This window comes from Pontibacter sp. LHS2 (assembly GCF_058932845.1).
The window spans coordinates 346,028-403,698 of the sequence record NZ_JBZYWG010000001.1; the positions used below are offsets into that span (position 1 = coordinate 346,028).

Here is a 57,671-nt window from a genome sequence, read left to right on the forward strand (position 1 = left end):
TTTTCTGTCCTCTTTTTGGTATCTGCATATGCTAAGGCAATATTAAAGAGTGCGAAGAACGCAACTCCTTTGTTTCTACTTAGTGTAGATTCAGTCAGGCTTGTAAAACCAAAAAGGATAAGGAAACTAAAGTATAGGAGCTTATTTGTTCTAAGTGAGTGCTTTATACAAATAAAATACAACCCTATCATAATAAGGAGACCTACTACTCCTACCGATAACCAAATATCGAGGTAGGCATTATGTAAATCGTAATTGTTTTGGTATAGTACTTCGCTGTAATTTTTATCCTGATAGCATTTGTTCATTTGCGGTTGTACACTACCGGTGCCATAGCCAAAGACCCATTTTTCTTCCAAAAGCGCAGAGGCGCATGTTATGATGGCAACTCTGATATTAGTTGAATTATGGTGAATACCAATTGGCGGTGCTAAAGCAGTTGTTCGTATCTCCTCAAAACGACTATTTAACAGGGGGCTCTTAATAAGAACATAAACAGCCGAGAATATTAAACTCAAGCTTATTGCTAAAGTATAATAGCGCTTTGTTCTAAGTAAATAGCCAATTGACAACAAGGTAGAGATCAGGAAAAATGCGATCAGGGGGGAGCGAGCTGAGAGTAATAAGTTGAGGCTTATCAGGTATAATACAGTAATTGTTGCAGATACTATAGTGAGCCAATTGACTTTAGCTCTAAATTCATACAACAGATGCAAAATACTGAAAACAGCAAAAAAAATGTAGATGCTCAGGTAGGTGGGGTGAATATCAGAATATAGAGTAAAGCTATCTCTAAAAGACCCTTGTGTGACAAGAGTCAACAAGTCACTTTTTTGCAGATAGTTTATATATAAAAAGAACCAGGATTTAAAAGATAGCAGCAAAAGACCTGTAATAAATGCGAGAAGTATTTTGTGTAATACTTCTCTTGAAATACTGCTTGTAGCTATTATAACAGGGAGAATTAGCAGCGACAGTTTGATTTCTATGATTTTAACACCTGCCATAACATACTGCGAATACAGCAATGCAGCAGTATAAACCAAAAATATCGCTATAGTTGCTACAGAAATTTTCTGTGAAGTAAGCTCTTTAAATTTATCTTTTAGACCACCTTCCAGTAGCCAATTGGCTAATAATAGGAAAGTGAGGAGGTTGGTAATGAGGAAGTGAAAGGAAAGAAAAAAACCAAAACCTATCAATCCAACAACGAAAACTCTATGATGAACAGCAGACCTATCCAAACTTTTCAGCATATCTTGTCTCTACAAAGTTTCGGAAAGACGTGGTGAACTCAGTTCTGCTAAATCTTTCTGCATTTTTACGAATTTGAACAGGATCGAAAGAAGTTTTTCCCTGCTCAAATTCATGTATCGTGTTAATCAGACTATCCGGAGTTTGGTCTTTGAAAAACAGGCCAGTCTGGTGAGCTACTACTGTTTCCATCGCTCCTCCTTTGGCTAATGCTATGACCGGTGTACCACATGCCTGCGCTTCAACAGGAGTTATTCCAAAATCTTCGTCTGCAGCGAAAATAAAGGCTTTCGCCTTTTGCATATGTTTTTTTAACACAGCGAAAGGCTGAAACCCAAGCATTTCAATATTTGGGCCAGCCATATCCTTAATTTTTTTATACTCTGGACCGTCGCCTAACACTACCAGTTTCTTGTCAGGCATGCTATTAAACGCTGCGACTATAAGATCAACCTTTTTATAAGGAACTAACCTGGAGGCTGTAAAGTAATAATCACCTTTGTGAATTTCAAGATCAAAGTTATCTACATCTACTGGAGGGTAAATAACTGTTGCCTCTCGGTTATATAACTTTTTAATGCGATTAGCTATGTAATGTGAATTTGCTATGAAATGATCTACCCTATTAAGCGATGTTATTTCCCAAATTCTTAAATAATGAAGTACTAGTTTTGCAAAAACGCCTTTCAAACCACTTTTAAGATTAGAATCCCTTAAATACTGGTGGTATAGGTCCCAGGCATATCGCATAGGGGAATGGCAGTAGCATATATGCAATTGATTCGCATTAGTTATTGCACCCTTAGCTACTGCATATGACGAAGATATTACCAAATCGTATTCTGACAGGTCAAACTGCTCAACTGCCATCGGAAAAAGAGGCAAGTAGTTTCTATATTTCTTAGGTGAAAATGGAAGACGTTGGATGAAAGACGTTTTGATCTTTGCATTTTCCAAAGCAGAGCCTTTTAAGACTCCGTCGTTATAGATTAAAGTATGAATTGGACTAGGATACGTTTCGTAAATAGCTTCCAATACTTTTTCAGCACCCCCCACTAAAGGGATCCAATCATGCACAAGAGCAGTTTTCAATCTATTTATTTTTTAAAAGCTTGTTAATCAGAAGAGAGAGTTGGTGCGCTGATTTTTCCCATGAATAAGTACTGCTCTGCTCTTTACCTAAGATTGCCATTTCAGTTTTTAATTTGCTATTAGTCCAAACACGTCTGATGCTATTAGCAATATCTTCTGTGCTATAGGGATCTACATAAACTGCAGCTTCACCACACACTTCACGGCAGGATGCAATATCTGAAGTAATCACCGGACATCCAAAATACATCGCTTCGATATTTGGTAACCCGAAGCCCTCATAAAGCGAAGGATAAATGAAAGCTTCAGCATTTTTATAGAATGCTGCAAGTTGGGAATCAGTAACATATCCTAGTCTGAAGATTCTGCTATCTGGTGAATCTAACAGCTGAGAATTGTTCTCGGCAAAGTTTCTATTCTGACCACCAACTAGCAAAAGGTTTAGTTTTTCATCCTTCAATTGTTGGAACGCTGCTACTAGTCTATCAAAGTTCTTTCGAGGATCTTGAGAGGCTACAGCCAAAATATAGGGTTGATAGGCCTCAGTAATCTCGGCTCCGGATTCAGTCTTTATGTTTGCTGATACAGCATTATAAATAACTGTTATTTGATCCTCATCAAGCTTAAAGGCTTTCTGCAAGTCCTTTTTCGAGCTCTCGCTCACAGTTAAAACATGGACTGCATTGTTAATTATTTGGGGAATCAAAAAGTTATAAAAAGCACTAAAGCTTTTTGAGAACCATTGTGGATTCAGTTTGAATGCTATATCGTGTACAGTGACTATTTGATTTGAGTAAAGAAGCGGTGCCGTATTAGCTAAATTGAGTAGTAGGGGAGACCCTTTCGCTTTCAGGTAAAGTGGGAGCTCAAGTTGTTCCCATACATGTCCCTTCGATTTGCCTAAAGTTAATACTTCAAGCTTCATTGCAAGTTCAGTATGCAGTATATTTTTGGGAGCAACGAATTGTATAAAAGGGTATAGCTCCTTCAGTTGTAAGCATATCTCTAAAGCAAAACGCTGCACACCTGTTATGGGCTGTGTCAGAAAACGAGCATTGACAACTAACTTCACAGAATATTTAGGTTGATTCCCACGAAACTACGCATGAATGGGGAGGTTATACTATAAATTAGTTAAGTTTCGGTATATTTCTGAGAGAGGCAATCAAACCAAAGTAAAACCAGATAAAGAGTAAGGTAAAAGTAGGGAAAGCAATGAAGTAGACCAAAATTACAAGAAGCCCGTGCTTTAGGATTCCGGAATCATCAAGTGATGATTTCCTGAATAGAGAATAGATGAAAATACAAAATAACAGGAGCCCAATAAAACCTGTTTCGGATAGTAATTCAGCGTATATATTATTGGGAATCACTTTAAATCCATCGTTATCAAACCTCTTATCGACGCTATACTGTTTGTAATGAAGCGCGAAATTTGACATACCTACACCAAAAATAGGATTTGACTTACTGATGTTTACTGAGGTATAGAGCGTATTTAGCCTGTCTGCTTTCGAATAGGAAGTTTGATCAATCTGCTTTGTGTTCGCAAATACTTTGTCTACTGTAATAGCACGGAAGGCTTGAAATTGAAGAAGTAAAATCAATGTAACTAATCCGAAGGCTAACACCAATACTAATTTTGGTAGGTTCTTACGATCAAAGTAAGTACTAAAATAATGTAATGTGAGAAACAAGATTAGGCATAGAATTGAAATGGTAGATACAGTTGTGATGAGGGACACAAAGAAAAATAAAGCAGATTTATAATGTGCAGTGTAAAGCGCTATTATACCTGCGACCAATAAAAAGAGCCCCATGTAATTGCCTTCTTTGAAGGTCCCACTTCTAATAACCACATGTCCAAAAAAGTCAACGACTTGAGGGAATTCATCCATGCCGGGTAGCTTCAATACCGGCAAATTTAAGAAGCTAGATAAAAATAGATACCAGGCATAGACTGATGCTATAATTGCACCATACCGGAAAGCTTTTAGAAATCTGTAAGGGTTGTTGGTAAGGGCATTTGATGATATGATAAACGCCAGATACGCTAATAATATATAGGCTAGCTTAAGAAGACTATCAAACTTATATCCAAATCTACTTTCGTAATTATTGAGTGGATAGTCATACGTCCAAAATAAGTTAATAAATGTAGAAGCGACAACAAATAGAATAAAGACAAGCAGATATACGTGGTTACTCTGATTAAGAGTATAAATTCTTAGCTTGCCTTTAATGAGTATCAGTAAAAAAATGACACCTAGAGCAATCTCTGAAATTTTGAGTGGAAAACCTATCGAGAAGGTTAGCGCATAGCTGAAAGCAAGGAAAAAGAAGAATATAGAAATTAGACTATTATCGTATAAGTGTAATTTGGACGACTTCATTTAAACCCTCCTTCCTTATTAAGAATTATGTCAACAAGCATTCTTAATCTCCCAAACTGTTTTCTCCTTATTCTATTAATGGCCACACCCAAAAAAGATGCATAAACTAACGGCAGTGCTACCGGAAAAAAACGCTTAGTGAATAACAATCTGTTTCTTAATGAATAATAGTCTGCAAGCTTACTTTTTTCTGTTTTATTAGAGGTGCTTATACTGGCGCCTTCTTTATGGTATACTTTTGAAGCAGTGCATACATCTATTGACCAACCTTTCTTTTTGCCCCGATAGCTCCAATCCAATTCTTCAAAATAGAGGAAGTAGTCATCCTGCATGTTGCCAACATCCAATAAAAATTGCTTACTGATAAACATGGAAGCCCCTACTATGTAATCTGCATCAGGAATACGCTTTAAGTCATATTGACCATTATCCAAAGTGTTTCCGCCAATGTGACCTGTTGTACATAGCCAAGGATTATACTGCCCTGCAACAGCCTGAATCACTGAAGGGTTATGGTAATAAAGCAATTTAGACCCGAGTATTCCGATTTTGGAAGTAGCTGATTCAAAGTGTTTAACTAAATGAGACAAAGCTGCTCTGTCAACAACCGTGTCATTGTTTAGTAGCCACACATAATCAGCATCGGCACGCAACAAAGCGAAATCGATCCCTACATTATTGCCAGCTGCAAAGCCTCCATTTTCACCAGCTTGGATGAATACTACTTGGGGTAAGTCAGTTACATGCTGGGCAGCATAAGTAGCCTTCTGTTTGTCATAAAGTACATAAGAAATTGGTTTGTCTACAATGGGGTATACCAATGATTGGATGACGCTATTGTCAGATGTATCTGCATGGCGGTCCCCGTTTGCCCATTCTTCTATAAAGTTCAGTGAATTATTGGGAGAGCTGTTATCTACAACTATTACCTGATAATTATTGTAGTTTAGCTTTAATACACTTTCAAGGCATTCGATCGTGTCATGCCATCCATTGTAATTAACTAAGATGATGTATGCTTTAGGGAAAAAATTATTTTTTGTATTTTCCAAACCTATTATTTTTATAGTCTAGGTATCCCTCGATTACACTTTTAATTTTCTTGAGTTTACTGTTTTCAAATAGTAAAAGCTTTACAAATTCTTTTATATTATTACGCTTCTCACTTTTATAAAAACTAGGGAAAATATCCTTATACTCTTTAAGTAATGTTAAACGGTTACGGGTAATGTAATACCTTCTAACAGGATTGTGATGCGAGGCAGTAAAATCTAAACCTAAAAAATTATGCTTTTTTAGATTACCTAGAATATGTTCTAAATGAATATCATTATTGATAATGATCTTATAATTTTTTAGCCTTAGTCTAAGGCAATATTCATAATCAACGTAATCAATAAAAAAATCTTCTCTAAATGGCCCTGTGTTCTTGTAAGCATTAAGATTCAGTAGGTTGCCTGATGTTATTACAGATTCAACTTCTTCGATACTTTGAGGAAGATCATTAAGAGTTATGCCGGGCAATTTATATCTAGGGGCAATGATTCCGATCTGATCTTTTTCTACCAGATTAGTAGTTACTAGAAGTTTTTCTACCATCCTATCACTTCCCTGGCTATCCTGATCCATTGTTAGTAGCCATTCATACCCTTCTTCAAGTGCTTTAGAAGCAGCAACATTAAGAGCATGGGCTATACCCTGGTTTTGATAAAGCGGTATGTACTCTATATTGTATTCAGAGTTTATAATATTACTGATTAGATGAGAAGAAGTAGTTTCAGAATTGTCAACTATGTACAATTTTGCAAGACTACTAATATATGAATGTATATTCTTGACAACTTCAATTGTCGGATTGAACAGTACAACAACTCCAGCTATTTTCATTCTTTAATTTATTTCGCTGCTTGTTTTCTCCCCCTGATTTTTTTTATGATTTGATATGTATGCTTAGGGCTTGGAGAATATACAAGTGGTATCAAAACAGCTGCTGTTGCTAAGTCAAAATTCAATAAAAGTGATTTTTTTGCATGAGCAATAGCAGCCTTTCTATCATTGTTTTGAATGTGAATGATAGATATGCGCTGATAGATTTTGCTTATTAGCTTATTTATTTGTTTGCTATATTTAAAATTAAAGTGGCTATTAATGGATTCAAATGTACTAATATCTCTTAAATAAGCTTGTTCAAGTTTTTTTGAAGTTGATACAGCATTATAAATCGTACCTCCTTCATGAATTCTGTAAACAGCCATTACTTCATCAATAAAAGCGATTTTACCGTGTGCCGCATTCAGTATGTGTAATACCCAGTCGCCTGCACCAGTCTTTAAGAAGAACTCTGGAAAATTAGGAAACAGCCGATTACGAAAAATGCATGATGCGGTACAAATAAAGTTCTCAATAAATAAGTCTTCTATTGTAGAAACAGGTTTTTGATTTATGTTAGATTTTCTTGTTTCACCAGTTGTTTCATTGTTGATTGATGCAGCATGAAACGCTATACTGAAATCGCTTCTTTTGTCTAAAAAATCTACTTGACGTTGTAGTTTGTTCTTATTTGTCCAATAGTCATCGCCCTCACATAAAGCAATGTACTCCCCTTGACAAGCATTTAAAGTCTCATGGAAGTTCGTCATCATACCAAGATTCGCTTTTGGTAGTAATAACTTGATCTTATCTGGGAATCGACTTTTATATTCTAAAAGAATATCTCGTGTATTATCAGTTGAGCAATCCTCTCCAATGACTAGCTCAAAATCAAAATTTGTCTCCTGCATCATTACACTTTCTATTGCTTGAGCAATAAAAGGTTCATGATTATAGGTAATCATACAAACACTTACTTTCACTGATATTTTAAAATTTTATAAGGCTCAAATTAGTTTGCGTGCTGGCACTCCCACTACAGTAGTGTTATCTGGAACATCCTTTGTAACTACAGCTCCAGCCCCAACAATTGAATTCCTACCTATTCTGATTTTAGGTAAAATAGTGGCGCTAGCCCCGATGCTACTGAATTCCTCTATTATAGCTCCACCTGTAATAATCGCCCCAGGAGAAATTTCAGCATACTGACCAATGTATACATCATGATGAATTAATACACCAGCATTTATCAAAGCACCTTCTCCAATGGAAACGCTGTTGGTAATAACAACTCGCGACATAATATTAATACCTTCACCTAAATATACTTCACATTTTCCGATACTTGCTTCAGTAGATATTACTGATTTTAAAACCCCACCTATATTCTGGAATCTTTGAGAGAGCATGTGCCTTAATTTTGGATTTCCTAGCCCTATTGCAAACTCGTTCTGTCTTTGAAATAACTCTTCAACCTGTTTTTGAGTTCTTAAAATAGGATATTTATTATAAAGGGTGGGAGGTGTATTTACAGTTACATCATCGAAGAAATAGACCTCATGGTGATGATCGTTGTGTTCTATTACACTTAAAATATCTTTGGCATGTCCCTTCGCTCCAATGATTAGCATATAGTTACATTTAATAATTTTGAGCTCTTAATAGGGCTCTTGAAATCATATCTATTTCTTCGATAGACAGATCATGATACAGAGGAAGGCACAATACTCTTGTAGAAATATCACTAGAAACCTTAATGTTATGCTCAGAATGTATATAAGGAAGAGTTTCTAATGAAGGGTAAAAATACCTTCGAGGATATACGTAGACTCCATGTAATGCTTCTATTGCTTTTAGCAAGTCCAATTCACTTTCAAACACAACTGCATAATAAGCATGATTGAAATCCGCATTTGGTTGTATAAAAGGTTTTGCTACTCTCAAATTTCGAAGCATGGAATCATACCTTTCTGATAATGCTTTCCTTTTTTGAAGTATGGAAGGAACATACTTTAAGTTGCATAGGCCCATTGCAGCATGGAATTCACTGTTCTTCCCATTGATTCCAACACCATAGAACTTTTCAGGTCCGTTATGACCAAAGTTGCGCATATAAGCTATTTCCCTTGCAACATTAGCATCATGAGTTATAATAGCTCCGCCCTCAGTTGTGTGAAATAATTTCGTAGCATGGAAGCTTAAAGTACTTACATCGCCAAAGTTGAAAACTGACTTGTTGTTGATATTCGTGCCAAATGCATGAGCACCATCATATATTACTCGCAGGTTATGCTTGGCAGCTATCAATGAGATGGCCTCAACATCGCATGGGTTTCCATAAACATGCGTTGCTAATATAGCTGTTGTTTGAGGTGTGATAGCTGCTTCAATTAGGCTAAAATCAATATTTAAAGTTTTCGGGTGAATGTCAACGAATACTGGTTTGCAACCCTCCCAAACTATACTACTTGTAGTAGCGACATATGAAAAAGGTGTTGTTATAATTTCGCCAGTAAGCCCTAAAGCTTTAATAGCTATTTGTAAAGCTATAGTCCCATTGCTAACGAAAAACAGATGAGGAACTTCAAAGTATTCCTTCAACTTTAATTCTAACTCATTAACAAGCGGTCCATTATTTGTTAACCATTCTCTACTCCAAATTCCGTTTAGATATTCGTTAAATTCTTCTCGGGGAGGAAGAAAGGGTTTAGTAACATTAATCATCTTTATTTCGAAACTATATATAATACTGAGTGGATATCTATACCATTGGAAGTGAATTCCTGAATACTGAAATCTTCTACTGTTAATTCTTTTACCTTAAACCCGGCTTCATGCAATCGGTTTTTATAGTCTACTTTGGCATAAAGACGGATATGATCATTCTGGCCAAATCTTCGCCATTTCTCACTCAGTCTATTTTCTGAGGGATCTTCATCTGTGATATTTACGGATTTGAAGATTGGTACCATAGCTATTCCCCAACCCTCAGGCTTGAGTACCCTATAGAGTTCATTCATGGCTTTTTTGTCATCAGGGACATGCTCTAAGACATGGGAGCAAATAAAAATGTCGTAGGTATTGTCAGCATAAATATCCATGTTAGTTAAATCTACTTTGTCATCTACATTTCTCATAAATAAATCAGCAGAGCGATAATTTATGTTTTTGTAACTTCTGATGAAAGATGCTAAACTAGCTGAAGGTGCTATGTCTAATAATTTGTAAGATTGACTTGGAATCAAAATTTTGTTAAGGTAGAGTGCGTATAATCTTTCTCTATCTGAACCGCCACAGTGAGGACAACTATACTGGCTTATATTTAGTGTCTCAGCATCAGATAAAGAATAGGGAAACCCATATTTCTTTATCTGATGCTCATATATGTGTGAGATTGGTTTAAAACGTTTTAATTTATTCTTGCATAGTATACAACTATAATTTGGGCTTACTATACCTTCCAATCTATGTTTAATTTTAATAAGTTTGTTTAAAACCATAGTCGTTTAAAGAAGACAGTAATGGACTCTTTTAAGCCAAGTAGATATTGGAACAAAGATTGTGTGACTTATAGAAACTTTTTAACTTAATAACATAAATCAAAATTAATGGCTTAAGCTTTACTGAACTTGAAAGTTGATATTTTATTTCTTAAAATTTTTAACGCCTGCGAACTTATAATATAGTTTATTACAAGATAACTTACTGTTACTACGGTAGTCTCTATTATGAGTCTGGCAAATAGTGGTAATGAAAGCGAGCTATTTAGTATAAGACCTATTGTGCAAGCAACAAATGCGGCAAAAAAATAAGGTGTAACTAATTTTACCTGATCTATTAATGAAATTTTGATTTCTTTGCTTACAAAGTGCATGTTAATTAAGACAGCAAGCGTAGAGAAAATCAGAAGACCGTAAAGGAAAGCCATGATTCCAATTTGAAAGCCAATAATAAACACGGCTAAGAGAATGAATTTTTTAATTAAATCAAGTCTTAAGTAGGCTTTAGATTTGCCTAATCCACTAATAACATTGACCATTACGGAACTTAAAGGGTAGGCAAATCCACCCAAAACAAGTATTTTAAAGTAATCTACTGATTGTAACCATTTATTTCCAAAAAGGATTACAATGATGCTTTCAGAACTAACAAATAGAATACTTAGTAGACCTAATGCTGCGAAAGACACAATGGCAAGTACTATTAGGTACATTTCTTTAACTTTAGTTGGATTATGTTGATTCCTGCTAATAGCAGGAAAAAACACTTTCATAATACTACCAGCACTATAGTGGATAATTAAACTATTCAAAGATTGCGCTCTTGTATAATAACCTAATGAAGCTGGTGTAAAAAGTTTACCAATAATCATAACATCGAGCCTCGAGAAAATTACTTCGAGTACATTTGGTAGAAATATTCTGGAGCCATAACTCCATAATTCTTTTATACTGTTCAAATTAAAGCATAATATAGGTCTCCAATTAGATCCTAACCATATCAGAACAGTAAAAACTAAGGCATTCATAATGCTCTGTACAATCAAGCTCCAAACCCCATAATCATTGTAGGCCATTAGAATTCCAATGATACCAGAAATAACAACTGCTATCAATCTGAATATAGCTAGAGGTTTGAGATTGATAGCTTTTAAATACTTCGTATTTTGAATTATCGAGAACGAATTGATCAAGAATAGAAAAGAGGCTCCTTTAACCAAATCTGAAATCAATTCATTCTCATAGAATATAGCGATAAGATCAGATAAAAAATAAAATAGGCAGGTAAGTGCAAAACCGAAGATGATGTTTAAAAAGAACACTGTCGAAAATTGTTCTTCAGTAACTTCTTGTTTTTGAATTAAAGCTGTACTAAATCCAATATCCATAAATACTTGTGAAAAGCTCACAAACACCATAACCATACCTACTAATCCAAAATCTTCAGGTGCAAGGATACGGGCAAGAAATATTGATACTATGAAGGTGATGCCTTGGTTTAAAAACTTATCAGTTAAATCCCAAAAAATGCCTTTTATCAGCATTATTAATACAGCTTGGTTAAAATTTTATAATTCAAATAATGCTGATAAAAGCTTATTAAGTAAGAGTAATTCTCTTTTGAGTGTATCAAATATAGTGAATCTATTACCCAAATTCAAAGACAAGAATAGTAGTGAAAGATGTTAGCTTCTATTAAGTTATTTTAGTTTCCATTATGCTTTAAAAGATTAAAACATTAATGCTTTAAATGTATTCTATGAAGATCGCTAATAGTAACCTTTATAGGCTTGATAATTAATAATATGTTTAAATAGATCTCTACCATCGAAATTCATTGAATCACCTTGTGTTCTCTTAAGTTTGGCAAATTATATTGGTTGAATAAATGTTATATATACTTTTTATTTATGGCTTATATTTGTGAAAGTTTGTCAACATGTATAATAAAGTAGAAAAAGAAAATAGCATGCAACCTGCTAATAATAAAAGTGATGAGATTGACTTAAATTTGATCTTTAGTAAGATTGGTAATCTTTTTAATACAATAGCTTCTAAGTTTGAGTATACAGTTCAGGTAGTTAGAAAAAAGTTTCTATTCATTACGCTTTGGGTATTGGTCGGATTAATGTTGAGTTATGGAGCTTATTACATCACTAAGCCGTATTATACTTCCTCCATGACCCTGGTGCTTGCCAATATCCGAAATGAATTCATTGAAGATCAGTTGAACAAACTCTCAGAAATGATTAATGACGATAACTTTGAAGCTGTGGCAGATAGGATGGATATATCACCCGCTGCTGCAAAGGAGATCAAAGAAATGAAATTTATTAACCTGGATCAGGACAGAGTTGACGAAGACAGTGTGTTGACAGGTTCTCCTTTCCGTATTGAACTGACAATTTACGATCCTCAGCTTTTCGAAAATCTTGAGCCTGCGATAACGAATTACCTGGAAAACAACAGGTATTTTGCCCGTCAAAAGAGAATAAAGCAAAGACAGGTGGAAAATATGATCTCCAAGCTCAGGGGAGAGATATCATCTATTGATAGCATGAAAACCAATGTGAGTGAGCCAAGGGGGCCTGTCAATGGCTTTATCTATGGTCAGCCAATAGATCCTACTAATCTGTACCGGGAGAGCATATCAATGTACAAAGAGCAAGTCAATCTGGAAGCAGACCTAGAGAAGCTAGCCAACGTAGAGATTGTTACTGGATTTGTACCTAGACTGAAACCTACGGGGCCAAGATTAAGAAATTTCTTAGCTATAGGCGGTTTAATTGGCCTATTAATCGGAGTAATTGTTGCTTTAAATCTAGAATCAAAAGCGCGAAGAAGAGCAGGTATAGTTTAGCAATTGTTTGACCAGTTTATATAAAAAAGGAGCGGTTTGCCAATTTATTGGCAAACCGCTCCTTTTTTATGTCCAAGGCTTTATGCTCAAAGCTTACTCCTCCTGCCTCAACACCCAACTCAGGTTGTAGAGGTCCTTTCTTCGATCCTTAAGATTCCGTACGCTGCCGGCTGTATTCAGGTCCTTGAGCAGGTCCAGGTCCAGGTCGGCAATCAGGGTCATCTCTGTGTTCGGAGTTGCTTCGGCTACCACGGCATCGTGCGGGAAGGCGAAGTCGGAAGGGGAGAATACAGCAGATTGTGAATACTGGATGTCCATGTTCTCAACTTTCGGTAAGTTGCCCACGCTACCAGTGATGGCGACATAGCATTCATTCTCAATGGCACGAGCCTGGGCGCAGAGACGTACCCGCAGGTAGGCGTTCTTAGTGTCAGTCCAGAAAGGAACAAAGAGAATTTTCATGTCCATGTCAGACAGCATACGAGCCAGTTCCGGGAACTCCACATCATAGCAGATCAGGATGCCTATCTTGCCTATATCGGTGTCGAATATTTTGAGCTTGTGGCCACCGCGCATACCCCAATAATGCGATTCGTCGGGCGTCACATGCAGCTTATACTGCTTATCATATGTGCCGTCTCTTCGACAAAGGTAGCTTACGTTGTACAGCTTGTTGTCATAGTACTCTGGCATGCTGCCCGCAATGATGTTGATGTTGTAAGAGAGAGCCATGTGTATCATGCGCTCACGTATTTCATCTGTGTACTCGGCCATGCTACGGATGGCCTCAGACGGTGACTCCTCGTTTGTGAGGGCCATTAGGGGAGCATTGAAGAACTCCGGGAAAACCACCATGTCTGACTTATAAGAACTAACAGTGTCGACAAAGAACTCCACTTGCTGCATAAAGTCGTCCAGGTCTTTTACGGCACGCATCTGCCATTGCACAATGCCAATGCGCACGACAGTCTTCTTGCCACCCAGTAGCTTTTCCTTTTCTTCATAGTACACGTTGATCCATTCCAGTAGCGTAGCATAAGCCCTTGATTCAGTATCGTCTGGCAAATAGCCTTTGAGGATCTTACGCACGTGAAAGTCATTGCTGAGCTGGAAAGACAGCACTGGATCCGACAACTCTTTGTTACGCACCATTTCAATGTACTTGGCAGGGGTCAGCTTATCTGCATAGTCCTTGTAGCCAGGTATACGTCCGCCGGCGATGATACCGCGCAGGTTCAGGTTCTCGCAGATTTCCTTACGGGCGTCATACAGACGACGTCCAAGACGCAGATTGCGATGCTCCGGGTCTACGAACACATCGATACCGTAAAGTGTATCACCCTCCGGGTCGTGCGACTTGAAGGTGCCGTTGTCAATGATTTGGTCGTAGGTATGCTTGTCGCCATAGGCAGCGTAGTCCACAATGAGGCTGAGTGCCACGGCCACCACCTGACCTTTGTCTTCTATACAGATCTGACCTTCCGGGAATTTTTTGAGGAGGTTGGAGAACTCTTTACGGGTCCAGGCGCCGTCAATGTTAGAGTACACCTTATTCATGATCTCCTGTACTTCTTTGTAATCCTTGAGCTCCAGCTGGCGCAATAACAGCCGGTGTTCAGAGTTTGCTTCTATTTTTTCACTCATATATTAGTTTTGGGATTGCTTGCTACAGGTATACGTGAAGCAAGTATCGTTTTGATATGATATTTTATTTTAGAGCGTCAAAAAGCGCTTTCAGGCAAATTTAAAAAGAAAAAGCGCAGTGTAAAGCTGCGCTTCTGCTAAGGTTAGTATAGGTCTTAAAGCTGCACTTCGGGAATATCACCCTCCACAATCAATCGTCCTTCAGTTGCCTGTTGGATCTCTTCTACACTCACACCCGGAGCACGCTCCAGCAACCTGAAACCTTCTCCAGTTACTTCAAGCACGGCCAGGTCAGTTACGATCTTCTTGATGCACTTAACACCTGTAATAGGCAAGGTACATTCTTTCAGAAGTTTAGAGGAACCATCGCGAGCTGTGTGCTGCATCGCTACAATGATGTTTTTGGCAGAGGCCACCAGGTCCATGGCGCCGCCCATACCTTTCACCATCTTACCCGGAATCTTCCAGTTGGCAATGTCACCCTGTTCCGAAACCTCCATGGCACCCAGGATAGTCAGGTCCACGTGCTCCCCCCGGATCATACCGAAGCTCTCAGCCGAGCTGAAAATAGAGGAGCCCGGCAGAGTCGTGATCGTCTGCTTGCCAGCATTGATCATGTCGGCATCCACCTTGTCTTCGGTAGGGAAGGGGCCCATGCCCAGCAGTCCGTTTTCTGACTGTAGCACCACTTCTATACCTTCAGGTATATAATTGGCCACCAGTGTAGGTATACCGATGCCCAGGTTCACATACATTCCGCTTTTTACTTCTTTTGCGATTCTTTTCGCTATTTGGTTTTTGTCAAGTCCCATGTTGCTGTTGTTTAAGCAGTTCTCACTGTTCGTTGTTCAATGCGCTTCTCGTACTTCTCTCCTTCAAAAATGCGCTGCACGTAGATACCTGGCGTATGAATCATGTTCGGATCCAACTCACCGGCTGGTACCAGTTCTTCTACCTCCGCCACGGTGATCTTGCCGGCTGCTGCCATCATTGGATTAAAATTGCGGGCTGTGCCTTTGAAAATCAGGTTGCCGGCCGTGTCGCCTTTCCAGGCTTTCACAAACGAAAAGTCCGCCTTCAGCCATTCTTCCATCAGGTACATTTTGCCGTTGAACTCACGACTTTCCTTGCCTTCGCCCACTTCGGTGCCGTAGCCGGCAGGGGTGAAGAAGGCAGGTATACCTGCGCCACCTGCACGGATACGCTCTGCCAGCGTGCCTTGTGGAATCAATTCAACTTCCAGCTCACCACTCAGCAGTTGGCGCTCAAATTCGGCGTTCTCACCAACATAGCTGGAGATCATCTTTTTGACCTGGCGTTTCTGCAGGAGTAAGCCGATGCCAAAGTCATCCACACCGGCATTGTTCGAAATGCAGGTCAGATCTTTCACGCCCAGACGCAGGAGTTCCTGTATGGCGTTCTCTGGGATGCCACACAAACCGAAGCCACCCAACATCAGGGTCATGCCATCCTGCACACCCTGGAGGGCTTCCTGTGCATTCTTTACAGTTTTATTTATCATCGTTAGAAGGTATGCTTATGTGCCAATGCAGCAGGTATAGCCGTAACGGCAGCAATTGAACTTAGATTTTATCCGATAGAAAGTTAGATAGAAAAAAGGCCATATACAAAGTCAGCATCAGCGTTTTTAGGTGAAATCCACTCTTGGACAGGTGAGGAGTTATTTTTTCACCACGATCAATGCCTCTAACTGTGTGTCAACTCCTATTTCCTTGGATATGGCTGCTTTCACCCGATCCAGGTCTTCGTTATTGATCGGTTTCTCGGAAACAAGGGTCACACTCAACGTCATAGGATTGCCTCTGACAACTGAAACCTGCTTGACTGTGATATCGTCCACGGTGAAATTACTGAGTGATCGGATCACATTGTGGTCGCGAACCATGGTGAATGAACCGTAGCCCAGCGGCAAACTCACAATCACAACTACCAGCAGAGACACCAGTAATCCTTTCTTGGCCAGATGAAGCGGACTAAAGCCCAACAGCATAAATGTAAAAGAGCCTGCCAACACGATGCCAGCCAGGTTGGTCATGAGCAATAGGAGCGCCCCAAAAAATGCGTCCCAGTCAGCCCAGCCGAGGCCGATGCCTGATACTGCAAGCGGAGGAACCAATGCTACTGCAATGGCTACACCTGCCAGGGTCTTGGCCACTTCCTCACGGGCATGCGCATAAGCACCTGCTATACCTGACACGATGGCCACACCCAGGTCCAGGAGGTTAGGACGTATGCGGGCGGTGATCTCGTCGTTCATGGCCTGCAAAGGACTAAGCCAGGTAAGCAGGATGGCAGCGATATAACCGAGCATAAGACCATACCCAATTGTTTTCATACTCTTGAGTGTCAACTGCCGGTCCTGCCGCAGCACTCCCATAGAGAGTGATATGATCGGGGACATAAGGGGAGCCAGGATCATGGCACCGATGATCACAGGGGTAGAGTTGGCAAATAAGCCAAAGGTCGCCAGCATCGTAGACAGCACCATCAAAGTCAGATAAGCACTGGAGGGACGGGCATTTTCACGCAGCACCGTGAAGAGTCCCTTGAACTCGTGCGTAGAGGCATGGTATACCCATGGCAATGATTCCTGGACAAACTCGTTCAAGAAAGTCTCCCCTTGTGGCAGTGTACCCACTTTAAACTTCTCTTCAGCATCACTTTTAGTCTTGTCCAGTGCCAGGTAGCGGCCCGGAATGATTGTCAGCTTATCAGCGCTAACGCGAAGTTCTATCTCTTTCGAGCTCATCAGGCGGTTGTCCTGCGAGAAGTCCATGGCGATCTCGCTGCTGATCACCACAGATCGCGTTTTGATGTGCCCGACGAACGAAGGTATACGCTGACTACCATTCTGGCCGAAAGCGGATGATATGGAAAACCTAACCAGTTCCATGATGCTGCGCGGCGCTAGTATAAGCACATGCAGCCGCCCATCGTTGATAAAAGAGTCCTTCAGCAAAATGCGTGAAACCAGGGAGCTTTTGCCGTGCAGCACAGATATGATGCCCAAAGCCGCCGTTTTGATGGGGGGCTTATTGCCGGTGGTAATGGTAAAAGGCCGGGGTTTGAGCAACTCTGGATGGCGGAAGATACTCTTCACCTTGTCCATGCGCGATAGAATGGGATTGCGGGAGACATTGGCTGACAACAGGCTCAGGCTGTTGCCAATCACCACCGTGTTGAACACCGGTTTGTCGTTACAGATCAGCAGGTCGGCACTTATTCCTTTGTCTCTTTGCCGTATGTCGACAATCGCTTCCATCAGGTCATCTGAAACGCCATAGCCTTGGCGGGCTTCCTTCATGTCAGGGTGGGGCAGAAAACCAAGTGTCCATTTTTCCCGCAGGGCAACCGGCACTACCTCGGTCAGTTGCTCATCATTCAGGTAGGTGACCACGCAGCAAGCATGCGCAATGGCTAGCTGACTGACTTCATTGTGCTGAAAAGGCTGAATTTGAGAGATTTGATCCCCGAAAACAGGGATGATATATTCCTGGACTACACTTTCCTGCGCCGGGTCATAAAGAAGGGTAATGTGCTCCATCCAACGGTATACCTAAAAGCTTTCTAAATTCCGGGCCTATACCTGTAATTTTAAGGTATGAGGCTGGAAATCGTTTAGATTACTCTTTTATGGGATGGTTTGTTTAGCTGAAATGTGATTTGCTATACCTTACTGGGCCTGGAGTACACGCATCGCCGCTTCTTTGTCTTTGGCTAGCTGTGACTTAAGCGCTTCAAGGCCCTCAAATTTCTTTTCCTGGCGCAGCATTTCCACAAATTCAACCGTCAGGCTTTGTCCGTAGAGGTTGCCTTCAAAATTGATAAGGTGCACTTCCAGGGTAAGGTGAGTTCCCTCTACAGTTGGGCGTACGCCGATGTTCATCATGCCTGGAAGGAGCTGTTCCTGGTGCTTAACCCAAACGGCATACACGCCATGGCCCGGTATAAGCTTGTGCGGAGCAGGCAGCGCCAAATTAGCAGTAGGGAACCCAATGGTACGACCCAACTTATTTCCTTCCACAACAGGGGAGGTGAGGCTATAGGTATGGCCCAGGTAACGGTTGGCGGTGGGGATGTCGCCTGACTCGATGGCCTTGCGTATTTTGGTAGAGCTGACACCGATGTCATCTACATCCTGACGAGGTATTTCCTCTACCTCAAAACCATACTGGGCAGAGCGGGCTTTCAAATGCTCAAAACTACCCTCACGGTTCTTACCGAAACGATGATCGTAGCCGATGACAAGTACCTTGGTATGAATCGCCTTGACCAGTACATCCGATATGAAAGCACGTGAGCTGAGGCGGGAAAAGTCTTTTGTAAATGGGATGATCAGTAGGTAGTCAATACCGAAACTGCGCAATTGCTCAATCCGCTCCTCGATAGTAGCGAGCAGTTTGAGGTCATTGTCCTCAGGGAAGAGCACCAGACGCGGGTGGGGCCAGTAGGTGATGACCACACTCTGTCCGTTGGTTTGGCGGGCACGCTCCTTTACACGTTGCAGGATTTTCTGATGCCCTACATGCACGCCGTCAAACGTGCCGCTGGTCACCACAGGAAAACTTAGTTTCGGAAAATCAGCTATATCACGAATTACTTCCATCCGCTTCGAGTTGGGCTCTTCTGATCTGCTGTATGTCTTCTATGGTAAGGGCATTTTCCAACTTGTACTCCCCAATACGAGTGCGCACGAGGGCGGAAAGGTGCGCGCCTACCGCTAGCTTCTGTCCCAAGTCGTGGGCCAGGCTGCGGATGTAGGTGCCTTTGCTGCAAATCACCTTGAAAGAGATGACAGCTCCTTCGATATTCGTAATATCAAAGGCTTTAATGGTAACAGTGCGGGGTTTCATCTCAGCCTCCTTGCCTTTGCGTGCCAGGTCATAGGCACGCTTGCCGTCTATCATCACCGCCGAGTAAATAGGAGGTATCTGCTCGATGGTGCCTACAAAGCTGTTGGCAGCAGCCTGAATGTCTTCTGGTGTAAGGTGGCTGATGTCCTTGCTTTCGCTTACGGGTGTTTCCAGGTCGTAGGAGGGAGTGGTCTGTCCAAGCGTAATTTTGCCGGTATATTCTTTCTCCTGTGCCTGTATCTCGTCAATGCGCTTTGTGAATTTGCCAGTGCACAGGATCAGCAAACCCGAAGCCAGGGGATCAAGCGTGCCGGCATGACCGATTTTTTTCACACGAAGCGTATTGCGCACTTTCTTCACCACGTCAAACGAGGTCCAGGTAAGCGGTTTATTGAGCAGCAGGATCTCGCCTGCTTCAAAGTTGTAATTCATATTATACTCTTAAGTCGACGCCCATGGCCAGCAGCGCCAGCAAAGCTATACCTAGTGCAATGCGGTAATACCCAAACATCTTGAAGCCATACTTGGTCAGGAAGTTGATGAAGAACCTAATGGCGATCATGGCGACGATAAATGCGACTACGTTGCCAATAAGGAGCAGGCGCAGGTCATCGGCCGTAATCACGTCGAAGCTGTTTCTGATTTTTATGAGGTCAAAGGTAACGAGGTCCGATATCTCGAGCTTCAACAAGTCCTTTACCAATTTATAACCAGCCGCGGCCAGCATCGTGGGTACCGCCAGGAAAAAGGAAAACTCAGCGGCCGCTTTGCGGTTGATGCCCTGGGTAAGGCCGCCAATGATAGAAGCCGCAGAACGGGAAACGCCCGGAATCATGGCAATACACTGGAAGAAGCCGATAACAAGCGCATTCTTATAGGTAATCTTGTTTTCCTGGGCATGGGCAAACCATTTGTCCACGAAAAGCAGCACCACACCGCCAGCTACCAGCATCACAGCCGTGATAAACACACTGCCTAGCATCGCGTCGATTACGTCGTTGAGCAGGAAACCGATGACTGCCGCAGGTATAAAGGCAAAAATCAGCTTCTGGTAAAACTCAAAACTGTTGAGAAAGCGCTTCCAATAAAGCACCACCACCGACAGGATAGCCCCAAACTGAATGTTTACAGCAAATATTTTGGTGATCGGAAGCTCATTTATACCCATCAGGGCCGAAGCAATGATCATGTGACCTGTAGAAGATACAGGCAAAAATTCGGTAAGTCCTTCAACTATGGCTAATATGATAGCCTGCCATTCACTCATTTAGCTACTCCTGTGTGTTTTCGTGTGTTCTATCTTTCACCATGATCGCAAACAACTCGATCACAAAGCCGGCCATGACCACAATCGGGCCTAGGGTGATACCCAGAAAGCCCAGTCCATATTGTTCGTCATCGAGCGTCATGATGATAAAACCTACAGCCAGCACGGCAATGCCTACCAGCATCAGGATGTAGTTCTTTCTGCCAAAGGCAAGCTTGTTCTTGTTTTCCATATTAATATAGTTCGTCTAGTGAAAGGCGCAGGTACTTACGTACAGCGCGGTAAGAGCTCAGGAAACCGATCACGGCACCCAGTACGATCAAGGCGATCATCAGCATGTACATCTGCTCTTCGTCCTTAAGCAAACTCAGTTCTGTGATCTCACGGTAAGCATACTGCATCAGCGCAAAAAGCAGAACAGAAGCAACAATGCCGCTTATAATGCCTTGAAAAGCGGCGCGGTTGAGAAAAGGACGCTGAATAAAGAACGAGGTAGCTCCCACCAATTGCATACTCCGGATCAGGAATCGCTGTGAGTACAAGGCCAGTTTAATGGTGTTATTGATCAAAATAATCACCACCAGCACCAATATCCCTGCAAAGGCAATGAGCAGGATGCTGATTTTCTGAATGTTGCTGTTAATGGACTCGATCAGGCTCTCCACATATTGCACTTCATACACACCTTCTATACCTTCGATGTCGTTTTTTATACCTTTGAGCTGGGCTGAGCTAGAGCTTTCAGCGTTGATACGGAGCACATAGGTATCACGGAGAGGGTTGTCTCCCAGAAAGGCCATGAAGTCTTCGCCGGTCTCTTCCAGAAAGGCTTTGGCACCTTCTTCTTTTGAAAGAAACCGTACCTGGGCTGTATCACCTTTATATGCCACGTACTCTTTGGCGGATAATGTCTTCTGCAAACGGTCCAACTGTACCTGCGTTAGATTCCGGTCCAGGTATACCTGCATCTCAATGCTTTCTTTCACAATGTCGGATAGCTTGCCAGCATGAATCAGCAGCATGCCGAACAGGCCAATTACAAACAGAGCCAGGGAGATGGAGAACACCACCATGGCATGCGGGTAATTACCGAGCTTCTTCTTCTTGACTGTCTTAGGGGTAGTTGTTGCCATACGATACGCTTCCGTGCAAAAATAGAAATATTATTTAAATATGAGGTGCTTCCGGCCAGCTAATGCAAAAAGCCCGGCTGCTGTTCCGGGCTTTATAGATTCATGCGTGGGTCGGAGTCAAGGATAATGGGTGTTTCCCGCTGCTCGCGTCGGCGCTCGCGGCGTGCTTCCCGATCCCGGCCGAAGAGTTCCCGCAGATTGTCGAAGCGCTTTGTGTGCAGTAAGCTCAGTCGTTGCGTATTCGAAACCCGGGTACGATAGTTTTCCGGCAGGGTGTTATACTCCAGTCGGGCTCTCAACTCACCGCTTTGTGTGATGTAGTACTCAATGGACCAGTTACCCTGATAGGAGCTCCGGTTGGTACCTCCAGCCTGCTCCGACTGTGCAGCTGCGCCTATACCTGTCTGACTGCTTACCCGCAGTCGCCCCTGGAAGAAGGTGTAGCTCAGGCGCAGCTGTAAAGTAGAGAGCGCATCCTGACTCACATCGCCCAGACCAATATCTACTTCCAGGTTACTGTCTATGGAGTTAAGGAAGCCGCTGAGTTGCCCTGTGAGCAAGCTCCCTAAACTACCGCCCACCGCTGATACGCCTGCGTTGTCTAGCGAACCAAACATACCGATAGGGGCCAGGCGGCGAAGCACAAGTAAGCTAAACACCTGCCTGTTCAATTCATTTTCATCGTTGCGGATAGCTGCTATAATCGGGTCTAGCTGAAGCCGGGCGTTTGCGGGCATACTCTCAAAGTCCAGGCCCAGCTGAATTTCGGGTGTCAGTATAGGCCCTTTCAAATCAACAATCGCCGTTACAGGGTAGCGGCCCTGTGGAGCAGAAGTTATGTCACTCTGGCTTCGGTTGCTCATAATATCGGCCAAGGATGCGCTTTGGGTATAAGTAGCCCGGATGTCCATAATACCATCCAGCGGATCACCGTTCCAGGAGAGGGTGCCGCCTGGCGTTACCCTGAACTCGCGCGATACGACGCCTTCTAGCAGGTTGAGGTTATATGCACCGTTAGCAATCTCAAAGTTGCCATACATGTTAAACTCACCCCGGGTATCGATCGTCATCTGTATCTGACCGCTGCCTGAACCGCGAATTACGTCACCTGTCTGCCGGTCGATGATGATCTCGAAATAAGCGTCATCCGTAATGTCGAGGTCAAAGTTCATGTTAATGCCTGAAAGATCGACCTTTTGCTCTTCCACGGCCACAGCTACACCGGTTGAGTCGCTTACGTTGCGGTTTACGAAGCGAATAAAGTCTTTGCGTGCCAGGTCGGTCTGATTGTCAAGCGGCACTACAATACGGGTATTCGCGTCGCTTCGGGCATTCACGTCTATTTTGAGGTTATCCACCGGACCGAGTACACTGGCCGTACCGGTGCCGAAGGCGGTTCCATAGTACAGTTCGTTCTGCTCGTAGGTCGTGTTCAGGATCATCAGGTTCCGGAAGCGGGCGTTCAGGTCGAGCACCATGTTCTGGAATCCATCATGCGCGATGCCACCCGTCACATACCCCACGTTGCCATAAAGGTCACGCAGTTGGGCATTACGGAAGCTGATGCTGTTGGCCCCGAAGTACACCCGATCAGAGAATCGGTAGGTGGTGCCGAGGTAGTCGAACCGGAACTGGCCGCCGGTCACCATCACTGACCCCGTCAGGATAGGTGCCGAGAGTTTGCCGAGTACCCGTATGCGTCCATCCATGGTACCTTCCAACTCCGACATGATGGGTTTCAGGATAGGCTCCACAATCTTAAGCTGGGTTTCGTCCAGCACGGCCAGCATATCCAGCTGCTCTTCTTCAGCGCGGGGGTAGTAATTGCCCGTCAGTGTCAGAACCTTTTTATTATTACGGTCGATGTCCACATCGACCACCATCTGCTGCTGGGCGTTGTTCCAGTCGCCTTTGCCATGAATGTTGCCGATCAGCACATTGTCGAGGTAGAAGGAGTCAACACGCATGCCGGCGTTCAATATGGCGTTGTTATAAATATCCTGTGCCCTTAGCTCAGCATTCAGGGTACCTCTGATCTGCTCTGGCATGAGTGGGTTAAGGTTGCGGAGGTCAAAGTTCTTGATGCTGGCCACCAGCGTACTGCCAGGGTCCTGGCCAACCGCACCGTCTACCCGGATGATCTGGTCCTGGTTTGAAAGGATCAACTCTTCAAAATCAAAACGTTTGCCGCTTTCGCTGATATACACCATACTGCCAGGCTGGAATGCCCATGGTGTTTCGCGGAGCGTGATGTTGGACCGGCCAAATACAACCTGCAGACGGTCCTGGAGGAAGTTGATATCGCCCACCACTGTTGCCTGGTTGTTATAGGCTGGCTGCAGCAGGTTGGTATAAAAGCCGATCGTGCGCTCACTCCAGATGGCCTCCAGCAAGAGACGTTCTGTTTCTCCCACCGAAGGCAGTATCTGCTTGTCAGAGGTGAACTGGGCACTGGCAAGCACATCCGGACTGCTTTGCAACTTAGAAGTACTAATTTCCAAATCGTTGTTGTAGAGCGTGACGTCGTCGTACAGGATCGTGTCTATCCGGGCATAAGAGGTCAGGATGACCGTGTTGCCATGCCGGAACGTGCCTTCCATTTTAGAAAAGTCAGAAATGGTGAGTTCCGGCACGAATAACTGGATAAGCGGATTAACCCGCCGCAGGTATAGGTCATAGTCTAGACTGTACTCGGGCTGGGTAGAAGGACGCTTCCGGCTATAATAAGCGGCCGTGGCAGCATCGTTACTCTCAAAGTTCAGTTCATACTCCTGCACCAGTTGCTTCAGGTCGTCAATCAACACCGAGTAGTCAAAGTCACCGCTCACCCGCAGGGCTAGTGGCGTAGAGCGAAGCGTCAGACTGCGGATGCCCTCTCCGATGCGGGACTGTACACGAATCGTATCCAGTGCAATGCGTTGGCCTTCGTAGATTACGGCGGCACTGTCAAAAAAAGCGGTACCCTCAAAGTCATCGAGGCGCAAGCCGCGGAAGTTAAGGTCGGCGTTGGCCTGCACGGTAACAGCTTTGTCCGTAATGCGAAGTGCCTGAAGGTCGGCTTTCTCCAGGTCGGCACGCAGGTTAAAGGCTTGGTTCTGCCTGTCCAAACTGACTTCCCCATTGGCCGTAAACACCAGGTTTGGATCAGCGATCGCAAATTGTCCCTCAAATTGTTGTCGGCTCAGGGTACCATCAGTGCGGATGTTACGGTAGTTGTAATCCAGCACGTGCAGCTGGGCAATATCTGCGTGAATTTCTAGACGGGCATCCTCCAGCGTAAAACCGGATCCCACCACACTGCCATCCATTGTGATCGTTTTGATCACCTCAGTATTATCAATGAGGCGACCTATGTTGAAATTCTGTGTTTTAAGGCGACCGCGGTAAGAAGAGGAGTTCGTGCCTCTGTTGATCTTCATGTTGATGTCAGACTGTACACTGCCCAGTGCAGTGACAAAGCTGCCGTTGGCTACAAAGTCATTGTAGAATCCAAGAAAACGACCGTCAATTTTTACGGTCCCCAGTCTGGAGGCAATGGTATAGGCTTCTGCCGGAAGAAACTGCCTGATATCTTCGGCATTCAATGTGGATGGTCGCAGGCGGATGTTGGCAAAGGTCTCGTCCCAGTTCGGTAAGCCGTCTACGTTCATCGTTCCCACAATGTGGGTGTTCTGCCCATACTTGATGTCCAGGTTAGTCGCAATGAACTCAGCCACGCGGCCCTCTACTTCGGCAGAGGCGATGTAAGCATTCTCATCGTACTCTTTGAGAGGCGGAGCAAACAGGGCAATATCGCGGGAATATACCTGTGAGTCTTTGATCCGGCCGGTAACGGTCACACTATCCATAAAGTCAGAGAAGTTGCCGAATCGGTTATAGTCAAAGCGGATGTATTCCTGCAGATTGCTTTCGTTCACCTGTAGGTCGAGCTCGTCCCACTCCCAGAATGTGGAGGCATAGGTCATCAACACATCAAGGTTATGCAGCCGTATACCTGATGGACGTTCGTGAGCAGTCAGGTCTGTTACTCGCACCATGAGCGTGTCGCCGGGGGCAAACTCAGTAAAGCGTGCCGAGATGCTGTCGATGGCCAGGTGAAAGTAATCGATACCGTAATCGGTACGGGGGCGGTTGAAATCGTCGTAGGTGAAAGCTCCGTTCTTGATGATGAGTTCATCAATTGAAAACTCGAAAGGCTGGGAAGCTTTAGTCGTGTCTTTGGTGATCAGGTCGCTGAGGGCAGTGATAAAGGTAGAGAGGTTGAGGGAGTCGGTGCCTTCGTACTGTACCAGATTGGCCCGTGGCTCCTGCAGCTCCAGTGTGGCTATACCCAGGGTGTTTGGCCTAAAGATAGAGAACAGACTGATGTCGGCCTCAGCCCGACCTACATAGAAGAGCTCCTCCCCCCGGTAGTCGAGCACTTTCACCTGCTCCAGGATCACATTGCTGAAGAACTCAATGTCGACCCTGCCGATGGTGACCTCGTGATCAATGGTGCGGGAGATATACTCGGCCGCTTTCTGGGCAACCTTGGTTTGCACACCCGGGTAGCGAATAGCCACAAAAACAACCGTAAATACCACCAAAAGCAACAGGATTAAGGCCAAAACTATTTTTAGAATGGCTTTTCCTATAACTTTGAAGTAATTTATGGACTGTTCTTTTTCCAAAAGATGATTGAACCTACAATATTAGCGATTGAATCTTCGTGCGACGAAACGTCTGCAGCGGTTATACGTGGCGGCAAAGTTTTGTCAAATGTTATTGCTACTCAGGCTGTTCACGAAAAATACGGCGGTGTTGTGCCGGAGCTTGCGTCGCGAGCGCACCAACAGAACATTATTCCGGTAGTGGAGCAGGCCTTGAATACAGCAAATGTAATCAAAACTGACTTAAATGCAGTGGCTTTTACCCGTGGCCCGGGCTTGCTAGGTGCATTGCTGGTAGGCAGTTCCTTTGCCAAGTCTTTTGCACTGGGCCTCAATATCCCGCTGATTGACGTCAATCACATGCAGGCGCATATTCTGGCGCACTTCATTGACGATCCCAGGCCTGATTTTCCCTTCCTGTGCCTGACCGTAAGCGGCGGCCATACCCAGGTTGTACTCGTAAGAGACCATCTGGATATGGAGATCATCGGCCAGACGACCGATGATGCCGTAGGGGAGGCCTTTGACAAGACGGCTAAAATGCTCGGTCTGCCATACCCCGGCGGCCCTATGCTGGACAAGACAGCAGCGCAAGGCAACCCGAAAGCATTTGCTTTTCCGGTTGGCAATATGCCGGGTTACGACTTTTCGTTCAGTGGTATCAAGACTTCGGTGCTTTACTTCCTTAAAGATAAAACGAAAGATAACCCGAACTTCGTACAGGAGAATCTGGCCGATATTTGCGCTAGTGTGCAGTATACCCTGATCAAGACCCTGCTAAAGAAAGTGGTGCTGGCAGCAAAAGACCTGGGCATTAAAGAAGTGGCCATAGCCGGCGGCGTATCTGCTAACTCAGGGCTGCGACAGGCGCTACAGGATTATGCCAAAAAGTACGATTGGAACGTATATATCCCGGCTTTCCAGTATTGCACCGATAATGCAGGTATGATTGCCATAACAGCTCATTACCAATATCTTAAAGGCGACTTCGCTGACCAGTATGTAAGTCCGGAGCCGAGGATGAAGTTTTAGGAGTTTGGGAGTTTAAGAGTTAGAGAGTTGAGGAGTTGAAAAGGTATAAATGTTGGGACAGGTCACGAACGGTCCAATTATACCTCGGCAATCATGCACCAATTGCCCTCTTGAGAGGGGCGGGGTGTGTAAATCGTGCACGAACAACATTAACCATTTTGCCAATCACTAACTCGCTAAACCACTCAATGATCACATGAAGAACCCCTTCCACACAGGCGACACCAAGGTATACCGCAAGATGGTGACGGCTGCGGACTTTGCCCGCTTTGATGATGGGTTAGTGCACGCGGTATGCAGCACCTTTTCGCTGGCACAAGCAGCTGAATGGGCTGGTCGTTTGTTTGTGCTGGAGATGAAAGAAGAGGATGAAGAGGGTATAGGTACTTTTCTGACTATCAATCATAAAAGTCCAGCCTTTGAGGGTGAAGTGATCGAGATTACGGCTTGTCTGAAATTGCAGGAAGGCAACCGTGTAATCTGCGGCTTTGAAGCCCGTGTGGGAGATCGACTTGTGGCAGACGGGGAGACCGGGCAGAAAATTTTAAAAAAAGAAAAACTGGCCAGCATACTGGCTCCAACAAAATAGCATGACGAAAGCAAAAGATAAAGACAGAATCAAGAAGCACGTCAATATTCAGAACCGCAGGGCTTCTTTTGAGTACCAGTTCCTGGATAAATATACGGCAGGCATCATGCTCAAGGGCACCGAGATCAAATCGATCCGGGAAGGCCAGGTAAACCTGCAGGACGGTTACTGTGTGCTGCACAACGGCGAGCTATACCTGCACAACGTGCATATCTCCACCTATACAGAAGGCACGCACTTTAACCATGAACCAATGCGTGTGCGCAAACTCCTCGTAAACAAAAGTGAACTCAGGAAACTAGAGAAAGGAGTGCAGGAGCAGGGTGTGACGATGATACCAACCCGTATATTTATCAGCGAACGTGGATTTGCTAAAGTAGAGGTTGCACTGGCACGGGGTAAGAAGCTGCATGACAAGCGAGAAGACATTAAAGCAAAGGATATAAAACGCGAGCTGGATAGAAGCGGATATTAATTGATTTAGTGAGTTAATGTTTGAGTGAATGGTTAATTTACTGATCGCACATGATTACCTGTACACGATTGGACAGGTCGCGACCTGTACCTACATTCATCCCCTTTTAACTCACCCATTAACTTATTCAGAATTTTCTAAATCACTCCATCACTAACTCATAACTCACTCAATCATAATGGACTACGGAATTTGCATGCTCAGTCTGGTGCCGATGCGCGCCGAGCCATCTGATAAAGCGGAAATGGTGACCCAAGTGCTATTTGGGGAGTGTTTAGAGGTGCTGAGTAAGCAGGGGAACTGGGCGCAGGTGCAGTTAGCCTCTGATGGGTATACCGGTTGGATTGATTTTAAGCAGTATGTACCTGTGTCAGTTGCCTATTACCAGGAGTGGAAAGCAGTACAGCACCCACGTGCGCTGGACATTGTGCAGGTTGTGAGTAATGCTGAGATGCGCATTCCGGTGGGCATAGGGGCTTGTTTGCCGTTTTTTGATGGCATGAGCCTGCGCATTGATGGTCAGAGTTATCAGTATAGCGGACGTGCCACGAACCCTGCTGTGTCGGTTACAACGGCTCAGCTTGCTAAATTAGCGCTGGGCTTCCTGAAAGCACCTTATCTGTGGGGTGGTAAGTCTATGTTCGGAATTGACTGTTCTGGCTTTACACAGCAAGTTTATTGCCTGTGCGGCTACCAATTGCCCCGTGATGCAAGCCAGCAGGTGGCAGTAGGCGACGAAGTACACTTTGCTACTCAGACTCAGCCGGGCGATCTGGCTTATTTTGCCAACGAAGAAGGGCGTATTACACATGTAGGCATTATGCTGGAGGGGCAGCAAATCATGCATGCCCACGGCGAGATCCGCATTGACACGCTCGACCACAACGGCATCTATAATGCCGAGCGCAAGCGTTACTCCCATAAACTACGTATTATCAAGCGCATTTTTTCCTGATTCTCAGCGTTTTTCTTTGAACTTCGGCTATAACGAGTTGGTTAATTCTCGTAGAAGCTATAGCATTAGTTCAAAGCAAGGCTATGAGAGACAAAGTACTGATCTTAAACCAGGACTTCAGCGCAATTGCCGTCTGCACGGTGACCAGGGCCTTTTTGCTTGTCTATCTCGAAAAAGCTGAACTCATCTCCAAGGCCAATGGTGCAGTTTTGCGCACGATCAGCACCTCTTATCCTGTTCCGTCTGTTATCCGGCTACAACGCTACGTCAAGGTGCCCTACTATGGAATATCCCTCAGCAGGCATAATGTGCTGCGTCGCGATAACTTCCTTTGCCAGTATTGTGGCACCTCCCGCAATCTGACCCTGGATCACCTGTTGCCTCGATCCAGGGGAGGGGAGACCAGTTGGCAAAACATAGTCACGGCCTGTTCCAGGTGCAATTCCCGTAAAGGCGACCGTACCCCTGAAGAGGCTGGTTTGAAGCTTCAGCAACACCCATCCCGACCCTCACTCTATACCTTCCTGCAACAGCACCTGAACGACTCCAATGAGGATTGGCAGATGTACCTGAATGCAGCTAAAAAGTAGGAATATATAGTTGCTAATATATTTAGTTGGATTGTAACAGTATGCTGTTCATCAGTGGGTAACAGCTTGTGATGTGCATGATAAGTAGAAGCTTTCATATTGAATTTTCAGTTTGGCTACTGATGCATGCTTTTTTGCTGTTTCAGGTATAAATTCCGTTGATGTACAATTCCAAAGGGACGTTTCAAAAAGGCTTCATCGGTAGGTGTATACCTCGTTCTCTAGCGGAAGGTAATCCTGGTTTTGTGAAATTGATAGAAGCAGGGTATGAAAAGCTTTGGAAAGAGCCAGGACTAGACCTGCTATTCATTTCGACTATTTATTGCTGGTGAAATCTGCTATATGCCTTCTGCTTCAGGTAGTTATACCTGTAGTATCTTTTGCAAAATCTATACTAAATACTAGCATTGTTTCTAAGTATTCCTTACTTTTGCCCCTTCATTCGAGTGAATGGCCCCGACTGTATGTTCGGGGAAATGTAAAACCAAACCAAACCGGCCTATTGCTCTAAGTCGGTGGCTTCTCCAGAGCAGTAAAACATTATGAGTAATTCTCCAGAAAATTTCGATTGGGACAAGTTTGAGTCTCAAGGTTTCGGTGGCGGCTACAGCAAAGAAGAGCGCGCTGAAATGGAAAAAATGTATGACGACACCCTGACTACGGTACAGGAGCAGGAGGTTGTTAAAGGAATCGTGGTAGGTATCACTGATCGTGACGTGATCCTGAACATCGGTTTCAAATCTGACGGCCTGGTGCCAGTTTCAGAATTCAGAGATCTTCCTGAGCTGAAAGTTGGTGACGAGGTTGAAGTATTCATCGAAGACCAGGAAGACCCGAACGGTCAGCTGATCCTTTCTCGCAAGAAAGCGAAGATTGTTTCTGCCTGGGCTAAGATCTATGACGCGCTTGAGAACGACAACGTTCTGGAGGGTGTAGTGAAGAGAAGAACCAAAGGTGGTCTTATCATGGACCTCTACGGTGTTGAAGCCTTCTTACCAGGTTCTCAGATCGACGTGAAGCCGATCCGTGACTTCGACGTGTTCGTTGGTAAGAAGATGGAAGTGAAAGTTGTGAAAATCAACGCCGCTTTCGACAACGTGGTTGTATCTCACAAAGTACTTATCGAGAAAGACCTGGAGCAGCAGCGTGCCGCTATCCTGAACAACCTGGAAAAAGGTCAGGTTCTGGAAGGCGTTATCAAGAACATGACAAACTTCGGTGTGTTCATCGACCTTGGTGGCGTAGACGGTCTGCTTCACATCACAGATATCTCTTGGGGACGTATTAATCACCCAGAAGAAGTATTGAACCTTGACCAGAAGGTGAACGTGGTAGTGCTTGACTTCGATGATGACAAGAAGCGTATCTCTCTTGGCATGAAGCAGCTTACTCCACACCCTTGGGATGCTCTGCCAGCTGAAATTGAAGTTGGTTCAAGAGTGAAAGGTAAGATCGTTAACGTAGCTGACTACGGCGCATTCCTTGAGCTGATGCCAGGCGTTGAAGGTCTGATCCACGTTTCTGAAATGTCATGGTCACAGCACCTGCGCAACCCACAAGACTTCATTAAGCAAGGCGACGAGGTTGAGGCAGTTGTATTGACACTTGACCGCGAAGAGCGCAAAATGTCTCTTGGTATCAAGCAGCTTACTGAAGATCCTTGGACGAAAGAAGATGTTATCACGAAGTATGCAGTTGGCACGAAGCACACTGGCGTAGTTCGTAACCTGACAAACTTCGGTCTGTTCCTGGAGCTTGAAGAAGGTGTTGACGGTCTGGTACACGTATCTGACCTGTCTTGGACTAAGAAGATCAAGCACCCATCTGAGTTCGTGAAAGTTGGTGAAAACCTTGACGTTGTTGTTCTGGAGCTTGACGTAGCTAACAGAAGACTTGCTCTTGGTCACAAGCAACTGGAGGAGAACCCATGGGATACATTCGAGTCTGTATTCAACGTAGGTTCAGTGCACAAAGCTGCTGTACTTGAGAAATCAGACAGAGGCGCTACACTGGAGTTGCCATACGGTATCGAAGGTTTCGCATTCCCGAAAGGTCTTACTAAAGAAGACGGTTCTCAGGTAGAAGCTGGTGACAGCCTTGATTTCAGAGTAACTGAATTCTCTAAGGACGACCGTAAGATCATCCTTTCACACACTGCTACTTACTCAGAGGCTGACAACGCACGTATCGCGAAGGCCACTAAGAAAGCCGCTCCTGCAGCTGGTGGTGAGAAGAAAGAGAAAGCTCCAAAAGTTCAGAAAGAAGTTGAGAACAAGTCTACCCTAGGTGACCTGGACGCACTTTCTGCCCTGAAAGAGCAGATGCTGGAGAATGAGAAAGAAGCTGGCGTGAAAAAGTTGGAAGCTGCTGCCGCTAAAAAGGCAAAAGGTTCTGATGAAGCTTCTGAAGAAGAGAACAACGCTTAGTACTAAGCTTGTCCTATAATGAAAGGCCCCGGAGCAATCCGGGGCCTTTTTTGTTTTATGGCAGTTTCTTATACCCTCAAAAGTTTAGAGCTTACTGAATATATAGTTACGAAAAGCAGTATATTAGCTAGGCGCTATACCTTAAGGGAAGTTTTAAACAGCAGTATACTCAGTCCAGACATAGTGCAGCTAGTAGGAGTAAATACTCCTGCTATACACAAGTTGTGTGTCATTATAAGCATGAAGAAACCACTTAAAGATTATAGAGCTTTAACTTCACCGTCATACAATGTGAAGGTTTATGATTATTGGGGTGATTGTTATGAAACAGTATTCCTGATGTTTAAACCATTCTTTAGGTTCAAGCCAAACTCTGAATACAACCTTGATAGAATCAATGAAGAGAGAAGTAAATGGCATGAACTCATACAGAACGAATGTGAGCCAGTCAAATGGCAGGAAGTGAAAGAAAAAGGTGGCTTTGCTGAATACTGGGAAATTGACGACGGCTTGACCCTGAAACCTGACTTCATAGAAAACAAGATAAAGCTTGAAGCAATCACGGATGAACTGGAGCTTCTACATCCCTATGAAGACTTCTTTTCTCCCTTTCAGGTAGACACTATAAAAAGCTCTCTGAAACACTTTGGGTATAACGAACTTAAAAATGGTGCAGAATTTCCTGAGTTTGATGAAGAAGAAGTATATGACATACATACAGATAGTAGTAACTTATGGAACACCAGCAATATCTATCCAACAGATAGGAAAATTTTGTTTACTTCTCCATTTGACTTGCGCGTTTCATTTATCTGTTCGGGAAGAGAAGTTATAGAAGAGTTAAAAGAGAGATTTCAAATTGAAGGCTTTTTCTGTGACGCTGATACAACTACCTGGTGGTCCAGAAAAACAGAAGAAATAGAGAAATTTGAAGAATAAAGTCACACAACAAAGTTCAGCCTTAACCCTCGCTTAGCTTCGGGCTTCGGCTGCACAAGCACGTTCTGCGTTATTTTCAATGTAGGGCGCTCTTGCTCTGATAGGTGCATACCATTTGTTTAAGATAGATCCCATACTATAAATTAGCTCCCCCATGCGAAAAGTAATCCTTGACCTGGCCATAACCCTTGATGGCTACATTGAAGGCCCAAATGGAGAAGTAGATTGGTGCATTCTAGACGATGACATGGACTTCCAGGGTTTCCTCGCAGGTATAGACATGATACTGTATGGTCGGGTGAGTTATGAGATGTGGGGAAACTACCAACCAGATTCTACTGCAAGCGATTCCGAAAAAGCTATATGGACGGCTGTACATTCTAAAGAGAAAGTCGTCTTCACTGGCCAAGAACTGCAGGACAACAAAGCTACTTTTATCACCTCTGGCATACCAGATAAAATTGCGGAAATCAAAAAGCAGGACGGCAAAGACATCTGGCTGTATGGAGGCGCCAAGCTTATCACGACTTTTATACAGCATGGGTTGATCGATATTTACCGGATTTCCGTGCATCCTACCGTTTTAGGAGCAGGCAAGCCCCTTTTTCAAGACTTGAAAGAAAGAATAAACCTTGATCTGAAAGAGGTAAATAGGTTTCGATCTGGGGTGGTACAGCTTATTTATGAACATAAAAGATAAACTTAAAAGCGTAATTTCCCACTCTTCGGCAAACACAGCAAATGAAACCTAACTCATAATGAACCCATACCTTCAAATACACCCCGACGTGCAGCAGGCCTTGGCGCAAGGCAGGCCAATTGTAGCGCTGGAGTCCACCATCATCGCCCACGGCATGCCGTACCCACAGAATGTGCAGACGGCCCTGGAGGTTGAAGCAGTGGTTAGAGAGACAGGCGCTATACCTGCCACTATCGCTATACTGAAGGGCAAATGCTGTGTGGGATTAACCAAAGAACAGATAGAGCAGCTCGGCCAGGCTAATGATGTCTGGAAGGTGAGTCTGGTGGATATGCCTTATGTCATTAGCCAGCAACTGAATGGCGCGACTACGGTGGCTGCTACTATGCGTATTGCATCCATGGCAGGTATAAGGGTGTTTGTAACCGGTGGGATAGGAGGCGTGCATCGGGGTGCCGAGACAACCATGGACATTTCAGCCGACTTGACTGAGATGGGGCATACCTCGGTAGCGGTCGTATCAGCGGGCGTTAAGTCAATCCTGGATATCGGGCTAACGCTGGAGTACCTCGAAACGAAGGGTATACCGGTCGTAACTTTCGGACAGGATGCGTTCCCAAGCTTTTATTCCCGGCAGAGTGGCTTTGACACCCCTTTGCGACTGGATAATGCGCAGGAGATTGCCAATCTGTTGCGCACAAAGTGGGATTTGGGTTTAGAAGGGGCAGTCTTAATAGCTAATCCTATACCTGAAAAGTTTGAGGTGCCGGCCCCAGAAATGGAATGGTATATCACACAAGCTCTGCATGCCGCCGCGCAGCAGCATATAAAAGGCAAAGCCGTCACACCATTTCTCTTAAAGTACATCGCTGAGCATAGCCATGGGGACAGTCTTGAAGCCAACATTGCCCTGATCAAGCATAATGCGAAACTGGGAGCCGAGATAGCAATGGCCTATACGAAGCTAGCCCTGACCTGATTAACTCTATTTGCCGGGAGCAGCCGCTTCTGGCTTGGCAAAACCGCTGACAGGTACTTTCTTTTCTGACTGTATAGGGGCGCCGTTGCGCTGTTTGTACCAGGTTTTGAGCCTGTTCACGACCGGCTTTTCAACATAAGTTGTGATCAGCCAGGCAGCTGTAAGTGAAATAACCAGCGGCGGAACAATCACCAGTAAACTATCGCCGAACAGGTGCCGGGTTTCATTGATGATCACATAGCCGACAAACTGGTGGATCAGGTATAGCGCATAGGAAATACTCCCCAAGAACAAAAGTGCCTTATTTACCAGGAAATCCATCTTTCCGATCAAGCCCAGGTAAAAGACAGCAAAGAAGGAAATTACCACCAGGGTATGCGGTAGTCCCTCTGGCAGGTATAGGGCTACGATCATCGCGATACAGAAAAGTAGATGGCCGAAGATAATATTTCTCTTTTCGGGCTGCTTCATGAGCAGATAAAAGAGGATGCCCGCATAGAAGAATACGCCGTGGTATAGGTTCAGGATGGCACCGACAGGACCAAAGCTAACGCCATACTTGTGCACCAGGCTCAGTAGCACCCATACCGGACCCACCCACAAAATACGCTTCAGGTTATTGGTCAGGAACAGACCGAGCATCATCAAATAAAACATCCATTCCGAAAAAAGCGACCAGTACACCCCATCCACATCCGGTACACGGGCCAACTTCTGGAACATGGTCAGGTTCACGAGCATATCTGTGAAGGTAGTCTCAAAGCCTGGCAGACCAAATGACTGTACGACTACAAATGTTGTGAGCATGCAAAACCAGTAGGTAGGGTATAGCCGGATACCACGGTTAAACAGAAACTCACTCCCGCTCTTGATCCTGTCGAAGCTGAAGAAGATTACAAAGCCGCTGATCATAAAGAAAAGCTCTACACCAAACAAGCCGTAGTCGAAGTCGAAGACAGGGGAGAAGCGGTGCCCGTAAAGGCTGCGGTACACGGAAGTATAATGGAAAAGGGCCACAGAGAGTGCGGCAATGCCCCTTAATGCATCAAGGAATAGAAGTCTGTTCATATTGATAATCAAAAACAGAACAGAAGGTATAGGCGAATGCCTGCTTCCCTCTGCACCGCTGCCTGGCTGATACAGCCAGGATTTATAATGTGTTATTGTAAAGGGTAATGACTATGCAAACTGTCTAAACAAGCTTGGGTACGACAGCATAGCTACGAAGTTTCGGATGTAGCCGGAGGTGCATAGCGGTTTTCCTGAATATACCCTGAAAGGAGTGATAAAGTTATAGCTGGTGGGATGAGTTTTTGAACAAGCGGAACCGGGCGTTTGTCGGAAGGATTTTGGTTTTGCGGCACCTTTTTGGTAGCTTGTCGGTTGTAAAAAAAGCGCCCTGGTCTGCCAAGAGGATGGTAGGGTCAGAAGGCCGCACACCTTATCAAATCATTGCATGAAAACTACCGTTAACATACTGCTGGCTGCTGCCCTGATTGGTTTTAGCGCTTGCTCAGAAGACAATAAGAAAGCCAACACGGCAACTGGTCAGTCGACGACTGCGCCAACTGGCAGTAACGCTGCTGCGGCCGCACCAGCGGGCACTGTGGCGTTGAACCCCGAGCATGGCCAGCCAGGTCACCGCTGCGACATCGAAGTAGGCGCACCGCTTGATTTGCCTGCACAGCCTAGACTGACTGCACCGCAACCTGCTTTCCAACCACCAGTATCCGGATCTGTGGCAGCTGGCACTAACCCGCCGCATGGCCAACCAGGTCACGACTGCGCTATACCTGTAGGAGCTCCGCTTCCTAAATAGAATTGACGATAGTCTGCCGAAAAATAAGAGGCTTATTATGAACGCTATACCTGTAGGCGTTTAAAAAATATGGCCTGATTGTTTGACAAGCATACTTCTCTGCTTATATTTGCACTCCAATCAGGGTAACGTGGCCGAGTGGCTAGGCTCAGCTCTGCAAAAGCTGCTACAGCGGTTCGAATCCGCTCGTTACCTCTTCTTAATCGCCCGGTCTATATACCTGACCGGGCGATTTTTTTTTGCCCTTTTACTTCTTAAGTCAGTTTATTGCTGGTGTTGAGGTGTCTAGGTATAGCAAACTGACTTGTTTCATAGCTTCGCCTGTGCGGCGGGCATGTAGTACTATAGCTGCAGCTGTTGCAGATATAGCAAATGATACTATTTCATAGCTTGCCCTGGCCGGGCGGGCCCTACTTTTTGTCTTGACACAAAAAGTAGGCAAAAAAGTCAAGACCCTCCAAATCGAGGGCCCCTACCCCCACTCGCTGACCGCTCAAACAGTGGAGTGTCATTTCAGTGCACCTGGCTAAGGTGATCTGTTTCATTGCTCAAGGGCAAGGATGTCTTGTTTTACCTGTCTGGACTGTAACATAAGCGACGATGCCTATACCTGTGAGCTGGTAATGACTCAAGTCCCCCTTGGCGGTAGGGGCCCTCGACAAAGAAGGGGATAAGAGGATGACAATCGTTTCCAGAGCCTCCAACTAAACTTCCCAACCTCGCTTAAGCACCTTCCTATGCCTAAGTAGCTAATTCCGAATAGCTTCCATTAAAGCACACTAATTTTTCAAAAGCCGCTATATCCTTTGTCAGAGTATGACGTATTGCAAGCAAGCAATTTTATGGTTGCTATAACTTTCAACACCTACATTTTATCTGACAGGCAATACAAGCTGCTTACCCATTCCCATGAAGATTACAGACTTGCGCATCATGCGCGGACCAAACTACTGGTCTGTTGAGCATCCTAAAATCATAGTTCTGAAGCTGGACCTGGAAGAACTGGCTGATACCCTCACACATGAAGTTTCAGGCTTTGCTGACCGACTTAAGCGCCTTTTCCCCGACATGTATAAACACCGCGCTACCGAAGGTGTAGCAGGCGGTTTTTTCAAGACCGTGGAAGAGGGTACTACTTTTGGACACGTGCTGCAGCACATCGCTTTGGAATTGCAAACAATGGCAGGTATGGAGAGCGGCTACGGCCGTTGCTACATGGCCCACGAGCAGGGGACACACTTTGTCATCTTCTCTTATCAGGAAGAGCGTGCCGGAGAGTACGCCGCACACGCTGCCCTTCGCATCACAGAAGCGCTGATCAAAGGAGAGAAATACAACCTCGATGAAGATATTGAACGGCTGCACCAGATTCGTGAAGACGAATACTTTGGACCTAGCACGTATTCCATCGTGTCGGAGGCGCAGAGCCGCGGTATACCTTATATCCGCCTTAACCGACACTCGCTCATACAACTGGGATACGGTGTAAACCAGAAGCGCATACAGGCTACTATGACCTGCGGTACGGCCTGCTTCGCAGTAGAGATAGCCGGCGACAAAAACGCTACCAAGGAGCTACTCGACGAAGCCGGTATACCTGTGCCTAAAGGCACTACCGTGTATGATCAGGAAGAACTGAAGCGCGCCGTTGAACGACTGGGTTACCCATTGGTGCTTAAACCGCTCGACGGAAACCATGGCAAAGGCGCCACCATTAACATCACCAACTGGAGGGACGCCCTTAAAGGGCTGGCTTCTGCCCAGAAATACTCGGAGGGGGTGATCGTAGAACGCTACATCCAGGGCTTCGACTTCAGACTACTGGTGATCAACAAGAAATTTGTAGCCGCCGCCATGCGCACGCCGGCCATGGTGACCGGTGATGGTGTCTCCACGATTAAGCAGCTGGTGGACCGTGAGAATAAAGACCCGAGAAGAGGAGTGGGCCATGAGAAAGCCCTGACCCGCATTAAAATTGATCAGCACACCAAAAATATTTTAAAGGCCAAAGAGCTTACTAGTCAGTCGGTTCTGCCTGAAGGGGAGGTGCTATACCTAAAAAGTACGGCTAACATAAGTACTGGAGGCACTGCAACTGACGTTACTGATCTAGTAGATCCTTACAACATCCTGATGGCTGAGCGCATTGCTGGTCTGGTAGGCCTGGATATCTGCGGCATTGACGTCATGACAACCGACATCGCCATTCCGCTCAACGAAGCTGGTGGCGCTGTGCTGGAAGTAAATGCAGCGCCTGGCTTCAGGATGCACATTTCGCCAACCTACGGATTGCCGCGCAACGTAGCCGAACCGGTCGTGGACATGCTTTTCCCGCATACCAAGCCGGCCCGCATCCCGATTGTGGCTGTGTCAGGTACTAACGGGAAGACGACTACAACGCGCCTGATCGCGCATATGGTCAAGAGCAAAGGTTATCAGGTAGGGTATACGACCACCGAAGGTATCTACATACAGGACAAACTGCTCGAGAAAGGCGACACAACGGGATCATACAGTGCACAGTTTGTGCTTAAAGATCCGACTGTGAACTTTGCAGTGCTGGAGTGCGCCCGTGGCGGTTTGTTACGCTCCGGACTTGGCTTTGATCAGTGCGACATCGGCATTGTGACCAATGTGAGCTCTGACCACCTGGGCCTGCGTGATATTCACACGCTGGAAGACCTGGCTAATGTGAAGTCCGTGATCCCTAAAAGTGTGAGCAAGGACGGGTACGCCATTCTGAACGCGGATGATGACCTGGTGTACGCCATGGCCGATGGACTGAAGTGTAAGGTGGCTTTCTTTAGTATGGACGAGAACAACCCGCGCATACTCAAGCACATTGCCAAAGGCGGATTGGCCGCTGTTTTTGAGAATGGGTATATCTCGATCTTTAAGAACAGCTATAAGATTCGGATAGATCGTGTGGCGGATGTACCGCTGACCTTTGGAGGAAGAGCCAAGTTTAACATAGAGAACATACTGGCTGCCGCATTAGCCGGCTATGTATCGCACTTTGACATAGAAGACATTAAACGTGCCCTGCGCACCTTTATACCTTCACCTGATAAGACACCGGGTCGCATGAACCTGTTTCAGTTCCCGAACTTTGAGGTGCTGGTGGACTACGCACACAATGTAGGCGGGCTGAAGGCCATCGGCGGCTTTATGGAAGACCTGGATGTGACGCGCAAGATTGGCATTATAGCTGGTGTTGGCGACCGCAGAACTCAGGATTTTTATGAAATGGGTCGTGTGGCAGGGGAGATTTTTGACGAGATCATCATCCGTTTGGATAATGACCTGCGTGGCAAGACGCCTGAAGAGATCACCTTACCGATGATGCAAGGTATAGAAGACGTAGCGCCGCACAAGCAGGTGAAAGTGATACCCGAGGAAATGCGAGCTATTGCATATGCGCTGGAAAATGCAGAACAGGGCTCTTTCGTGGCTATTTTCACAGAGGACGTACACGAGTCCGTGAAGATGGTGGAGAGTTTTAAAGTAATACAACACCGCAGCAGCATGCTAGTGGAGTAAATATTTTTCTTGTTGATTAAATTCTAACGCCTGCGTTAGAGAATTTCATGTGAACGATGGACTAAAACCCTTTCCTCAGGATAGGGTTTTTTTTATGGCTATACCTATACCTGGCAGATAGATGAGCACAAAAAAAGCCCCATCCTGTAGGACGGGGCTCTCAGACTTTAGGGTTATGCTATTTCAACACGAAGTTAGTTGATCCGATCAGGAAGCCATCGGCATACAGCTCGATCGTATGCTGACCTTTCTTATACTCTGCGTTCTTGTTGTACACAAAGCTTACCTGCTGCTGCGTGTTATCAAACACAATGTCACGCTTGGCAGTGTAGTACATGTCCTGGCCATCGATCTCGAAAGAACCTGAGCCAGTAGACAGGTTATACAAGGCAGCGCCATCCGGCTCGATCAGACGCATATAAATCGTCTTTGGCTCACGTGGTGCTACGTCGTTTTTGCCCAGGTTAAAGGACACGCGGATCTTTTCCACGTTTCTTATTCTGAACTCGTTGTTTTTATCATCCAGCTCTTTGCCACGCTTGTTAACCGCAAAAACATTCATGCGCTGTGCTTCAAGTCTGGAAGCCACCTTTACCTTCTCCGCCAGGTTTTCGTTGGTGGTTTTCATGGTAGTGAGACTGTCGCTCAGGCGGTTTTGAGTCGTTTTAAGGGTTGTGTTCTCTGTGAAGAGCACTTCATTATCCTGCTTGAGCGTAGCGATTTCCTGGTCTTTCTGTTTCAGTTGCTGCTCAAAAGCTTGTGCACGATCACGGAAGCGGCGCTGGTCGGCCAGGCTGTAGCTGCTTTTACGGAAGCCACGTAGTTCGTTCAGGTCAGAAGAAATAGAAGCGATCTGTGCCTCCAGCGAGTCATTTTCGAGACCCATCGCCTGTAGCTCCTGGCTCTGTCGCTCAAAATCAGCTTTCAGGGCTTCGTAAACTTTTATCTGGTTCTCCAGTTCCTTATCTTTCACACGGATCACCTCGGCCTGCTCCTCATTTTTCTCTTTTTTCTGATAATTCATGTAAAGCAGGATGCCGTTAATGCTGATCAGGATGACAAGGAGGCCACTAATCAGGAGTTTGCGGTTGCTTCTCTTTTCAGAAGGGTTCATGGGCTGATGTTCTTTTTGGGTGTCGTTATTTTCCAGGGTACTCATATTTTAAGCTTTTGCTGCCTGGAATGGTGCGTATGCAAGTTTCAAATTTAAGACTTTTGCGCTATTATCATACAAGATGAAACAAGAATTTAATGCCGACTACTGGCAAAACCGCTACCAACTGGGTCAGACGGGTTGGGATGTCGGGGCTATAACGCCGCCGCTCCGCGATTATTTTGATCAGATGCCTAACACGGGCCAACGTATACTGGTTCCAGGCTGCGGCAATGCCTATGAGGCAGAATATCTGTACCGGAAGGGCTTTGAGCATACTTTTGTAGCCGATGTTGCCGAAGCCCCCTTGCGGCGCTTTTCGGTGCGTGTACCTGACTTTCCTAAGGACCAACTGTTGCTTGAAGACTTTTTTGAACACGATAGCAAGTACGGCCTGATCGTGGAACAAACTTTCTTCTGCGCGATCGATCCAGCCTTGCGCCCAGACTATGCACGGCAATGCGCCAATCTGCTTGTACCAGGAGGGAAACTTGTCGGCCTGCTTTTCGATACCACATTCGAGCACACGGGTCCACCGTTTGGCGGCAGCCGTGAAGAGTACCGCCGCTATTTCGAACCCTACTTCGATTTTCTGCACTTTGAGACTGCCTACAATTCCATCCCACCAAGGCAGGGGAGGGAGCTGTTTATGGAGTTGAGGAAGTTAGAAAGTTAAAAAATTAGAGACTAAAAAAATCAGGCAGGTTTAAAGTCTAGGGGTGAGAATATAGTGACGAAACGCTGCTTGTTCTATCCTGCACAGGTGTACGTTGTCTGAATCAATAAATCGGGCCACTATCCCAAAAATTTGCAGGATTTTAAAATTTCAGGACTGATTTAGTAGAGCAATAGATATTGAGAATCCTGTTAATCCTTTAATCCTGTAAATCCTGATTCAGACAATCACCAATTCACTCAATCACTCACTCATTTCCTAATTCCCCTGTATCTGACTAAATTTGCAGACCGAAAGGTATAAATTAAGCAATTAATCATGTTCGAAATACCGAAACTAAAACATACTGGCGCTGACAACTTCTTTCTGATGGCTGGACCTTGCGCTATTGAAGGCGAGGAGATGGCCCTGCAGATTGCGGAGCGACTGGTATCCATTACAAATAAACTGGAGATTCCTCTGATCTTCAAGGGTTCTTACCGCAAAGCCAATCGCTCCCGCCTGGATTCATTTACAGGTATAGGCGATGAAAAAGCGCTTCGCATACTCCAGAAAGTTAGCCAGACATTTGATATACCTACCGTTACCGACATTCACGAGAGTGATGAGGCAGCCATGGCTGCTGAATATGTGGACGTGCTGCAGATTCCGGCTTTCCTGTGCCGTCAGACAGACCTGTTAGTAGCGGCTGCCAATACAGGCAAAGTGGTAAATATCAAAAAAGGACAGTTTTTGTCAGGTGAGGCGATGCGCTTTGCAGTGGATAAAGTACGCGAGTCCGGTAACGACAAAGTAATTTTGACTGACCGTGGCAACAGCTTTGGCTACTCTGATATGGTAGTTGATTTCCGTAACCTGCCTGAAATGCAAACGACCGGTGCTCCGGTGGTGATGGACGTGACGCACTCGCTGCAGCAGCCGAATCAAAGCTCTGGTGTTACAGGCGGTAAACCAGCCCTGATTGAGACCATTGCCAAAGCCGCTATTGCTGTTGGGGCAGACGGCTTGTTCATCGAAACGCATCCACAACCATCGATAGCGAAATCGGATGGAGCCAACATGCTGCCGCTTGACCAACTGGAAGACCTGCTTCAGAAGCTGGTTCGTATTCGCCAGGCTATTCGCTAAGTAACCGTTCAACGTATGAAAGGAGAGCATTGACCACGGTTGGTGCTCTCCTTATTTCTTTCAAATTATACCTATGACCATACCTGCCCATACCCCTGAGTGGGAAGTTTATTTTTGCGACATCAACGAGCGCCCCGCCTGCGTGAGTGTTGATCTGGCTTTTGAAGAAATGGCCCCTATACCTGACAAGCACCGGGCATTTGAACTGGTAGTGGCGTTGCAGCAACCTGATGCCGACGGTTTCCCCGCCGATGAGGCAGAATGGGAGCAGCTCGAGGCGATAGAGGAAGCACTAGTGCAGGAATTTCAGAACTCGTTGCAGGCAGTATTTGTAGGTAAGCTGTTGCACGAAGGTAAGCGCAGCTTTTACTTTTATAGCGGACAGGAAGCTTTGCCAGAGGTGATTGCGACGAATGTGATGCAGCAATTTCCTGACTATACCTTTGCTACCAACAATCTCGAGGATGCTGGCTGGGGTCTATACCTGGATTTCCTCTTTCCGGAGCCAGCTGATATGCAAAGCATCAAGAATAGCCGAATTCTGCGCATGATGGAGGAGCAGGGTGATGAACACCACATTCCACGCCCGGTATCGCATTTTATTAGCTTCTCAAAGGAAACTGATCGTGCGGCATTTAAAAGCGCAATAGAGGAGACTGGCTATACCTTGGTGCAGGAAGGGACTAGCCAACATGAATCTGAAGTTCATTACAGCATTATCATAGCGAAAGTGCAGGTCGTAACAGAAGAAGAAATCCATACGACGACGCTTGGATTATGGCAGCTGGCAGATGAGTTTAACGGGGTATATGGTGGCTGGCAGGCGCAAGTCGTGCAAGAGAATGCTTAGTAGAGTAGGGTAAAATGCTCTTTTGGCTGGGTTTTGCGAAAGAACACCAGACCAACATAAAACAAGTCGAGTGTTTGGCATACCTGCGGGTGCTGTTTGATTTCCTGCCAGGCACGTTTCATGCCGGCTGACCAATACAGATCATCCACAACAAATACACTGTGCTCGTGATGCTTGCTCAGGCAGGCTTCAAAATAGCGCATGGTAGGTTCATACCGGTGATTCCCATCAAAGAATACAAAGTCTAACCGATCGATCTGCTGCAGTTGCTCCTGAAGCGTATCATCCAGGTTACCGATGACCTGCTGTACGTGCTGCAGGCTCAGCTTTTCGAAATTGGCTCTGGCTTCTGCTGCTATAGTGGGGCATCCTTCGAAGGAATACACATCAGCTTTCTTGTTCCCCATGGCCAGGTACGAAGTTGTGATGCCAAGAGAGGTTCCCAAATCGAAGATGGTTTGTGGCTGTAAATGTGCTACCAGCCGGAAAAGCAGTTGGGCGTATTTAGTGGGCTTCGCCGAGGTACGCGCAATGTAACTGATCTGGCGGTTTTTTTTAAGACCCGCTTTAGGACCCGCTCCAAAGTCAGTGACAGGTATAGTTCGTTCCTCAAGTAGCAGGGAATCGCGCAATTCCTCTATAAGCGGGTAAGCATAAAAGTTGCCGTCATGCAGAATGACGCTTTGATAGAGATCAAATACGAAAGGGGAGTGGACTCCATGCAGCTTAAAAGCCCTGAGGCGGTAAAGCAGGTAATTGGCCGCAAGGTGAAAGGGGAGCAATGGTTGAATTGTTAAATTGTTGGTGGTTAAATTCTTGTTTCTGTATGTGAGCAATCTTGTAGTGATGACCACTGATTGACAGAAACTACAAATTTAAAGGTATAGCCGAATTAACAATGAAACAAATTAATTCAGGTATAGAAGAAGCAACAATTTAATAATTCGAAATAGCGACTGGCAATTAATTTAACTTATAAGGCACGATCAGCGAAAATTCAGGGATGGTCACATGGAATTGCTTGCCGTCAACCATGCGTTCCATGAGGTAAGTACCGCGCATTTTGCCCATACCTGTCTTCAGGTTACAGCCTGACACGTATTCATGCGACTCGCCTGGCTCCAGTACGGGCTGCTGTCCTACCACACCTTCGCCCTCTACTTCACGCATCGTACCTGTTGCGTCGTGGATGTACCAGTGGCGCCGCAAAAGCTTCACCGTAAACTCACTGTTATTCTCTATGCTGATCTTATAAGCAAATACGAAGTGCTGCTGTACCGGGCTGGAGTAGTCAGGAAGGTAATTGGTCGTAACCGTTACTTTTACACCTTCTGTAGTTTTTGTATCCATGTTACAGAGTTTTTTGTATAATTATAATCTGTTTCAGGTATAGCCCCCGGCCCCTGATACCTATTACCAAGCAAACCCGATACCCTACAGACTATCATGAATGTAAAGATAGAAGAAAGCTGGCAAAAAATCCTGCAAGAAGAATTTGAAAAACCATATTTCAAAAACCTCGTGTCTTTTGTTAAAGACGAGTACACCTCTCAAAAAGTTTACCCGCCCGGTAACCAGATTTTCAATGCTTTCGAGCGATGCCCCTTTGATCAGGTAAAGGTAGTTATTTTAGGTCAGGACCCTTACCACGGTCCTGATCAGGCAAACGGATTGGCTTTTTCTGTGAAAGACGGGATTCGGATACCTCCTTCATTGGTCAACATCTTCAAGGAAATTAAAAGCGATCTCGGCAAAGACTTACCGACTACCGGAAATCTTGAGCGCTGGGCTGAGCAGGGTGTTTTATTGCTAAATGCCACCTTGACTGTGCGTGCCAGTGATGCAGGTTCTCACCAAAAGAAGGGATGGGAGGAGTTTACAGATGCAGTTGTAAGTAAAGTAAATGATCTAAAGGAGGGAGTTGTGTTTATGCTGTGGGGTGCCTATGCGCAGAAAAAGGGAGCTTTTATTGACGAACGCAAACATCTGGTGCTCAAAGCAGCCCACCCGTCACCCTTCGCTGCCGACCGCGGCTTCTTCGGCAGCCGCCACTTCAGCAAAGCTAACGAATACCTGAAGGCGCAGGGGAAAGAACCGATTGATTGGTAAACCACACATTGTCATCTCGACGATAGGAGAGATCTGGGTGGACTTTAATGCTCATACTCCAGATTTCTCCCTAGAGTCGAAATGACATTAAGGTATAAATAAAATAGGGGCCTAAAGCCCCTACTTACTTGATTGCGAACAATGACGCCCCATATCTTCGGTTCACGTTATATAATCTATTGTTTCCAGTTCGCAGTCATGAATTGCGCCGGATCAAACCAGCTAGGGTCTACTTTTTCAGGAAAGGAAATGTTAAAATACTCTTCACGCAGAAACAGCTGACCGTTATTTTTGAAGACAATTTCGGTTGCCACCATATTTCCATCGATTTCCTGGTAGTTGTTCATCTCCACATCGCGAGCAACACCTTTGCTGTTCGTTAAGATGCGCACGACGTAGAGGTTCTCTTTGTCTACCCAAAACTGGTTGCGGCTTTGATCATTCGGATCGGTTGTGCCTACCACATAAGCATCGCGACCCTGCCAGGAGGCTTCCGTAAACTGGCTCAGGTCAAAATTCAACTCCTGTGCCTTGATGATGGTCGTGGCAGGGTCGTAGAAGTACACATCGAAGCTGAGCAACACAAGTGGGTGAATAGAGTATTGCTTGTTCACCAGCTGCCCCCCCTTGAAGGTATACACGGTGTCCTGGTTATAGATCACACCATTGCCGGTCTCAAAACCATCGAAGCGGATGTGCAGATTGGCTGGGTAACTGTAGATTTCCTGCCAAATCTCTTCACGACTCACCTGGTCGTCTTTATAGAAGATCGCTCGCTGATCAAAGGCGAAGTTGGGATACCACTTGTTTTCCCAGTGGCGGTACATGGCTTCAATAACCTGCTGTCCGGTTTGGGGTTTGCTGGCGTTGGTCGTCATCTTTTGAGTACAGGCTAAAGTGAGAAAGGGAAGGATGAAGTGAAGCAGATAGGGTAACAGGCTTTTTTTCATGGTTTCATTTAGATTGTAAAGGTTGGGTTGAGCAATGACGTGCGATTTAAACAAAATTTACTTTTTCTTCAAAATTTTAACACTTCCAAGCACCTCTGAGTAATCTATCTGACCGTGCTAGTCATATTATGCAGAGTCGCCATGCTTCATCTTCTGTCGTAATGACCACTTGCCACCGCTGTTTGATTTTTCCTCTAACAGGATCTCCAACTTCTATTTTACACTCAATAGGCGACAGACAGAACCGTGTTATACCTGTATACTTTCTCCAATGTGACTTTTAGCTATCGCAATGGCTGTTTCAGATATCTCAATACCCGTTACATCCATGCATTGGCCTGTAAATACCTTGGCGTTTCTACCGTAACCGAATCCAGGAGTTAAGATATTCTTTAAGTTGTGCTGCTGAAAATATGTAAGAGCAGAAATGGCAGAGTCTGTAGGCTCAAATCCCCACATGGCTTGTTTGTCCCAAAAACTTGATTCCCAGAATTCTTCCATACTAGTAAAGTAGATGGAATAAGCTGCTGATGAGTTGGACTTGCTGTAATTGCCTGCTAGTAGGCGTACTTAATCCTTTTATCTGTCCAATTTGTAGAGTTGGTCAGGCCTAAAGTCTAAAGCATCATTATACCAAATATACAATATTTGCGTCCTCTCACTATACCCTAAAACAAAAAACCGCCAGCTCTTCTCAGAACTGGCGGTTTCATCTTGCATACCTATACCTTACTCGATCGTCTTAAACAGTCGGTTCCATCTGATCTTGCTGAGAAAGCTGCCGTAAGGGTCGGTAGACATCCAGATCATAACAGCTTTGCCAACAATGTGATCGGCCGGAACAAAACCCCAGTAGCGGGAGTCCAGAGAGTTATGACGGTTGTCGCCCATCATGAAATAATAGTCCTGCTTGAAGGTATAGGAAGTCGCCTCCGTACCGTCAATGAACAGCTTGCCGTCACGAACCTCAGCGTTCTCGTTGCGCTCGTAACTGGTGATCACTTTTTCATAGAAAGGGAGTGTCTCCGGTGTAATAGCTACAGTAACGCCTTCTTTAGGGATGTAAAGGGGACCGAAGTTATCCTTGTTCCACTCGTACTTGCTCGGCACATGCGGGAATACTTCTGCATCGCCTTTACCGGCTTCGTCCATTAACAAAGTAGCTTCTTTGATGAAATCAAGCTGGGCAAGGGCTTCTGCTTTCTCAGGAGAAGTATCTACAATGTAACCTCCCTGCCATTGGATTACGTCCGTAATGTCACGCTCCAGAAAGAACTTCTCGGCAAGGCGCTGATCTGTAGAAAGAAAGTACTTATACTGCATTTTACCCGGGTTCTCAGCTGCTTTTCCATTGATGAAAACTTGCATGTTACGGATCTCAATAGAGTCACCAGCAATGGCGATGCAACGCTTGATGTAGTTGGTGCGCAAGTCAGCCGGGTGATGCTCTTCTGGAGGGTAGTTGAATACGACCACGTCATTGCGCTGCACTTCCGAGAAGCCAGGCAAGCGGTATGAGTTCAACTGAATGGCGTCGGAGTAGGAGGGGATGTTCGTTCCCCAGATAGTTTGGTGCGTAAGCGGCACCTGCAGTGGCGTGATTGGGGTTCGCGGGCCGTAGTGCAGCTTGCTCACAAACAGGAAGTCTCCTACCAGCAGCGACTTCTCCATAGAAGGAGTCGGGATGGTATAGGCCTCAAAAGTAGCCCAGCGGATCAAACTGGCCGCCACCACAGCAAACAGAATGGCATCGCCCCATTCACGAGCAAAGCTCTTTTTCTTTTTAGGGGCCTTGTTAGCGGGCTTCTTTTCCCAAAACTTTACTTTCATCTATAAAGTGTTTTGTTTCTACAGGTTGAGCATGTCTTTCATGCCGTACACACCTTCACGGTCTTTGAGCCACTCCGCTGCCATCAAGGCGCCTTCGGCAAAGCCGGCACGGCTATGGGCAATGTGGCCCAGTTCTATTTTGTCTACCTCCGACTCGTAAGTTACAATGTGGGTACCTACCACATCCGGCTCACGCTCTGAAATAATATTCAGCTTTGACTTATCTGAATCATCGTCAGCAGCCCAGCCTTGCAGGTCAGGGAAGCTGGCCAGTATGCCTTCGGCGGTGGTGATACCTGTACCGCTCGGCTTGTCGACCTTCTGAAGGTGGTGTATCTCCCGAATAGAGACACTGTACTCCTGATAAGCCTGCATTTTACTGGCAATATATTCGTTAAAATGGAAAAACAAATTAACACCCACGCTATAATTAGAGGCATAGAAGAAAGCGCCGTTGTTTTCCTGGCACAATTGCACGGCTTCGCTATACCTGTCCAGCCAGCCTGTGGAACCAGACACCACAGGAATACCGTGTGATAGGCAGTAAGAGATGTTGCCAAAAGCGGCTTCTGGATGTGTAAACTCAATGGCTACGTCCGTGTTCTCAGGGGTGTAACTGCTCAGTGTTTCAGCGTTGGTATGGTCAATGGTACCAGCTATCTGGTGACCTTTGGCAAGGGCCATCTGCTCAATGGTTTTACCCATCTTGCCATAGCCTATCAATAGGATTCTCATTTAGTTCGGGTATATAATGTAAGGGTAAGTCCGGGCGTAAAGCCATTGGTGGCAGGTGTACGGAAAACATCTGGCTGCACGCGCATACTCAAATTGTCGCTCACGTCGAACTCGCGTAAATGCCCGTGCACATAAGCTTCCGCAATTTGCATGCCGTAAGCCAGTACTGAGACAATAATGGATAAGTCACGGTTGCGGCGGTGATAGTCGCGGCTGTATCGCAGGTTCTGTGTGCCTCTTTGATTGCCTACACCATAAGCTGTATGGAAATAATAGGCATCGTATACCTCAATAAAATTGTCACTCCGGCTGGTGCGTATGTTCAGCGCTGTACGGAAATCCTGATACTTGTTATTGTTGTCAACGATTAAAAAGCCTAGTACTCCGCCGGTGGCATAAATAATGGGTACTTTCCACCAGGCACCGTTGTATACCTGACCTGCTCCGGGTAGGATGGCCGAGAAAACAGCAGCGCGTCCAGGATGTCCCAGGTTTTTGAAGCCACTCAGGAAAAACTGCTTTTGCTGGGTTGTGTCAGCTTCGGAAGTTAGCACCAAAACCGAGTCTGGTCCGGATGTGACAACTTGCGCACTAGCATGTGATGGCAGCAAATGAGTAACAAGTAATACCACAAATAAAGCTAATCCAGGCGCTAACCTCATGCTGTTTGCTTAATAGTTCAGAATCTCTAAAATACGGTTTAGTTCGTCAACGGATACAAATGGGATCTTAATCTCGCCTTTGCCCTCGTTGTTGGCCTTCACCAGAATTTTCGTGCCAAATTGTGAAGAAAGCTTTTTCTCCACTCCCTTCAGCTCGTCTTCATACTTACTGAAAACCAACTTTTGTTGCGGATCGGGTTTCTTGCTGGCATTCTGCACATTACGCACAAGTTCTTCCACCTTTCGTACTGACAATTCATCAGCTACAACCTTACGGAAGATCTCCAATTGCTTGTCAATCGTGTCGATGTTGATCAGGGCTCTTGCGTGGCCCATGCTGATCACATTGTCGCGCAGGGCGATCTGAATATCGGGCGGTAACTTAAGCAGACGCAGGTAGTTAGTAACGGTCGTACGTTTCTTGCCCACACGGTCACCTAGCTCTTCCTGCTTCAGGCTGCACTCCGTGAGCAGTCGCTGATAGGAGAGGGCAATCTCGATCGCATTCAGGTTTTCACGCTGAATGTTCTCAATCAGGGCCATCTCCAGCATCTGCTGGTCGTCTGCCTTTCGGATGTAAGCAGGTATAGTCGTCAGGCCAGCCATTTTGGCGGCCTGATAACGACGCTCACCAGATATCAGCTGGTAGCTTTGCTGGTCAAGCTGACGAACTGTGATGGGCTGAATGATGCCCTGTATGCGGATAGACTCAGCCAGTTCCTCCAGCGCCGTCTGATCAAAATGCGTGCGGGGCTGGTAAGGGTTCGTCTGGATGTATTCAATAGCTATATCTGCGATGGTATTGACTTCGTTAATGGTGGTAGATTCGGCTGTTTTACCGGTGTATTTGTTACCCTCCAGAAGAGAGCCAAGGCCCCGGCCGAGACCGCCTTTGCGTACTGCTGCTTGTTTCTTGTTATCGGACATGTAATCGTAATGTTATTTCGCCAGCGTAACGCTGTTCTTCTCTGCAATCTCACGGGCGAGGTTCAGATAGCTCATAGCACCCTTGCTCTCCGCATCGTGCAGCAGGGCAGGTATACCAAAGCTCGGAGACTCGCTCAACTTCACATTTCTAGGTATGATCGTATCGAACACCATCTGCTGGAAGTGGGTTTTCACTTCTTCCACCACCTGGTTACTCAGACGCAGGCGCACATCATACATGGTCAGTAGGATGCCTTCAATAGCCAGTTCCGTATTCAGTCGAGACTGAATGATCTTGATCGTGTTCAGGAGTTTGCCCAAACCTTCCAAAGCGAAATACTCACACTGCACCGGTATAATCACCGAGTCTGCCGCAGTGAGCGAGTTTACGGTGATCAAGCCCAGCGATGGAGAGCAGTCGATGATGATGAAATCGTATACCTCTTTCAGTGGAGCCAGTGCTTCGCGCATCTTCTCCTCCCGATTCGGTACGTTGATCATCTCCACCTCAGCGCCCACCAGGTCGATGTGCGACGGGATCAGGTCCAGGAACTCGATGTTTGGTGAATTCAGGATGATGTCCTGAATGGTAACGTCCTCCACCATGCATTCATAAATGCTGGTGGTAATACTGGCCGGATCGAAACCGAGTCCCGAAGTGGCGTTAGCCTGCGGATCAGCATCAACCAGCAATGTCTTATACTCGAGGGCTGCCAGGCTCGCAGCCAGATTAATGGCTGTGGTGGTCTTGCCTACTCCACCTTTTTGGTTTGCAACCGCTATTATTTTTCCCATCTAAAAATTATAGGTTTATTGTCTGACCTATCTCCATCAATATTAGTTCTTTGCCGGCCATCTGGGCCACTTCCTTCACTTCCTCATGATCGATCTGGATATAAGGGAAGGTATCGTAATGCATGCCGATCACCTTGTCTACCTGCACAAAGTCAGCTGCTACCAGGGCATCGTGGATGTCCATGGTGAAGTTGTCGCCGATCGGCAACAGCGCAAAATCCAGGTCAAACTGCTCCGGGATCAGCTTCATGTCGTAAGTAAGGGCCGTATCGCCGGCAAAATAAAATGTCTGATTCTCTGTTTCTACTACAAATCCCGCAGCTAAGCCAGCATACGTGCCATCAGGCAGGGAACTGGAATGCACGGCATTCACCATTTTCACGGTTCCGAATGGCAGGGTTACTTTGCCACCTGTATTCATCGGGTGTGATTTCTCTATACCTTTCTCACCATACCAGCTTGCAATCTCAAATGTAGCTATAATCGTAGCATCGTTGTTCTTGGCAATGCGTTCCGCATCATGCACATGGTCCTGATGACCGTGCGACAACAGAATGTAATCTGCCTTAATGCTATCCACGTCAATATCCTTGGCTAGCTCGTTAGGAGAGATGAACGGATCGAAAAGTATGCGGTGCTCACCGATTTTGAAAAGAAAGCAGGATTGTCCGTAATACGTTATTTCCATAGTGTGCCGATTTTAATCTGTTAGCCCGTTTGGGGTATAGAACTTTTACAAAGATACTGATTTTTGACAAGAACCTATGATGTTCCACGGGGGAAGAGCCTATATTTTTATCCACGATTCTGGGGGTTATCCACATTCAGATAATGCGATATAGAAGGCGGGTAGAAGCGGCAATTCGCCGTTTTTGGTGGCTTATAATGCAGCGGCCCGACTACCTTCAGGTTGGTCGGGCCGCTGCTATAAAATGGGTTCGCTTGTAATAGAACAAAGCGTGGAACTATTTATTTTGTATTAGAATGCAGTATCATCTTGCAACTCTAAACGCTACGCGGGCCACGTGGCTCGTTGTTTTGTTTGCGCTCCACACGAATTTCCTCTCGACGCAGCTCTACCTGCTGATTGGTGTGCTCTTCTGTTCGATGCTTCGTAATGTGGAGTTCTTCTACTACCAGTATCCGCTTTTCTACCACAAGCACTTCCTTCAGTACAGGGATGATCATCTTATCACCTTCGTAGCGAACAGGCGGGGGAGGTGTATCAACGTACTGGTTTATTTCGACCCGCTCAATTTCTGCTTCCTCATGTATAATGGGCAAGTCCAGCGATACGTCTTCCCGGTGCACGTCCTTTGAGATGCGCACCTGGCCGGTTTCTCTCACTTCCTTGTCAATGTGTACTTGCTCTTCAATAACAGGTATGGTCTTGGCATAGGCTATGTCAACATCCAGACTTTCGCGCTCATCTCGGCCATATTCATCCTGGATATCCTGTTCCTCCTGAGGACTGGTTGCGTGACTGTCGCGCAGCTTCTCATCAAATTCGGATTTAAGTTTGTCTGATTTCTTGCTCATCTTTAAGGCTATAGTGGTTATAAGCAGGGATGCAATTTCCCTTGTCAACTTCAAATATTACGCGTGTGGTAGGGGATAGTTGATTGTTAAATGACAAGAGGCAGCCACATCATGGCTGCCTCTTGCATTATCTACAAAGCTTCTTCCTATATATTTCTAGGATTTCCAGGTTTGTTGCCTGGGTTACGAAGGTCATTGTCTTTATCTTTATCAAGTTTATCAATATCCACATCCGTTTTACGGACAGTACCTCTCACGGTCTCGTCGCGTTGTTCAGTGTGTTTGTTGATCTTAACTTCTTCTACTACACGAGCCTCTTTATTTACCACCGGCACTTCGGCGCGCTCTGTGATATTGATTTCACCTTCCTTAAAGTTCTGGAAGTCGCGATCTGTGGCTGGGCGGTTTACTTTATTGCGTTCCACATCTACGTGCTCTTCACGCAAGCGCAGGTGCTCTTCCACCGGGCGTTCCACGATGCGGCTTCTCATGCGCACACCGCCACGCTCCACTTCGCGTTTTCCTACGTTCATGCGCTCTTCCATGATCGGAATAGTCTGGTCACTACGACCGGTTTGGGCTGTTCCTTGTGGCGTTCTACCGGCACCGGCTTGTGTATTACCTTGCATCGCATGCTCGTCTACATCTACTGCACCACATGAATCCAGCAACTCCGCAGCTTTCTCTGCTTGCTGTCTGGAATCGGCATGTACAGTCACTACCCATCCTTTACGAGCAGCCTGTGTATGTTTGTTGGCATCATCGTTATCACCAAACAGTGATCCGAAGAAACCGCCTACATTATCATTGTCTTTATCTCTTGCCGTACTACCTGTTTGTCTGGCAGATAGGTTAGAGGGATTCGCTATATCTATCTTATCACGGCCGATGTGGGTTGTGCTTTCAAGCTTTTGAACAGCGGTCTGTGCGTCTATACCTTCTTTAAAAATACCTATTACTGTTTGTCGTTCCATAGTTTTTGTGTGTGTTAAGTTGTACATCGGAGTTCTTTTGCCATTTGCAAGGCGGGGCGTCTCCACTACCCGGATTTATCTTTTTGGAGAATGCTCTCCCTTATTCTTCGATTAAAACAGCCTCCTGCCATCATATTATTCTGAATGGACAACAGAAGATAGCCTGATCAAATCAGTTGTTGCTTATTATTTAATATAGTTCAAAATGAATTAATAAAAAATGAAGCAAATAATTTGATTTTTTATTGTAGGACTATATATAAATATTACTTTTCAAATACCGTTCTCTTCGAAGCCTCTATATATTTTTACGGTCGTATGGACACTTAGTTATAAATTACTTAAGATAGCACACTTTCATAAGCTATATAATAACCTAGCGTTTTTACAATACAGCAGGCTAATAATGGGTATAAAGAGGAGAGACGGCAATTAATATGAAATGCCAGATGGATAAAGTCAGATGAAAAGAAATGTGTATTAATTTTTGCAGAAGCTAAGTGCCAGCTTGCCGAGGAATGAATTTATCGCACAGGTAGTCGCCTTTTAGCTTCTTCCTCAGCTAAGTTCATAATGAGTGTATGCACCTTCTCCTGGAAGTTGAGTAAGGACTGCGGTCCACCTTCCTGATGTTTAACACGCTTTACTTCTTTGTCTTTTTCGTAAAAAGTGGTAATCGTAGACGGCATATCACTCCAATTGGTCAGGTAAGTGTCTGGGAGTTGACTGTAGGAGAGCCCGGCAATATCCTGCTTGATGTCGGAAAGTTTTTGGTCTGGCAACTCAAAGTAAACTGTGTCTACAACAGGCACATGTTCATAGCCAATGTATCGGATACGCCCGCTTGCATAAAGGAGGGCTTCGTAGGAAGGGCAAATACCAAGACAGGGCGTTTTTTGAAAATGCAGGATGGGCAACTCCTGCGCTTGAGGTTTGCTACTTTGCGCAGCGCTGCAGCCGGCCAGTAAAAAGAGCCCGCAAAAGCAAGCCAATCCAAATAACATCACCTTCTTCATTTTGACCACCGCTAATAAAATTACTGCCCTTTGGGGAGCTTTCTTAATTTCCCCTGCTCTATGATATACGCTTCCGGCTCACAATAAGGGCAGTCCATGTAATTCAGAGAAGAGTCCGGAGGATTCACTACGAAGATGCGGCTGTCTGGCTGATATTGTGCTCCGGTGCTGCTTTGTACTTTATCGAGCACTTTTCCGTCCTGGCGATCCACCACGTAATGTTCCTGGCAAGTGGTGCCGCAGCCAACCGTCACCACAGTATACCTGCCGGCGAAGTTTATACCTTGTTTCAAGCCTTCCTGCAGTGCGGAACGGTATTGCTGTGCATCGGCATGACTTGTTACGTCCAGTGGGGCCAGGCGGCCCTGATAAGTATCCTGTACCCGAAACGCCTCATCGCTCTGGTAGGCTTCCATACGGAGGCGGTAGCGCTGGTAAAGTTCCGGGTTCTCTTCTGATGTGATAGGCATGCGCACGGTGTCGCGCTGCAGGTGCTCTTCCAGTTTCGGGTGTGTGCTGGCAATGGTCTTTTCCTCGTCGGTCTGTTGCTGACAAGCTGCTCCCATGATGGCTACCAAAGATAGCGGTAATAGGAGGTAGGGTAGTGTATTCTTTCGCATGTTTTTAATATAGGTATAGGGCTATACGTAAAGCAGCGATTATGGTCAAACAAAAAGGCCCTGAATTGATTCAGGGCCTTCTGTTAGGTATGGCACTCAGGTGCTTATTTCTTGAGTTTCGGATTGTTTTTGCGCTGCTGCTCTTTGTCGGCTGCGGCACGCATGGCCTCTTGCATACGCTCCGTAAATGACGGACCACCTGTTTTCTTCTTCTCTTTACGCTTGTCTCTGTTCTCCTCCAGTTTTCTTCTGATCTTAGTTTCATCAACGAACTTACGAATAACCGCCTGCTGACCGAAGGTCACCATGTTAGACATAAAGTAGTAGAAGGAAAGACCAGCCGGGAACGAGTTTAGCACGAACATAAAGATGATCGGCATCAGATAGGTGTACATCTTCATCGGTCCTTGCATGGTGTTCATCTGGTTGTTGGACCAAGTATAGAGGATCGTGGAAGCGGTCATCAAAAGCGTAAACATACTCACGTGGCTGCCATAGAACGGAATCTCAAACGGCAGACGGGCGAACACGTCATAGGTAGAAAGGTCATCTGCCCAAAGGAATGCCTCCTGGCGCAATTCGATCGAGTTCGGGAAGAAGTTAAACATCGCAAACAGGATCGGAATCTGCAATAGCATCGGAATACAGCCACTCAGCGGATTTACGCCCATTTCGCCGTACAGCTTCATGGTTTCCATTTGAGTCTTCTGCATGTCACCATCATTACTCTCTTTTATAGCGTCGATCTCTGGCTTCAATACCTTCATTTTCGCCATCGATACATACGATTTGTAAGTAAGCGGCAACAGAATCATTTTGATATAAAGCACCAGCAACATGATGATGATACCGTAGTTGCCAATGTAGTTCTCCAGGAAGTCGAAGGCAGGGATGATGATCCACTTGTTCACGTAAGAGAAGATACCCCAGCCCAGGTCAAGGTTCTTGTTGAACTCGTTGCCCATGTGCTTCAGGATCTTGTAGTCGTTTGGACCAAAGTAGTAAGTGAATTCACCCTTACCGCTCAGCAGGTCAGCTGTCGGGATCAGGATCTGAGAGCTCAGCGTCTTCACTACCACTGTGTCTGACGGGTTAGTTACAGCCTCTAGTTTAGCACCAGAGAAAGTG

At 45.4% G+C, this 57,671-nt stretch carries 54 protein-coding genes and 1 tRNA gene (2 of these 55 running past the window's edge); 17 read left to right on the top strand and 38 right to left on the bottom strand.

Annotated elements, in window-relative coordinates:
• From AC5FX6_RS01450 to AC5FX6_RS01500, 11 genes are all read right to left on the bottom strand, one after another.
• Positions 1–1,256, bottom strand: partial view of an O-antigen ligase family protein gene (locus AC5FX6_RS01450; protein WP_493595246.1) — the 5' portion only. Its footprint begins 16 nt before the window's first position; only the first 1,256 of its 1,272 coding nucleotides appear in the window; the start codon lies at positions 1,254–1,256; the stop codon falls past the left edge of the window.
• Positions 1,237–2,346, bottom strand: a complete 1,110-nt coding sequence (locus tag AC5FX6_RS01455) for a glycosyltransferase family 4 protein (protein ID WP_493595247.1) — start codon at positions 2,344–2,346, stop codon at positions 1,237–1,239. The genes AC5FX6_RS01450 and AC5FX6_RS01455 overlap by 20 nt, the downstream gene beginning before the upstream one ends.
• Position 2,347: 1 nt before the next feature.
• Positions 2,348–3,418 (bottom strand): glycosyltransferase family 4 protein, encoded by a 1,071-nt coding sequence (locus tag AC5FX6_RS01460; RefSeq protein ID WP_493595248.1) that lies wholly within the window; start codon positions 3,416–3,418, stop codon positions 2,348–2,350.
• A 58-nt stretch (positions 3,419–3,476) separates the two neighbouring features.
• Positions 3,477–4,244 (bottom strand): O-antigen ligase family protein, encoded by a 768-nt coding sequence (locus AC5FX6_RS01465; protein WP_493595249.1) that lies wholly within the window; start codon positions 4,242–4,244, stop codon positions 3,477–3,479.
• Between the two features lie 491 nt (positions 4,245–4,735).
• The gene (locus AC5FX6_RS01470; RefSeq protein ID WP_493595250.1) at positions 4,736–5,791 is read right to left on the bottom strand and encodes a glycosyltransferase family 2 protein; all 1,056 of its coding nucleotides are present in this window, start codon (positions 5,789–5,791) and stop codon (positions 4,736–4,738) included.
• Positions 5,772–6,626: a glycosyltransferase family 2 protein gene (locus AC5FX6_RS01475; protein WP_493595251.1), complete on the bottom strand. Its 855-nt coding sequence runs from the start codon at positions 6,624–6,626 to the stop codon at positions 5,772–5,774. The genes AC5FX6_RS01470 and AC5FX6_RS01475 overlap by 20 nt, the downstream gene beginning before the upstream one ends.
• 8 nt (positions 6,627–6,634) lie before the next feature.
• Positions 6,635–7,573 (bottom strand): glycosyltransferase, encoded by a 939-nt coding sequence (locus AC5FX6_RS01480; RefSeq protein WP_493595252.1) that lies wholly within the window; start codon positions 7,571–7,573, stop codon positions 6,635–6,637.
• Positions 7,574–7,615: 42 nt separating this feature from the next.
• Entirely contained in the window at positions 7,616–8,239 is a 624-nt protein-coding gene (locus tag AC5FX6_RS01485) for a NeuD/PglB/VioB family sugar acetyltransferase (protein ID WP_493595253.1), read from the bottom strand.
• 10 nt (positions 8,240–8,249) lie between these two features.
• Positions 8,250–9,332, bottom strand: coding sequence for a DegT/DnrJ/EryC1/StrS family aminotransferase (locus tag AC5FX6_RS01490; protein WP_493595254.1), 1,083 nt, complete (start codon positions 9,330–9,332; stop codon positions 8,250–8,252).
• A gap of 2 nt (positions 9,333–9,334) precedes the next feature.
• Positions 9,335–10,108 carry a methyltransferase domain-containing protein gene (locus AC5FX6_RS01495; RefSeq protein WP_493595255.1) on the bottom strand — a complete coding sequence of 258 codons (774 nt, stop codon included), beginning with the start codon at positions 10,106–10,108 and terminating at the stop codon, positions 9,335–9,337.
• Positions 10,109–10,221: 113 nt separating this feature from the next.
• Entirely contained in the window at positions 10,222–11,652 is a 1,431-nt protein-coding gene (locus AC5FX6_RS01500) for a lipopolysaccharide biosynthesis protein (RefSeq protein WP_493595256.1), read from the bottom strand.
• Positions 11,653–12,047: 395 nt separating this feature from the next.
• Between AC5FX6_RS01500 and AC5FX6_RS01505 the strand changes: the two genes are divergently transcribed.
• Positions 12,048–12,968, top strand: coding sequence for a chain length determinant protein (locus tag AC5FX6_RS01505; RefSeq protein WP_493595257.1), 921 nt, complete (start codon positions 12,048–12,050; stop codon positions 12,966–12,968).
• A gap of 93 nt (positions 12,969–13,061) precedes the next feature.
• Here AC5FX6_RS01505 and AC5FX6_RS01510 read toward each other — a convergent pair whose 3' ends face one another.
• From AC5FX6_RS01510 to AC5FX6_RS01555, 10 genes are all read right to left on the bottom strand, one after another.
• Positions 13,062–14,612, bottom strand: coding sequence for a carbon-nitrogen hydrolase family protein (locus AC5FX6_RS01510; RefSeq protein ID WP_493595258.1), 1,551 nt, complete (start codon positions 14,610–14,612; stop codon positions 13,062–13,064).
• A 155-nt stretch (positions 14,613–14,767) separates the two neighbouring features.
• Positions 14,768–15,424: a CoA transferase subunit B gene (locus tag AC5FX6_RS01515; protein WP_493595259.1), complete on the bottom strand. Its 657-nt coding sequence runs from the start codon at positions 15,422–15,424 to the stop codon at positions 14,768–14,770.
• An 11-nt stretch (positions 15,425–15,435) separates the two neighbouring features.
• Positions 15,436–16,134 (bottom strand): CoA transferase subunit A, encoded by a 699-nt coding sequence (locus AC5FX6_RS01520; protein WP_493595260.1) that lies wholly within the window; start codon positions 16,132–16,134, stop codon positions 15,436–15,438.
• Between the two features lie 159 nt (positions 16,135–16,293).
• On the bottom strand, positions 16,294–18,177 hold the full coding sequence (locus tag AC5FX6_RS01525) for a DUF389 domain-containing protein (RefSeq protein ID WP_493595261.1): 1,884 nt from the start codon (positions 18,175–18,177) through the stop codon (positions 16,294–16,296).
• A 129-nt stretch (positions 18,178–18,306) separates the two neighbouring features.
• Positions 18,307–19,239, bottom strand: coding sequence for a bifunctional riboflavin kinase/FAD synthetase (locus AC5FX6_RS01530; RefSeq protein WP_493595262.1), 933 nt, complete (start codon positions 19,237–19,239; stop codon positions 18,307–18,309).
• Complete coding sequence (truB, locus tag AC5FX6_RS01535; RefSeq protein ID WP_493595263.1) at positions 19,223–19,918, bottom strand: tRNA pseudouridine(55) synthase TruB; 696 nt, start codon at positions 19,916–19,918, stop codon at positions 19,223–19,225. Before truB ends, AC5FX6_RS01530 begins: the two co-directional genes overlap by 17 nt.
• Position 19,919: 1 nt before the next feature.
• Entirely contained in the window at positions 19,920–20,753 is an 834-nt protein-coding gene (locus AC5FX6_RS01540; protein WP_493595264.1) for an undecaprenyl-diphosphate phosphatase, read from the bottom strand.
• A 4-nt stretch (positions 20,754–20,757) separates the two neighbouring features.
• The gene (locus tag AC5FX6_RS01545) at positions 20,758–20,985 is read right to left on the bottom strand and encodes a DUF3098 domain-containing protein (protein ID WP_493595265.1); all 228 of its coding nucleotides are present in this window, start codon (positions 20,983–20,985) and stop codon (positions 20,758–20,760) included.
• Between the two features lies 1 nt (position 20,986).
• Positions 20,987–21,886 (bottom strand): cell division protein FtsX, encoded by a 900-nt coding sequence (locus tag AC5FX6_RS01550; protein WP_493595266.1) that lies wholly within the window; start codon positions 21,884–21,886, stop codon positions 20,987–20,989.
• Between the two features lie 92 nt (positions 21,887–21,978).
• Complete coding sequence (locus AC5FX6_RS01555; protein WP_493595267.1) at positions 21,979–26,493, bottom strand: translocation/assembly module TamB domain-containing protein; 4,515 nt, start codon at positions 26,491–26,493, stop codon at positions 21,979–21,981.
• Positions 26,494–26,559: 66 nt separating this feature from the next.
• On the opposite strand from AC5FX6_RS01555, the gene tsaD reads away from it, so the two are divergent.
• The 9 genes from tsaD (at position 26,560) to AC5FX6_RS01600 (ending at position 35,220) form a co-directional block, all read left to right on the top strand.
• Entirely contained in the window at positions 26,560–27,567 is a 1,008-nt protein-coding gene (gene tsaD, locus AC5FX6_RS01560) for a tRNA (adenosine(37)-N6)-threonylcarbamoyltransferase complex transferase subunit TsaD (protein ID WP_493595268.1), read from the top strand.
• 196 nt (positions 27,568–27,763) lie between these two features.
• On the top strand, positions 27,764–28,156 hold the full coding sequence (locus tag AC5FX6_RS01565; RefSeq protein WP_493595269.1) for a thioesterase family protein: 393 nt from the start codon (positions 27,764–27,766) through the stop codon (positions 28,154–28,156).
• Position 28,157: 1 nt separating this feature from the next.
• Positions 28,158–28,631 (top strand): SsrA-binding protein SmpB, encoded by a 474-nt coding sequence (gene smpB, locus AC5FX6_RS01570; RefSeq protein WP_493595270.1) that lies wholly within the window; start codon positions 28,158–28,160, stop codon positions 28,629–28,631.
• Positions 28,632–28,809: 178 nt separating this feature from the next.
• On the top strand, positions 28,810–29,586 hold the full coding sequence (locus tag AC5FX6_RS01575; RefSeq protein ID WP_493595271.1) for a C40 family peptidase: 777 nt from the start codon (positions 28,810–28,812) through the stop codon (positions 29,584–29,586).
• 83 nt (positions 29,587–29,669) lie between these two features.
• The gene (locus tag AC5FX6_RS01580; protein WP_493595272.1) at positions 29,670–30,176 is read left to right on the top strand and encodes an HNH endonuclease; all 507 of its coding nucleotides are present in this window, start codon (positions 29,670–29,672) and stop codon (positions 30,174–30,176) included.
• 542 nt (positions 30,177–30,718) lie between these two features.
• Entirely contained in the window at positions 30,719–32,602 is a 1,884-nt protein-coding gene (rpsA, locus tag AC5FX6_RS01585) for a 30S ribosomal protein S1 (protein WP_493595273.1), read from the top strand.
• A 240-nt stretch (positions 32,603–32,842) separates the two neighbouring features.
• On the top strand, positions 32,843–33,541 hold the full coding sequence (locus tag AC5FX6_RS01590; protein ID WP_493595274.1) for a DUF2711 family protein: 699 nt from the start codon (positions 32,843–32,845) through the stop codon (positions 33,539–33,541).
• 154 nt (positions 33,542–33,695) lie between these two features.
• A complete protein-coding gene (locus AC5FX6_RS01595) occupies positions 33,696–34,241 on the top strand; it encodes a dihydrofolate reductase family protein (RefSeq protein WP_493595275.1) in 546 nt (181 codons plus the stop codon).
• 58 nt (positions 34,242–34,299) lie between these two features.
• On the top strand, positions 34,300–35,220 hold the full coding sequence (locus AC5FX6_RS01600) for a pseudouridine-5'-phosphate glycosidase (RefSeq protein ID WP_493595276.1): 921 nt from the start codon (positions 34,300–34,302) through the stop codon (positions 35,218–35,220).
• Positions 35,221–35,226: 6 nt separating this feature from the next.
• Here the strand turns inward: AC5FX6_RS01600 and AC5FX6_RS01605 are convergent, their stop codons facing one another.
• On the bottom strand, positions 35,227–36,288 hold the full coding sequence (locus AC5FX6_RS01605) for an acyltransferase family protein (protein ID WP_493595277.1): 1,062 nt from the start codon (positions 36,286–36,288) through the stop codon (positions 35,227–35,229).
• Between the two features lie 388 nt (positions 36,289–36,676).
• Here AC5FX6_RS01605 and AC5FX6_RS01610 point away from each other — a divergent pair, with 388 nt between their 5' ends.
• The 3 genes from AC5FX6_RS01610 (at position 36,677) to cphA (ending at position 40,579) form a co-directional block, all read left to right on the top strand.
• On the top strand, positions 36,677–37,039 hold the full coding sequence (locus AC5FX6_RS01610) for a hypothetical protein (RefSeq protein ID WP_493595278.1): 363 nt from the start codon (positions 36,677–36,679) through the stop codon (positions 37,037–37,039).
• A 124-nt stretch (positions 37,040–37,163) separates the two neighbouring features.
• Positions 37,164–37,234, top strand: a tRNA-Cys gene (locus AC5FX6_RS01615).
• A gap of 714 nt (positions 37,235–37,948) precedes the next feature.
• Positions 37,949–40,579 (top strand): cyanophycin synthetase, encoded by a 2,631-nt coding sequence (cphA, locus tag AC5FX6_RS01620; protein ID WP_493595279.1) that lies wholly within the window; start codon positions 37,949–37,951, stop codon positions 40,577–40,579.
• 178 nt (positions 40,580–40,757) lie between these two features.
• Here cphA and AC5FX6_RS01625 read toward each other — a convergent pair whose 3' ends face one another.
• Positions 40,758–41,738, bottom strand: coding sequence for a DUF8428 domain-containing protein (locus AC5FX6_RS01625; protein ID WP_493595280.1), 981 nt, complete (start codon positions 41,736–41,738; stop codon positions 40,758–40,760).
• Between the two features lie 76 nt (positions 41,739–41,814).
• Here AC5FX6_RS01625 and AC5FX6_RS01630 point away from each other — a divergent pair, with 76 nt between their 5' ends.
• The 3 genes from AC5FX6_RS01630 (at position 41,815) to AC5FX6_RS01640 (ending at position 44,386) form a co-directional block, all read left to right on the top strand.
• Positions 41,815–42,408, top strand: a complete 594-nt coding sequence (locus AC5FX6_RS01630) for a class I SAM-dependent methyltransferase (protein ID WP_493595281.1) — start codon at positions 41,815–41,817, stop codon at positions 42,406–42,408.
• A 318-nt stretch (positions 42,409–42,726) separates the two neighbouring features.
• The gene (gene kdsA, locus AC5FX6_RS01635; protein WP_493595282.1) at positions 42,727–43,536 is read left to right on the top strand and encodes a 3-deoxy-8-phosphooctulonate synthase; all 810 of its coding nucleotides are present in this window, start codon (positions 42,727–42,729) and stop codon (positions 43,534–43,536) included.
• A gap of 73 nt (positions 43,537–43,609) precedes the next feature.
• A complete protein-coding gene (locus AC5FX6_RS01640; RefSeq protein ID WP_493595283.1) occupies positions 43,610–44,386 on the top strand; it encodes a DUF695 domain-containing protein in 777 nt (258 codons plus the stop codon).
• On the opposite strand, the gene AC5FX6_RS01645 is transcribed toward AC5FX6_RS01640, so the two are convergent.
• Together AC5FX6_RS01645 and apaG are read right to left on the bottom strand one after the other, a co-directional pair.
• The gene (locus AC5FX6_RS01645) at positions 44,383–45,168 is read right to left on the bottom strand and encodes an O-methyltransferase (RefSeq protein ID WP_493595284.1); all 786 of its coding nucleotides are present in this window, start codon (positions 45,166–45,168) and stop codon (positions 44,383–44,385) included. The genes AC5FX6_RS01640 and AC5FX6_RS01645 overlap by 4 nt on opposite strands.
• Positions 45,169–45,349: 181 nt before the next feature.
• The gene (gene apaG, locus AC5FX6_RS01650; protein WP_007654728.1) at positions 45,350–45,736 is read right to left on the bottom strand and encodes a Co2+/Mg2+ efflux facilitator ApaG/CorD; all 387 of its coding nucleotides are present in this window, start codon (positions 45,734–45,736) and stop codon (positions 45,350–45,352) included.
• Between the two features lie 96 nt (positions 45,737–45,832).
• Here apaG and ung point away from each other — a divergent pair, with 96 nt between their 5' ends.
• On the top strand, positions 45,833–46,495 hold the full coding sequence (gene ung / locus AC5FX6_RS01655; protein WP_493595285.1) for a uracil-DNA glycosylase: 663 nt from the start codon (positions 45,833–45,835) through the stop codon (positions 46,493–46,495).
• A 176-nt stretch (positions 46,496–46,671) separates the two neighbouring features.
• On the opposite strand, the gene AC5FX6_RS01660 is transcribed toward ung, so the two are convergent.
• The 13 genes from AC5FX6_RS01660 to yidC form a co-directional block, all read right to left on the bottom strand.
• Positions 46,672–47,445, bottom strand: a complete 774-nt coding sequence (locus AC5FX6_RS01660) for a LolA-like protein (protein WP_493595286.1) — start codon at positions 47,443–47,445, stop codon at positions 46,672–46,674.
• A 249-nt stretch (positions 47,446–47,694) separates the two neighbouring features.
• Entirely contained in the window at positions 47,695–47,946 is a 252-nt protein-coding gene (locus AC5FX6_RS01665; protein ID WP_493595287.1) for a methyltransferase domain-containing protein, read from the bottom strand.
• A gap of 228 nt (positions 47,947–48,174) precedes the next feature.
• Positions 48,175–49,275 (bottom strand): signal peptidase I, encoded by a 1,101-nt coding sequence (gene lepB, locus AC5FX6_RS01670; protein WP_493595288.1) that lies wholly within the window; start codon positions 49,273–49,275, stop codon positions 48,175–48,177.
• An 18-nt stretch (positions 49,276–49,293) separates the two neighbouring features.
• Positions 49,294–50,010 (bottom strand): 4-hydroxy-tetrahydrodipicolinate reductase, encoded by a 717-nt coding sequence (gene dapB, locus AC5FX6_RS01675; RefSeq protein ID WP_493595289.1) that lies wholly within the window; start codon positions 50,008–50,010, stop codon positions 49,294–49,296.
• A complete protein-coding gene (locus AC5FX6_RS01680; protein ID WP_493595290.1) occupies positions 50,007–50,672 on the bottom strand; it encodes a DUF5683 domain-containing protein in 666 nt (221 codons plus the stop codon). Before AC5FX6_RS01680 ends, dapB begins: the two co-directional genes overlap by 4 nt.
• 9 nt (positions 50,673–50,681) lie before the next feature.
• Entirely contained in the window at positions 50,682–51,599 is a 918-nt protein-coding gene (locus AC5FX6_RS01685; protein WP_493595291.1) for a ParB/RepB/Spo0J family partition protein, read from the bottom strand.
• 12 nt (positions 51,600–51,611) lie between these two features.
• Positions 51,612–52,394 carry a ParA family protein gene (locus AC5FX6_RS01690; protein ID WP_493595292.1) on the bottom strand — a complete coding sequence of 261 codons (783 nt, stop codon included), beginning with the start codon at positions 52,392–52,394 and terminating at the stop codon, positions 51,612–51,614.
• Positions 52,395–52,401: 7 nt separating this feature from the next.
• Positions 52,402–53,082: a metal-dependent hydrolase gene (locus tag AC5FX6_RS01695; RefSeq protein ID WP_493595293.1), complete on the bottom strand. Its 681-nt coding sequence runs from the start codon at positions 53,080–53,082 to the stop codon at positions 52,402–52,404.
• Between the two features lie 317 nt (positions 53,083–53,399).
• Entirely contained in the window at positions 53,400–53,933 is a 534-nt protein-coding gene (locus AC5FX6_RS01700) for a YsnF/AvaK domain-containing protein (protein WP_493595294.1), read from the bottom strand.
• Positions 53,934–54,079: 146 nt separating this feature from the next.
• The gene (locus AC5FX6_RS01705) at positions 54,080–54,907 is read right to left on the bottom strand and encodes a YsnF/AvaK domain-containing protein (protein WP_493595295.1); all 828 of its coding nucleotides are present in this window, start codon (positions 54,905–54,907) and stop codon (positions 54,080–54,082) included.
• Between the two features lie 524 nt (positions 54,908–55,431).
• Positions 55,432–55,923 carry a DUF6438 domain-containing protein gene (locus AC5FX6_RS01710; RefSeq protein WP_493595296.1) on the bottom strand — a complete coding sequence of 164 codons (492 nt, stop codon included), beginning with the start codon at positions 55,921–55,923 and terminating at the stop codon, positions 55,432–55,434.
• Between the two features lie 20 nt (positions 55,924–55,943).
• Positions 55,944–56,543: a hypothetical protein gene (locus AC5FX6_RS01715; RefSeq protein WP_493595297.1), complete on the bottom strand. Its 600-nt coding sequence runs from the start codon at positions 56,541–56,543 to the stop codon at positions 55,944–55,946.
• A gap of 104 nt (positions 56,544–56,647) precedes the next feature.
• Positions 56,648–57,671, bottom strand: partial view of a membrane protein insertase YidC gene (yidC, locus tag AC5FX6_RS01720; protein WP_493595298.1) — the 3' portion only. Its footprint extends 818 nt past the window's final position; the window shows 1,024 of its 1,842 coding nt (coding positions 819–1,842); its start codon lies off the right edge, out of view — the gene reads right to left on this strand; its stop codon occupies positions 56,648–56,650.

What these genes read in the sequence shown, in the direction of transcription:
- AC5FX6_RS01465 (WP_493595249.1), bottom strand. Translation starts at nt 4,244, where the DNA reads ATGGATGAATTCCCTCAAGTCGTTGACTTTTTTGGACATGTGGTTATT.
- AC5FX6_RS01475 (WP_493595251.1), bottom strand. Translation starts at nt 6,626, where the DNA reads ATGAAAATAGCTGGAGTTGTTGTACTGTTCAATCCGACAATTGAAGTT.
- AC5FX6_RS01480 (WP_493595252.1), bottom strand. Translation starts at nt 7,573, where the DNA reads ATGATTACCTATAATCATGAACCTTTTATTGCTCAAGCAATAGAAAGT.
- AC5FX6_RS01485 (WP_493595253.1), bottom strand. Translation starts at nt 8,239, where the DNA reads ATGCTAATCATTGGAGCGAAGGGACATGCCAAAGATATTTTAAGTGTA.
- AC5FX6_RS01490 (WP_493595254.1), bottom strand. Translation starts at nt 9,332, where the DNA reads ATGATTAATGTTACTAAACCCTTTCTTCCTCCCCGAGAAGAATTTAAC.
- AC5FX6_RS01495 (WP_493595255.1), bottom strand. Translation starts at nt 10,108, where the DNA reads ATGGTTTTAAACAAACTTATTAAAATTAAACATAGATTGGAAGGTATA.
- AC5FX6_RS01500 (WP_493595256.1), bottom strand. Translation starts at nt 11,652, where the DNA reads ATGCTGATAAAAGGCATTTTTTGGGATTTAACTGATAAGTTTTTAAAC.
- AC5FX6_RS01505 (WP_493595257.1), top strand. Translation starts at nt 12,048, where the DNA reads ATGTATAATAAAGTAGAAAAAGAAAATAGCATGCAACCTGCTAATAAT.
- AC5FX6_RS01510 (WP_493595258.1), bottom strand. Translation starts at nt 14,612, where the DNA reads ATGAGTGAAAAAATAGAAGCAAACTCTGAACACCGGCTGTTATTGCGC.
- AC5FX6_RS01515 (WP_493595259.1), bottom strand. Translation starts at nt 15,424, where the DNA reads ATGGGACTTGACAAAAACCAAATAGCGAAAAGAATCGCAAAAGAAGTA.
- AC5FX6_RS01520 (WP_493595260.1), bottom strand. Translation starts at nt 16,134, where the DNA reads ATGATAAATAAAACTGTAAAGAATGCACAGGAAGCCCTCCAGGGTGTG.
- AC5FX6_RS01525 (WP_493595261.1), bottom strand. Translation starts at nt 18,177, where the DNA reads ATGGAGCACATTACCCTTCTTTATGACCCGGCGCAGGAAAGTGTAGTC.
- AC5FX6_RS01530 (WP_493595262.1), bottom strand. Translation starts at nt 19,239, where the DNA reads ATGGAAGTAATTCGTGATATAGCTGATTTTCCGAAACTAAGTTTTCCT.
- truB (WP_493595263.1), bottom strand. Translation starts at nt 19,918, where the DNA reads ATGAATTACAACTTTGAAGCAGGCGAGATCCTGCTGCTCAATAAACCG.
- AC5FX6_RS01540 (WP_493595264.1), bottom strand. Translation starts at nt 20,753, where the DNA reads ATGAGTGAATGGCAGGCTATCATATTAGCCATAGTTGAAGGACTTACC.
- AC5FX6_RS01545 (WP_493595265.1), bottom strand. Translation starts at nt 20,985, where the DNA reads ATGGAAAACAAGAACAAGCTTGCCTTTGGCAGAAAGAACTACATCCTG.
- AC5FX6_RS01550 (WP_493595266.1), bottom strand. Translation starts at nt 21,886, where the DNA reads ATGGCAACAACTACCCCTAAGACAGTCAAGAAGAAGAAGCTCGGTAAT.
- tsaD (WP_493595268.1), top strand. Translation starts at nt 26,560, where the DNA reads ATGATTGAACCTACAATATTAGCGATTGAATCTTCGTGCGACGAAACG.
- AC5FX6_RS01565 (WP_493595269.1), top strand. Translation starts at nt 27,764, where the DNA reads ATGAAGAACCCCTTCCACACAGGCGACACCAAGGTATACCGCAAGATG.
- smpB (WP_493595270.1), top strand. Translation starts at nt 28,158, where the DNA reads ATGACGAAAGCAAAAGATAAAGACAGAATCAAGAAGCACGTCAATATT.
- AC5FX6_RS01575 (WP_493595271.1), top strand. Translation starts at nt 28,810, where the DNA reads ATGGACTACGGAATTTGCATGCTCAGTCTGGTGCCGATGCGCGCCGAG.
- AC5FX6_RS01580 (WP_493595272.1), top strand. Translation starts at nt 29,670, where the DNA reads ATGAGAGACAAAGTACTGATCTTAAACCAGGACTTCAGCGCAATTGCC.
- rpsA (WP_493595273.1), top strand. Translation starts at nt 30,719, where the DNA reads ATGAGTAATTCTCCAGAAAATTTCGATTGGGACAAGTTTGAGTCTCAA.
- AC5FX6_RS01590 (WP_493595274.1), top strand. Translation starts at nt 32,843, where the DNA reads ATGAAGAAACCACTTAAAGATTATAGAGCTTTAACTTCACCGTCATAC.
- AC5FX6_RS01595 (WP_493595275.1), top strand. Translation starts at nt 33,696, where the DNA reads ATGCGAAAAGTAATCCTTGACCTGGCCATAACCCTTGATGGCTACATT.
- AC5FX6_RS01600 (WP_493595276.1), top strand. Translation starts at nt 34,300, where the DNA reads ATGAACCCATACCTTCAAATACACCCCGACGTGCAGCAGGCCTTGGCG.
- AC5FX6_RS01605 (WP_493595277.1), bottom strand. Translation starts at nt 36,288, where the DNA reads ATGAACAGACTTCTATTCCTTGATGCATTAAGGGGCATTGCCGCACTC.
- AC5FX6_RS01610 (WP_493595278.1), top strand. Translation starts at nt 36,677, where the DNA reads ATGAAAACTACCGTTAACATACTGCTGGCTGCTGCCCTGATTGGTTTT.
- cphA (WP_493595279.1), top strand. Translation starts at nt 37,949, where the DNA reads ATGAAGATTACAGACTTGCGCATCATGCGCGGACCAAACTACTGGTCT.
- AC5FX6_RS01625 (WP_493595280.1), bottom strand. Translation starts at nt 41,738, where the DNA reads ATGAGTACCCTGGAAAATAACGACACCCAAAAAGAACATCAGCCCATG.
- AC5FX6_RS01630 (WP_493595281.1), top strand. Translation starts at nt 41,815, where the DNA reads ATGAAACAAGAATTTAATGCCGACTACTGGCAAAACCGCTACCAACTG.
- kdsA (WP_493595282.1), top strand. Translation starts at nt 42,727, where the DNA reads ATGTTCGAAATACCGAAACTAAAACATACTGGCGCTGACAACTTCTTT.
- AC5FX6_RS01640 (WP_493595283.1), top strand. Translation starts at nt 43,610, where the DNA reads ATGACCATACCTGCCCATACCCCTGAGTGGGAAGTTTATTTTTGCGAC.
- apaG (WP_007654728.1), bottom strand. Translation starts at nt 45,736, where the DNA reads ATGGATACAAAAACTACAGAAGGTGTAAAAGTAACGGTTACGACCAAT.
- ung (WP_493595285.1), top strand. Translation starts at nt 45,833, where the DNA reads ATGAATGTAAAGATAGAAGAAAGCTGGCAAAAAATCCTGCAAGAAGAA.
- AC5FX6_RS01660 (WP_493595286.1), bottom strand. Translation starts at nt 47,445, where the DNA reads ATGAAAAAAAGCCTGTTACCCTATCTGCTTCACTTCATCCTTCCCTTT.
- AC5FX6_RS01665 (WP_493595287.1), bottom strand. Translation starts at nt 47,946, where the DNA reads ATGGAAGAATTCTGGGAATCAAGTTTTTGGGACAAACAAGCCATGTGG.
- lepB (WP_493595288.1), bottom strand. Translation starts at nt 49,275, where the DNA reads ATGAAAGTAAAGTTTTGGGAAAAGAAGCCCGCTAACAAGGCCCCTAAA.
- dapB (WP_493595289.1), bottom strand. Translation starts at nt 50,010, where the DNA reads ATGAGAATCCTATTGATAGGCTATGGCAAGATGGGTAAAACCATTGAG.
- AC5FX6_RS01680 (WP_493595290.1), bottom strand. Translation starts at nt 50,672, where the DNA reads ATGAGGTTAGCGCCTGGATTAGCTTTATTTGTGGTATTACTTGTTACT.
- AC5FX6_RS01685 (WP_493595291.1), bottom strand. Translation starts at nt 51,599, where the DNA reads ATGTCCGATAACAAGAAACAAGCAGCAGTACGCAAAGGCGGTCTCGGC.
- AC5FX6_RS01690 (WP_493595292.1), bottom strand. Translation starts at nt 52,394, where the DNA reads ATGGGAAAAATAATAGCGGTTGCAAACCAAAAAGGTGGAGTAGGCAAG.
- AC5FX6_RS01695 (WP_493595293.1), bottom strand. Translation starts at nt 53,082, where the DNA reads ATGGAAATAACGTATTACGGACAATCCTGCTTTCTTTTCAAAATCGGT.
- AC5FX6_RS01700 (WP_493595294.1), bottom strand. Translation starts at nt 53,933, where the DNA reads ATGAGCAAGAAATCAGACAAACTTAAATCCGAATTTGATGAGAAGCTG.
- AC5FX6_RS01705 (WP_493595295.1), bottom strand. Translation starts at nt 54,907, where the DNA reads ATGGAACGACAAACAGTAATAGGTATTTTTAAAGAAGGTATAGACGCA.
- AC5FX6_RS01710 (WP_493595296.1), bottom strand. Translation starts at nt 55,923, where the DNA reads ATGAAGAAGGTGATGTTATTTGGATTGGCTTGCTTTTGCGGGCTCTTT.
- AC5FX6_RS01715 (WP_493595297.1), bottom strand. Translation starts at nt 56,543, where the DNA reads ATGCGAAAGAATACACTACCCTACCTCCTATTACCGCTATCTTTGGTA.